This window comes from Leucobacter sp. UCD-THU, assembly GCF_000349545.1.
In the GTDB taxonomy this organism is placed as follows: domain Bacteria; phylum Actinomycetota; class Actinomycetes; order Actinomycetales; family Microbacteriaceae; genus Leucobacter; species Leucobacter muris.
In genome coordinates, this window is sequence record NZ_KB714601.1 from 1 (window position 1) to 56736 (window position 56736).

General features: G+C 68.0%; 60 protein-coding genes (1 of these 60 only partly in view). 36 read left to right on the forward strand and 24 right to left on the reverse strand.

The features are described 5' to 3' along the window. From H490_RS21055 to H490_RS21085, 8 genes are all read left to right on the forward strand, one after another. Nucleotides 1–1245, forward strand: a 1245-nt coding sequence (locus H490_RS21055) for an MFS transporter (protein WP_017883412.1), incomplete at its 5' end; no start/stop codon positions are given. A 38-nt stretch (nucleotides 1246–1283) separates the two neighbouring features. After that, nucleotides 1284–1406, forward strand: a complete 123-nt coding sequence (locus H490_RS32820) for a hypothetical protein (protein WP_017883413.1) — start codon at nucleotides 1284–1286, stop codon at nucleotides 1404–1406. Between the two features lie 60 nt (nucleotides 1407–1466). Next, complete coding sequence (locus H490_RS21060) at nucleotides 1467–1682, forward strand: heavy-metal-associated domain-containing protein (RefSeq protein ID WP_031289808.1); 216 nt, start codon at nucleotides 1467–1469, stop codon at nucleotides 1680–1682. Between the two features lies 1 nt (nucleotide 1683). Beyond that, complete coding sequence (locus tag H490_RS21065; protein WP_017883415.1) at nucleotides 1684–2670, forward strand: hypothetical protein; 987 nt, start codon at nucleotides 1684–1686, stop codon at nucleotides 2668–2670. Beyond that, nucleotides 2660–5131 (forward strand): heavy metal translocating P-type ATPase, encoded by a 2472-nt coding sequence (locus H490_RS21070; protein ID WP_017883416.1) that lies wholly within the window; start codon nucleotides 2660–2662, stop codon nucleotides 5129–5131. Before H490_RS21065 ends, H490_RS21070 begins: the two co-directional genes overlap by 11 nt. Then, nucleotides 5025–5294, forward strand: coding sequence for a YHS domain-containing protein (locus tag H490_RS21075; protein WP_031289811.1), 270 nt, complete (start codon nucleotides 5025–5027; stop codon nucleotides 5292–5294). Before H490_RS21070 ends, H490_RS21075 begins: the two co-directional genes overlap by 107 nt. A 105-nt stretch (nucleotides 5295–5399) precedes the next feature. Further along, entirely contained in the window at nucleotides 5400–7598 is a 2199-nt protein-coding gene (locus tag H490_RS21080; RefSeq protein ID WP_017883418.1) for a heavy metal translocating P-type ATPase, read from the forward strand. 41 nt (nucleotides 7599–7639) lie between these two features. Then, nucleotides 7640–7954 (forward strand): metal-sensitive transcriptional regulator, encoded by a 315-nt coding sequence (locus tag H490_RS21085; RefSeq protein WP_017883419.1) that lies wholly within the window; start codon nucleotides 7640–7642, stop codon nucleotides 7952–7954. Here the strand turns inward: H490_RS21085 and H490_RS21090 are convergent. Continuing rightward, complete coding sequence (locus H490_RS21090) at nucleotides 7949–8149, reverse strand: hypothetical protein (RefSeq protein WP_017883420.1); 201 nt, start codon at nucleotides 8147–8149, stop codon at nucleotides 7949–7951. The two genes, H490_RS21085 and H490_RS21090, sit on opposite strands and share 6 nt — an antisense overlap. On the opposite strand from H490_RS21090, the gene H490_RS21095 reads away from it, so the two are divergent. From H490_RS21095 to H490_RS21145, 11 genes are all read left to right on the forward strand, one after another. Next, nucleotides 8148–9044 (forward strand): helix-turn-helix transcriptional regulator, encoded by an 897-nt coding sequence (locus H490_RS21095; protein ID WP_017883421.1) that lies wholly within the window; start codon nucleotides 8148–8150, stop codon nucleotides 9042–9044. The genes H490_RS21090 and H490_RS21095 overlap by 2 nt on opposite strands. Before the next feature lie 232 nt (nucleotides 9045–9276). Beyond that, the gene (locus H490_RS21100; protein WP_017883422.1) at nucleotides 9277–10248 is read left to right on the forward strand and encodes a bifunctional DNA primase/polymerase; all 972 of its coding nucleotides are present in this window, start codon (nucleotides 9277–9279) and stop codon (nucleotides 10246–10248) included. Between the two features lie 35 nt (nucleotides 10249–10283). Next, complete coding sequence (locus H490_RS21105; RefSeq protein ID WP_017883423.1) at nucleotides 10284–10937, forward strand: DUF2637 domain-containing protein; 654 nt, start codon at nucleotides 10284–10286, stop codon at nucleotides 10935–10937. Next, nucleotides 10934–11395, forward strand: coding sequence for a hypothetical protein (locus H490_RS21110; RefSeq protein WP_017883424.1), 462 nt, complete (start codon nucleotides 10934–10936; stop codon nucleotides 11393–11395). Before H490_RS21105 ends, H490_RS21110 begins: the two co-directional genes overlap by 4 nt. Nucleotides 11396–11487: 92 nt before the next feature. Continuing rightward, a complete protein-coding gene (locus H490_RS21115; RefSeq protein WP_017883425.1) occupies nucleotides 11488–12333 on the forward strand; it encodes a hypothetical protein in 846 nt (281 codons plus the stop codon). Then, complete coding sequence (locus H490_RS21120) at nucleotides 12333–13313, forward strand: ParB N-terminal domain-containing protein (RefSeq protein ID WP_017883426.1); 981 nt, start codon at nucleotides 12333–12335, stop codon at nucleotides 13311–13313. The genes H490_RS21115 and H490_RS21120 overlap by 1 nt, the downstream gene beginning before the upstream one ends. 36 nt (nucleotides 13314–13349) lie before the next feature. Next, complete coding sequence (locus tag H490_RS21125) at nucleotides 13350–14075, forward strand: hypothetical protein (RefSeq protein ID WP_031289816.1); 726 nt, start codon at nucleotides 13350–13352, stop codon at nucleotides 14073–14075. Between the two features lie 10 nt (nucleotides 14076–14085). Beyond that, nucleotides 14086–15729 (forward strand): M23 family metallopeptidase, encoded by a 1644-nt coding sequence (locus H490_RS21130; protein WP_017883428.1) that lies wholly within the window; start codon nucleotides 14086–14088, stop codon nucleotides 15727–15729. Between the two features lie 178 nt (nucleotides 15730–15907). Further along, the gene (locus tag H490_RS21135) at nucleotides 15908–17029 is read left to right on the forward strand and encodes a tyrosine-type recombinase/integrase (RefSeq protein ID WP_017883429.1); all 1122 of its coding nucleotides are present in this window, start codon (nucleotides 15908–15910) and stop codon (nucleotides 17027–17029) included. A gap of 5 nt (nucleotides 17030–17034) precedes the next feature. Beyond that, nucleotides 17035–17376, forward strand: coding sequence for a helix-turn-helix domain-containing protein (locus H490_RS21140; protein WP_017883430.1), 342 nt, complete (start codon nucleotides 17035–17037; stop codon nucleotides 17374–17376). Nucleotides 17377–17384: 8 nt separating this feature from the next. Beyond that, the gene (locus H490_RS21145; RefSeq protein WP_031289818.1) at nucleotides 17385–19052 is read left to right on the forward strand and encodes a hypothetical protein; all 1668 of its coding nucleotides are present in this window, start codon (nucleotides 17385–17387) and stop codon (nucleotides 19050–19052) included. Between the two features lie 62 nt (nucleotides 19053–19114). Here the strand turns inward: H490_RS21145 and H490_RS21150 are convergent, their stop codons facing one another. Next, complete coding sequence (locus tag H490_RS21150) at nucleotides 19115–19609, reverse strand: hypothetical protein (RefSeq protein WP_041205245.1); 495 nt, start codon at nucleotides 19607–19609, stop codon at nucleotides 19115–19117. Nucleotides 19610–19747: 138 nt separating this feature from the next. Here H490_RS21150 and H490_RS21155 point away from each other — a divergent pair, with 138 nt between their 5' ends. The 13 genes from H490_RS21155 to H490_RS21210 all read left to right on the forward strand — a co-directional run bounded on the left by H490_RS21155 (nucleotide 19748) and on the right by H490_RS21210 (nucleotide 35174). Beyond that, on the forward strand, nucleotides 19748–20014 hold the full coding sequence (locus tag H490_RS21155) for a DUF6112 family protein (RefSeq protein WP_017883433.1): 267 nt from the start codon (nucleotides 19748–19750) through the stop codon (nucleotides 20012–20014). Nucleotides 20015–20132: 118 nt separating this feature from the next. After that, nucleotides 20133–20402: a DUF6112 family protein gene (locus H490_RS21160; RefSeq protein WP_017883434.1), complete on the forward strand. Its 270-nt coding sequence runs from the start codon at nucleotides 20133–20135 to the stop codon at nucleotides 20400–20402. 40 nt (nucleotides 20403–20442) lie between these two features. Further along, nucleotides 20443–21798 (forward strand): hypothetical protein, encoded by a 1356-nt coding sequence (locus tag H490_RS21165; protein ID WP_017883435.1) that lies wholly within the window; start codon nucleotides 20443–20445, stop codon nucleotides 21796–21798. Nucleotides 21799–21804: 6 nt separating this feature from the next. After that, nucleotides 21805–23274, forward strand: a complete 1470-nt coding sequence (locus tag H490_RS21170) for an SCO6880 family protein (protein WP_017883436.1) — start codon at nucleotides 21805–21807, stop codon at nucleotides 23272–23274. 52 nt (nucleotides 23275–23326) lie between these two features. Continuing rightward, on the forward strand, nucleotides 23327–24127 hold the full coding sequence (locus H490_RS21175; protein WP_017883437.1) for a hypothetical protein: 801 nt from the start codon (nucleotides 23327–23329) through the stop codon (nucleotides 24125–24127). After that, complete coding sequence (locus H490_RS21180; protein ID WP_017883438.1) at nucleotides 24124–25626, forward strand: ATP-binding protein; 1503 nt, start codon at nucleotides 24124–24126, stop codon at nucleotides 25624–25626. The genes H490_RS21175 and H490_RS21180 overlap by 4 nt, the downstream gene beginning before the upstream one ends. 33 nt (nucleotides 25627–25659) lie before the next feature. Further along, nucleotides 25660–25899 (forward strand): hypothetical protein, encoded by a 240-nt coding sequence (locus H490_RS32000; RefSeq protein ID WP_152424206.1) that lies wholly within the window; start codon nucleotides 25660–25662, stop codon nucleotides 25897–25899. A gap of 128 nt (nucleotides 25900–26027) precedes the next feature. Further along, nucleotides 26028–26456, forward strand: a complete 429-nt coding sequence (locus tag H490_RS21185; RefSeq protein ID WP_238560312.1) for a hypothetical protein — start codon at nucleotides 26028–26030, stop codon at nucleotides 26454–26456. Beyond that, nucleotides 26453–28258 carry a TraM recognition domain-containing protein gene (locus tag H490_RS21190; protein WP_017883440.1) on the forward strand — a complete coding sequence of 602 codons (1806 nt, stop codon included), beginning with the start codon at nucleotides 26453–26455 and terminating at the stop codon, nucleotides 28256–28258. Before H490_RS21185 ends, H490_RS21190 begins: the two co-directional genes overlap by 4 nt. Before the next feature lie 164 nt (nucleotides 28259–28422). Next, nucleotides 28423–28971 (forward strand): hypothetical protein, encoded by a 549-nt coding sequence (locus H490_RS21195; RefSeq protein ID WP_017883441.1) that lies wholly within the window; start codon nucleotides 28423–28425, stop codon nucleotides 28969–28971. 41 nt (nucleotides 28972–29012) lie between these two features. Then, nucleotides 29013–34040, forward strand: a complete 5028-nt coding sequence (locus H490_RS21200; protein ID WP_017883442.1) for a hypothetical protein — start codon at nucleotides 29013–29015, stop codon at nucleotides 34038–34040. A 63-nt stretch (nucleotides 34041–34103) separates the two neighbouring features. Continuing rightward, nucleotides 34104–34562, forward strand: a complete 459-nt coding sequence (locus H490_RS21205; protein WP_017883443.1) for a single-stranded DNA-binding protein — start codon at nucleotides 34104–34106, stop codon at nucleotides 34560–34562. Nucleotides 34563–34574: 12 nt separating this feature from the next. Beyond that, nucleotides 34575–35174, forward strand: coding sequence for a hypothetical protein (locus H490_RS21210; RefSeq protein WP_017883444.1), 600 nt, complete (start codon nucleotides 34575–34577; stop codon nucleotides 35172–35174). Between the two features lie 64 nt (nucleotides 35175–35238). Here H490_RS21210 and H490_RS21215 read toward each other — a convergent pair whose 3' ends face one another. Continuing rightward, nucleotides 35239–35961, reverse strand: a complete 723-nt coding sequence (locus H490_RS21215; RefSeq protein ID WP_017883445.1) for a DUF6349 family protein — start codon at nucleotides 35959–35961, stop codon at nucleotides 35239–35241. 205 nt (nucleotides 35962–36166) lie between these two features. Here H490_RS21215 and H490_RS21220 point away from each other — a divergent pair, with 205 nt between their 5' ends. The 4 genes from H490_RS21220 to H490_RS21235 all read left to right on the forward strand — a co-directional run bounded on the left by H490_RS21220 (nucleotide 36167) and on the right by H490_RS21235 (nucleotide 40380). Continuing rightward, nucleotides 36167–36574: a hypothetical protein gene (locus tag H490_RS21220; RefSeq protein ID WP_031289822.1), complete on the forward strand. Its 408-nt coding sequence runs from the start codon at nucleotides 36167–36169 to the stop codon at nucleotides 36572–36574. A 149-nt stretch (nucleotides 36575–36723) separates the two neighbouring features. Further along, nucleotides 36724–39108, forward strand: a complete 2385-nt coding sequence (locus H490_RS0115705) for a recombinase family protein (RefSeq protein WP_081611610.1) — start codon at nucleotides 36724–36726, stop codon at nucleotides 39106–39108. A gap of 354 nt (nucleotides 39109–39462) precedes the next feature. Then, a complete protein-coding gene (locus H490_RS21230; protein WP_017883450.1) occupies nucleotides 39463–39669 on the forward strand; it encodes a hypothetical protein in 207 nt (68 codons plus the stop codon). A 60-nt stretch (nucleotides 39670–39729) separates the two neighbouring features. Beyond that, the gene (locus tag H490_RS21235) at nucleotides 39730–40380 is read left to right on the forward strand and encodes an SOS response-associated peptidase family protein (protein WP_017883451.1); all 651 of its coding nucleotides are present in this window, start codon (nucleotides 39730–39732) and stop codon (nucleotides 40378–40380) included. Nucleotides 40381–40427: 47 nt separating this feature from the next. On the opposite strand, the gene H490_RS32005 is transcribed toward H490_RS21235, so the two are convergent. From H490_RS32005 to H490_RS21325, 21 genes are all read right to left on the reverse strand, one after another. Beyond that, nucleotides 40428–41156 (reverse strand): hypothetical protein, encoded by a 729-nt coding sequence (locus tag H490_RS32005; protein WP_128386629.1) that lies wholly within the window; start codon nucleotides 41154–41156, stop codon nucleotides 40428–40430. Nucleotides 41157–41289: 133 nt separating this feature from the next. Next, on the reverse strand, nucleotides 41290–41670 hold the full coding sequence (locus H490_RS21245; protein WP_017883453.1) for a hypothetical protein: 381 nt from the start codon (nucleotides 41668–41670) through the stop codon (nucleotides 41290–41292). Between the two features lie 41 nt (nucleotides 41671–41711). Beyond that, on the reverse strand, nucleotides 41712–42113 hold the full coding sequence (locus H490_RS32010) for a hypothetical protein (protein WP_152424207.1): 402 nt from the start codon (nucleotides 42111–42113) through the stop codon (nucleotides 41712–41714). Between the two features lie 653 nt (nucleotides 42114–42766). Further along, nucleotides 42767–43090, reverse strand: a complete 324-nt coding sequence (locus H490_RS21250) for a hypothetical protein (protein WP_017883454.1) — start codon at nucleotides 43088–43090, stop codon at nucleotides 42767–42769. A 4-nt stretch (nucleotides 43091–43094) separates the two neighbouring features. Next, nucleotides 43095–43343, reverse strand: coding sequence for a hypothetical protein (locus H490_RS21255; protein WP_017883455.1), 249 nt, complete (start codon nucleotides 43341–43343; stop codon nucleotides 43095–43097). A gap of 3 nt (nucleotides 43344–43346) precedes the next feature. After that, the gene (locus H490_RS21260; protein ID WP_017883456.1) at nucleotides 43347–43877 is read right to left on the reverse strand and encodes a hypothetical protein; all 531 of its coding nucleotides are present in this window, start codon (nucleotides 43875–43877) and stop codon (nucleotides 43347–43349) included. After that, entirely contained in the window at nucleotides 43874–44662 is a 789-nt protein-coding gene (locus H490_RS31050) for a hypothetical protein (RefSeq protein ID WP_017883457.1), read from the reverse strand. The genes H490_RS21260 and H490_RS31050 overlap by 4 nt, the downstream gene beginning before the upstream one ends. 33 nt (nucleotides 44663–44695) lie before the next feature. Beyond that, nucleotides 44696–44983: a hypothetical protein gene (locus H490_RS21265; protein ID WP_017883458.1), complete on the reverse strand. Its 288-nt coding sequence runs from the start codon at nucleotides 44981–44983 to the stop codon at nucleotides 44696–44698. A 12-nt stretch (nucleotides 44984–44995) separates the two neighbouring features. Further along, a complete protein-coding gene (locus H490_RS21270; protein ID WP_238560324.1) occupies nucleotides 44996–45526 on the reverse strand; it encodes a hypothetical protein in 531 nt (176 codons plus the stop codon). Between the two features lie 5 nt (nucleotides 45527–45531). Further along, a complete protein-coding gene (locus H490_RS21275; RefSeq protein ID WP_238560313.1) occupies nucleotides 45532–46464 on the reverse strand; it encodes a hypothetical protein in 933 nt (310 codons plus the stop codon). A 113-nt stretch (nucleotides 46465–46577) separates the two neighbouring features. Further along, entirely contained in the window at nucleotides 46578–48779 is a 2202-nt protein-coding gene (locus tag H490_RS21280; protein ID WP_017883461.1) for a fibronectin type III domain-containing protein, read from the reverse strand. Nucleotides 48780–48837: 58 nt separating this feature from the next. Next, entirely contained in the window at nucleotides 48838–52449 is a 3612-nt protein-coding gene (locus H490_RS31055; RefSeq protein ID WP_017883462.1) for a peptidoglycan DD-metalloendopeptidase family protein, read from the reverse strand. 35 nt (nucleotides 52450–52484) lie between these two features. After that, on the reverse strand, nucleotides 52485–52748 hold the full coding sequence (locus tag H490_RS21285; RefSeq protein WP_152424209.1) for a hypothetical protein: 264 nt from the start codon (nucleotides 52746–52748) through the stop codon (nucleotides 52485–52487). A gap of 125 nt (nucleotides 52749–52873) precedes the next feature. Then, complete coding sequence (locus H490_RS21290) at nucleotides 52874–53170, reverse strand: hypothetical protein (protein WP_017883464.1); 297 nt, start codon at nucleotides 53168–53170, stop codon at nucleotides 52874–52876. Between the two features lie 90 nt (nucleotides 53171–53260). Then, nucleotides 53261–53833: a hypothetical protein gene (locus tag H490_RS21295; RefSeq protein WP_017883465.1), complete on the reverse strand. Its 573-nt coding sequence runs from the start codon at nucleotides 53831–53833 to the stop codon at nucleotides 53261–53263. Then, nucleotides 53826–54098, reverse strand: a complete 273-nt coding sequence (locus tag H490_RS21300) for a hypothetical protein (protein WP_017883466.1) — start codon at nucleotides 54096–54098, stop codon at nucleotides 53826–53828. The genes H490_RS21295 and H490_RS21300 overlap by 8 nt, the downstream gene beginning before the upstream one ends. A gap of 32 nt (nucleotides 54099–54130) precedes the next feature. Continuing rightward, entirely contained in the window at nucleotides 54131–54520 is a 390-nt protein-coding gene (locus H490_RS21305) for a hypothetical protein (RefSeq protein WP_017883467.1), read from the reverse strand. Further along, the gene (locus H490_RS21310) at nucleotides 54513–54761 is read right to left on the reverse strand and encodes a hypothetical protein (RefSeq protein ID WP_017883468.1); all 249 of its coding nucleotides are present in this window, start codon (nucleotides 54759–54761) and stop codon (nucleotides 54513–54515) included. The genes H490_RS21305 and H490_RS21310 overlap by 8 nt, the downstream gene beginning before the upstream one ends. Continuing rightward, on the reverse strand, nucleotides 54761–55099 hold the full coding sequence (locus H490_RS21315) for a hypothetical protein (protein ID WP_017883469.1): 339 nt from the start codon (nucleotides 55097–55099) through the stop codon (nucleotides 54761–54763). Before H490_RS21315 ends, H490_RS21310 begins: the two co-directional genes overlap by 1 nt. Beyond that, nucleotides 55096–55671 carry a hypothetical protein gene (locus tag H490_RS21320; RefSeq protein WP_017883470.1) on the reverse strand — a complete coding sequence of 192 codons (576 nt, stop codon included), beginning with the start codon at nucleotides 55669–55671 and terminating at the stop codon, nucleotides 55096–55098. The genes H490_RS21315 and H490_RS21320 overlap by 4 nt, the downstream gene beginning before the upstream one ends. A 63-nt stretch (nucleotides 55672–55734) precedes the next feature. Continuing rightward, a protein-coding gene (locus tag H490_RS21325) for a phage major capsid protein (RefSeq protein ID WP_017883471.1) crosses the window boundary here: on the reverse strand, nucleotides 55735–56736 show its 3' portion. Its footprint extends 228 nt past the window's final position; 1002 of the gene's 1230 nt are visible here — the last part of the coding sequence; its start codon lies beyond the right edge, outside the window — the gene reads right to left on this strand; it ends in the stop codon at nucleotides 55735–55737.

Sequence of the window (56736 nt, forward strand, 5' to 3'; positions counted from 1 at the left end):
ACGATCCCCGAGCTGATGATCGTCTGGCGCGCCGTCCTCGGACTGGCCGCAGCGATGATGGTGCCCGCAACGATCGGACTGATCTTCGTGATCTTCGCCGACGCGAAACAGCGCGGCGTCGCCATCGGGGTCTGGGCGGGCGGTATCTCCGCCGGCGTCGCCCTCGGCCCACTCCTGTCCGGCCTGCTGCTGGAAGGGTTTGGCTGGCAGGCGACGTTCCTCGTCGCGGTGCCAATCATGGCGCTCGTCGCCATCGGCGCCCCAATCCTCGTGCCCGAGCACCGCGATCCGTCGGCGAAGATCGACCTGTTCAGCGCCCTGCTGCTGGTCGGCGGGCTGCTCGCGATCATCTACAGCATCAAGCGCTTCGCCGCCCAAGAGCCCGTCGGGCCCACACTCGGGCTGCTCGCCGCAGGCGTGCTGATCGGGCTGTGGTTCACGCTCCGGCAGCTGCGCGCCAAGCAGCCCCTGCTGGACGTGCGGCTGTTCGCCAATCGCACCGTCTCCGGTGCGCTGGCGGTGTTCCTGCTCTCGGCGGCGGCACTGGGTGGGGTGTACTCGCTGTTCACCCAGTACCTCCAGACGGTGCAAGGCCTCTCGCCCTTGCAGGCGGGCCTGGCGATCCTGCCTGCGGCGGCGGTGCTGATCGTCGTCTCGACCCTCTCGCCGGTCTTCGCACGGAAGTTCCGGCCCGGGAACGTGATCGGGATCGGCCTGCTCACCCAGGTCGTCGGCTACATCCTGTTCACCCAGCTCGACGCCGGCACAGGCCTGGCGCTGGTGATCGCGAGCTTCGTGATCACCTACCCCGGCGTCGCCCCCTCGATGGCACTGACCACCGAGCTCGTGGTGGGCTCGGTGCCCCCGGAGAAGACCGGCGGCGCCTCGGGGCTGGCGACCACGGCGAACGACCTGGGCATCTCGCTCGGTGTCGCCGTCATCGGCAGCGTCGGCCTCGCCGCCTACCGCAACCGGATCGACGGCACCCTGCCCGACGGGCTCTCCCCGGAGGCCGCGGCCGCCGCGTCGGACAGCATCGACGGCGCCCTCGCCGCCGCTGCGGAACTGCCCGGCGCGCTGGGCGAACAGCTGATCGCCGCCGCACAGGCGGCCTTCTCCGGCGGCCTGAACATGGCGGCGATCGTCTCCGCGGTCATCGCCGCGGTGGCCGCGATCATCGCCGCNGCATCGACGGCGCCCTCGCCGCCGCTGCGGAACTGCCCGGCGCGCTGGGCGAACAGCTGATCGCCGCCGCACAGGCGGCCTTCTCCGGCGGCCTGAACATGGCGGCGATCGTCTCCGCGGTCATCGCCGCGGTGGCCGCGATCATCGCCGCCACCCGCCTGCGCCACATCCGCCCCACCGGGCAAGCGCAGCAGAAAACCGAAGAAGCACCTACCAACTAGGGAATACCCCCCTGGGGTATATGGTTACAGAAGTCAGACACGAGTGAAGGAGATTTGATCATGAGCACGACCACCACTGAGTTCCAGGTGACCGGGATGAGCTGCGGGCACTGCGAGACCGCGATCCGCAGCGAGGTCTCCGAGATCCCCGGCGTCACCGGGATCGAGGTCAGCGCTCAGACCGGGCGCCTGGCCGTGACCGCCGAGCAGCCGATCGAGGACGCCACGGTGATCGCGGCGGTCGATGAGGCCGGCTACACCGCCGTCAGGAGCTGAGATGAAAGCCCCTGCACGGCTGGGCCTGTACGGGCTGGTTCTCGTGGCCGTGTTCGCCGTGGCCGCTTTCACGGCGAACGCGATCGTCCCCGACTCCACTGTGCAGGCCTGGGCAGAAGAGACCACCGACAACAACCACACGGAAGGACACGACATGACCGGCGACGACCCCCACGCAGGCCACACTTCCGGCGCCGATGCGGCGTCGCTGGGCCTGGGGCTGGCGCAGGACGGCTACCAGCTCACCGGCGTCACCGCCCCGACCGCGACCGGCGAGGACGGTGAGCTGTCGCTGACGGTCACCGGGCCCGACGGGCACCCGGTCACCGACTTCGAGCTGGAGCATGAGAAGGAGCTGCACCTGATCGTGGTGCGCTCCGACGGGCAGCACTTCCGCCACGTCCACCCCGAACGCGACAACCAGGGTGCCTGGTCGATCCCGTGGGAGTGGGAGGCCGCCGGCTCCTACCGGGTGTTCGCCGACTTCGTGCCTACCGAGACCGGCTCGGGCATGACGCTGTCGACCTCGGTGCAGGTCGCCGGGGACTACGCGCCCGCTCCCGCCGACGGACCGGTGACCGAGACCACGGTCGACGGATACACCGTCGCCGTGTCCGGCGATCTGGTCGCCGGTTCCGGGTCGGAGTTGACGATGACGATCACTCAGGACGGTGAGCCGGTCACCGCGCTCGAGCCCTATCTGGGAGCGTTCGGGCACCTCGTCGCGCTGCGCGACGGGGACCTGGCCTATCTGCACGTCCACCCGCACGGCGACGCCCCCGAAGCGGGTGAGACCTCCGGGCCGGAGATCGTGTTCGAGGCCACCGCGCCCACGCCGGGCCGGTACCTGCTGTTCCTCGACTTCCAGATCGACGGGCAGGTGCATACCGCCCCGCTCGTGGTGGACACCACCGGCGAGGCATCGCCGGACGGCGGCAGCCACGAGGGCGCCGGCGGGCATGAGGAAGGAGGAGACCATGAGCACTGACAGCGCCACCGCGGCCGGTGCCCGCGCTGCCGGGATCGAGCTGCAGATCGGTGGCATGACGTGCGCGTCGTGCGCGAACCGGATCGAGAAGAAGCTCAACAAGCTCGACGGAGTGACCGCGAGCGTGAACTACGCGACTGAGAAGGCCAGCGTCACCGCACCCGAGGGCTACGATCCGCAGCTGCTCGTCGCCGAGGTGGAGAAGACCGGCTACACCGCCGAGCTCCCCACCCCCAAGGGCGAAACACCCAAGGATGGTGAGGGAGGCGAGTCCCGTGAGGACGCCGAGCTACGGTCGCTGCGGCAGCGGCTCATCGGCTCCGCGGTGCTGGCGGTGCCGGTCATCGCGATGGCGATGATCCCCGCGCTGCAGTTCGACTACTGGGGCTTCGCTTCTCTGGCACTCGCCGCCCCGGTCGTGGTGTGGGCGGGCTGGCCGTTCCACAAGGCCGCCTGGATGAACCTCAGGCACGGCGCCGCGACGATGGACACCCTCATCTCCGTGGGCACGACCGCGGCGATGATCTGGTCGCTGGTCGCCCTGTTCTTCGGCACCGCCGGGGACCGGGGCGTGGTGCACCCCTTCGAGTTCACCATCTCCCGTTCCGACGGGCTCGGGCACATCTATCTCGAAGTCGCCGCCGGGGTGATCACCTTCATCCTGCTCGGTCGCTACTTCGAGAAGCGCTCCAAGCGACGCGCCGGCGCCGCCCTGCGCGCCCTGCTCGAACTCGGCGCGAAAGAAGTCTCGGTTCTCCGCAATGGTCAGGAGCAGCGGGTCTCCATCGATGAGCTGACCGTGGGTGATGAGTTCGTGGTGAGGCCCGGCGAGAAGATCGCCACCGACGGGGTCATCACCTCGGGCAACTCCGCGATCGACGCCTCGATGCTCACCGGCGAATCCGTGCCCGTCGAGGTCAGCGAAGGCGACGCCGTGACCGGCGCGACGGTGAATGCCGGCGGTCGGCTCGTCGTCCAGGCCACCCGCGTCGGCTCGGATACGCAGCTGGCGCAGATGGCGAAGCTCGTCGAGGATGCCCAGTCGGGCAAGGCCGAGATTCAACGCCTGGCCGACAAGGTCTCCGGAGTGTTCGTGCCCATCGCCATCGCCGTGGCGGTCGGCGCCCTGGGCGCATGGATCGGGGCCGGGTTCCCGCTCAGCGCGGGCTTCACCGCCGCCGTCGCCGTGCTCATCATCGCCTGCCCCTGCGCCCTCGGTCTCGCGACCCCGACGGCGCTGCTGGTCGGCACCGGACGGGGCGCGCAGATGGGTGTCCTCATCAAGGGGCCTGAGGTACTGGAGTCCACCAAGAAGGTCGACACGATCGTCCTCGACAAGACCGGCACCGTCACCACCGGCAAGATGACCCTCACCGACGTCATCACCGCCGACGGCGTGGACCGGGCCGAGCTGCTGCGCATCGCTGGCGGCCTGGAGGACTACTCCGAGCACCCCATCGCCCAGGCCATCGCCACCGGAGCGACCAGCGAGGTGGGCGAGCTGCCCGCCCCGGAATCCTTCGAGAACATCGAAGGCAAGGGCGTCCAGGGCGTCGTCGCCGGTCATGCCGTCGTCGCCGGCCGTGAGTCCCTGCTGGCGGACTGGTCGATCCACCTCGATAGAGACCTCCGTGCCGCGAAGCAGGCCGCGGAAGCCGAGGGCAAGACCGCGATCGCGATCGGCTGGGACGGTGCCGCCCGTGGCGTGCTAGTGGTCTCCGACCAGATCAAGCCCACCAGCAAGCAGGCCATCGCCCAGTTCACCGAACTCGGTCTGACCCCGGTGCTGCTCACCGGCGACAACCAGGCCGTGGCCGAGCAGGTCGCCGCCGAGGTCGGCATCGAGCAGGTGATCGCCGAGGTGCTACCCAAGGACAAGGTCGATGTCGTCGCCCGGCTGCAAGCAGAAGGCAAGGTCGTCGCGATGGTCGGCGATGGCGTCAACGACGCCCCTGCGCTCGCCCAAGCCGACCTGGGCCTGGCGATGGGCACCGGCACCGATGTCGCGATCGAGGCCGCCGACATCACCCTGGTGCGCGGCGACCTGCGGGCCGCCGCCGACGCGATCCGGCTCGCCCGGCACACACTGCGAACGATCAAGACGAACCTATTCTGGGCCTTCGCCTACAACACCGCCGCGATCCCGCTCGCCGCCTTCGGGCTGCTCAACCCCATGCTCGCCGGCGCGGCCATGGCCCTGTCGTCCGTGTTCGTCGTGTCCAACAGCCTGCGGCTGCGGACCTTCAAGGCCCGCGCGGACGACACCAGCGCTCCGGCACCCGCCGGTTTTCGAATAGCTTTTACAGAAGACTNCGGCGACGTCGAAAAACTCGGCCGAAAAGAAAGGAAGCACGATGACTGCACACGAGAACCTGAACCTGACCGACACGTCCTCAAGCGGTGGGAGCTGCTGCGGACACACACCCAGTGCGGAGGCCATCGCTCAGACTCCGGCCGATGAGATGACCGAATGCAAGGTGATGGCCGGCACCCCCGTCGTCAAGGCGCAGGCGGAGGAAGCCGGTCTCTACCGCGACTACCAGGGCCAGCGGTACTGGTTCTGCTGCGCCGCCTGCGGACCCCTGTTCGACGCTGATCCCGACCGCTACGCGAACGCCGCCTGACGGCATCTGGTTCCGCGCTCCCGACGACCGGACCTGCACGGGAGCGCGGAACCTTCGCCCCGGTCTCGCCTCTGGGCTGGGGTAACGAACAAAGGAGACGAGACCATGAGCAACGATCCCTCGACACGATCGCACGCCCACCCTGAGCACGTGGACGTTCAGCACGCGCACCACGACGAGCCGAACACCCACGCCGGTCACCACTCGCACGACCATCACCAGGGTCACGGCGAGGCTTCCGGCCGCCACCACGACGGCCATGACGCTCACGCCCACCACGAGGGTCACGGCGGACATGGTCACGGGCATGCCGGACACGGAGATCACGTCGGACAGTTCCGGCGCCTGTTCTGGATCATGCTCGTTCTCGCCGTCCCGGTTGTGGGCTTCAACGACATGTTCGCCCACCTCATCGGTTATCACCTGCCCGAAGCTGCATGGGTGTCTTGGGTGTCGCCTGTGCTGGGCACGGTCGTCTACTTCTGGGGCGGCTGGCCCTTCCTGACGGGCGGGCTGAGCGAGATCCGCTCCCGCAAACCGGGGATGATGCTGCTCATCGCGTTGGCGATCACTGTCGCGTTCCTCGCGTCCTGGGGTGCGAGCCTCGGCATCCTGCACCACGAACTGAACTTCTGGTGGGAGCTGGCGCTGCTGGTGGTGATCATGTTGCTCGGCCACTGGATCGAGATGCGATCGCTCGCCCAAACCACCTCCGCGCTGGACTCCCTCGCCGCGCTGCTGCCCGACGAAGCCGAGAGAATCGACGGCGACGATATCGTGAAGGTCGCTCCTGCTGATCTGGCTGTCGGCGACGTGGTGATAGTCCGTCCGGGATCCTCGGTGCCCGCCGATGGAAAGATCGTCGACGGGTCGGCCTCGATGGACGAGTCGATGGTCACCGGCGAGTCCAAGACGGTGCGCCGGGAGACCGGGGATCAGGTGGTCGCCGGCACCGTGGCCACCGACTCCGGACTGCGGGTCGAGGTCACCGCGACCGGCGACGACACCGCGCTCGCCGGTATCCAGAAGCTCGTCTCCGACGCACAGGCGTCTTCCTCCCGCGCGCAGCGGATCGCCGACACCGCGGCCGCGTGGCTGTTCTGGTTCGCCCTGGGCGCGGCGGCAATCACCGCCGTCATCTGGTCGCTCGTCGGCCTGCCCGACGCCGCCGTGGTCCGCACGATCACCGTGCTGGTGATCGCCTGCCCGCACGCGCTCGGCCTGGCGATCCCGCTGGTGGTTTCCATCGCGACCGAACGCGCCGCCCGCGGCGGAGTGCTCATCAAAGACCGTCTCGCGCTGGAGTCCATGCGCACCGTGGACGCGGTGCTGTTCGACAAGACCGGCACCCTCACTAAGGGCGAGCCGACGGTGACCGCCATCGATCCCTCCGGCACCGGAACCGAGGACGAAGTGTTGGCGCTGGCCGCCGCCGCGGAGGCCGACAGCGAGCACCCGCTCGCCCGGGCCATCGTCGGCGCGGCCCGCACCCGGAAACTCGACGTGCCCGCGGCCACGGACTTCTCGTCCTCCCCGGCAGTCGGTGTCAAGGCCACCGTCGATGAAAGCGTCATCGAGGTCGGCGGACCGTACCTGCTCGACCAGCACGAGGCGGACGAGCTCCCCGTCGCCGACACCTGGCGCGAGGAAGGTGCGATTATCCTGCATGTGCTCGCCGATGGCGAGGTCATCGGCGCCCTGCGGCTGGCCGACGAGATCCGGCCCGAGTCCCGCGAAGCCGTCGACGCGCTCCATGCAGCCGGGGTGCAGGTCGTGATGATTACCGGCGACGCCCAGGCCGTCGCCGACACCGTCGCGAAGGATCTCGGCATCGACCGGGTCTTCGCGGGCGTGCGACCGGAGGACAAGGCCGCCAAGGTCGCCGAACTCCAGGACGAGGGCCGCAAGGTCGCCATGGTCGGCGACGGCGTGAACGACGCCCCGGCGCTGGCCCAGGCCGACGTCGGCATCGCGATCGGAGCGGGCACGGACGTGGCGATCGGATCGGCGGGCGTCATTCTCGCCTCCTCCGATCCGCGATCGGTGCTCTCGGTAATCGAGCTCTCACGGGCGACGTTCCGGAAGATGAAGCAGAACCTGTGGTGGGCGGCCGGCTACAACCTCGTCTCCGTCCCGCTGGCCGCGGGCGTCCTCGCACCCATCGGGTTCGTGCTGCCGATGAGCATCGGCGCGATCCTCATGTCCGTCTCCACCGTGGTCGTCGCCCTCAACGCCCAGTTGCTGCGCAGGCTCGACCTCACCCCGCAAGCCAGCACTGCCAGAATCCTCGACCGTGCCGCATGACCATGCGTCGGCCGAACCGCGCCCGTTAGGAGGCCATCGATATGGACACCCCGAGCATCGCCACCGCACCGGTGACTCACGGCTACATCACGGAGAAGGAACGCTATCTCGCACGGCTCAGACGCATCGAGGGTCAGGCCCGTGGCATCCACCGGATGATCGAGGAGGACACCTACTGCATCGACATCCTCACCCAGATCAGTGCGATCACTTCCGCGCTGGAGAACGTCGCTCTCGGACTGCTCGATGACCACCTCAGACACTGCGTCGCCGGAGCTATCCAGCACGACGGCACTGAGGCCGAAGTAAAGCTCAAGGAAGCGTCCGACGCCATAGCCAGACTCGTGAAGTCATGAGAGGAACGTCATGAGCATGATTGGACGCGCGATGCGATCCACACTCGACACCAGCGAGATCAGCGTGTCCGTGAGTCGCTGCTGCAACGCCGTGAGATGGGTCATCATCGCGACCACGCGGAAAAGCAAGAGCCACCGATAGCGGTCGGCCTGGTCTTCCGTTGCCGGCATCACGAGAGCGCTGTGGGCCGACATGACATGTTACGACGCCTTGATTGCTCGGACGCGCACCATCCGTCGTCCGATTGGTCCAGTCGCCTACGACTGCGTGAGGGTTATCGTCGTCCGCGACGGTTCTGCCTTCTTGTTCAGTGAGTTCGGACAGCAACCGATCAAGTCCGGTGATGTGGTGCTGCTCGGAGCGAACGTCCTGTGCGGAAGCGAGCCGGAGGGCCACATCACCGTGACCACGGTCTATCTCGATACCGACTATGTGCTTGACCAGGTGCGGTGGCAGTACGCCGGGTTCGTCTGCGATCGGCTCGACGCGCAGGGTTTCGCGGACGCCATCTATTCCGAGCCCGCGCAGATTCTCCGGCTGGGCGAGGATCGCGCCGGGATGCTCATGCCTTGGCTGGACGAGTTGGTCGCGTTAAGTGTAGACGGCGACTTCGTGCGGCACTACCTGCGGATACAGGCGCTGTGGTTCCAGGTTGCCTACGTCATCGCCCCACACATCACCGTTTCCCCGGTGCGGATCTCGCCGTCGCAGCGTGCGCATATCCGGCCCACGCTCCCGCGTGATCGCCGGTTCGCGCCGCTGCGGGTCGAGGCACGCCGGGCCGCTGCCCTGCTGCGCGAGAACCCCGCACGCCGGTGGACGCTGGACGATCTCGCCGCCGAGGTGCATCTGTCGCCGTCACGGTTGTCCAGCGTATTCGTCGAGGCCTACGGCAAGACCCCGCTGGCGTATCTGACGATGCTCCGCGCCGAGCACCTGGCAAAATATCTACGCGAGACCGATCTAACGGTCGCGGCTGCGATGCTGCGAGTCGGCTGGCACTCCCGTTCCCATGCCACCCGATTGTTCCGCCAGTACGTCGGCGTCACCCCCGGCCACTACCGCCAGATGCGCGCACAGACCGTCTGAGCGATGTGCCCGTTCTGGTTACTCTGTGCCGCTTCTTCGAGACCGTCGACCTCCCGTCGTTTCTGGCGCGGATTGACTGGTAGTCCGGTAGAGACTCGTCGGGTTCTTCACGAAGCCTGACGGTCAGAGTCTCGTTTCCTTGTCCGTCTCGTCTGCGTGATCCTCCCGACGTACCTCACGGTCGTACGGTCGCCCCGCTACGGGGTGGCCTCCGGCGGAAGGAGGTCTGGCGATGGCTGAGGTACGCGACGCTCGCACGGCGCAGGACGTGATCGCGCGCCGGGCTTCGTCGGTCGCTGCGGTGTTCTCCCGGCTCGGCGAGGGCGTACCGCTGCCTCTCGTTGCGCGCGAGCTGGCCCGGCTCGATGTGCCGGTCTTCCCGTGCGCGCCAGACGGGAAACGCCCGATTCCTGAGCGTGGTTTCCACGAGGCAACCACTGATGCCGGGCAGGTGGAGGCGTGGTGGCGACGGCAGCCAGGCGCGAACCTTGCCGTTCCGACCGGCGCGGCCTCGGGGGTGGTCGTTGTCGACGTCGACGTGCACAAGGTCGATGGATATGCCGCGTTCGGACGTGCGGCCCGTTCGGGGCTGCTGTCCGAGCCGTTGGCAGTGGTGACGACGCCGACCGGCGGCAGGCACCTGTACTTTCCCGCTGACCCGGAGCATGAGCAGCGGTCGTGGCAGGTAGGCCGGGCGGGTGTCGACTTTCGGGGCGACGGCGGCTACATCATCGTGCCTCCCTCGCTGCGCATGATCGATGGTCGCCGGATGCCGTATCGGGTCGAGAGCGTGGCCGCTGGCCCGGTCTCGCTCCTGGATGCGCAGCGACTGCGCGATTTCCTCGACCCACGCCCGAAGTACACCCCCGCGCCCGCGCCGCCGGGTGGCTGGCCGCTGGATGTTGCCCGGCTTGCCTCGCAGGTCGCGAGCAGGCCCGAGGGCGAACGCAACCTTGGGCTGTTCAAGGCCGCGTGCCGCATGGCTGAGCACGGTCACTCGCCCCGCGAAGCACTCGATGCGCTCGGCCTGGCCGCGATCCAGTCTGGGCTGGGCGAGCGCGAGATCACCCGGACGGTCGGTTCGGCGTATCGCCACGTCAGCACCTACGGGCCGCGTCGTCGCGCGCCGGTGCGCCAGACGGCTTCGGGTTTCGCTCGTGACGAGTCGCTGGTTGTTGCCTCGGCGAGTGGTCGGGGGCTGTGATGAGCGCGCGACGACCTGGATGGGGTTGGGCGGTGATGACTGCTGCTACCGGCACGGTCTTGATCGGCATCGGGGCGTTCTGGCTCTCGTTCATGGCACTGGCCGATCTCGCGGCCCGGTCGGGTATCGCTTCGGGGCAGGCGTGGATCTGGCCGCTGCTGGTCGACGGGCTGATCGTGGTCTCGACAATCGCGGTCGTCGCGCTCGATGGTCGCCCCGGTGCCTGGTATCCGTGGGCGCTGCTGATCTGTGGGGCGCTCGTGTCGGTGGCCGCGAACGCGCTGCACGCGATCGTGGCTGCCGATGCCAGCGTGCCCGCCATGCTCGCCGCGACGGTCGCAGCGGTGCCGCCGCTGGTGCTGCTTGCCAGCACGCACCTCACCGTCGTCCTCACGCGCTCGGCCACCGTGCCGCCGAGCAGCACGGCTCAGGCACCGCGCGAGCTACCAGCCGTAGCCGAAGCAGACCCAGCACCAGCAGCACCCGAGTCCGAAGCCGAACCAGACGCCGAGCCGGAGGCCGAGCTGGTGCTTGGTCGGCGTGAGCGCGCCGCGCGGCTTCGGGAGGCCGGCTGGTCGAACAAGGCGATCGCCGACGAGCTGCAAGTGCATCCCTCGACGGTGGGCCGTTGGTTTACCCCGCCGGTCGAGGAACCGGAAACCACAACAGGAATGGAGACAACATCATGACTATCGACCCGCGAGAACAGGTACGAGCGTACGAGGACGCGCGCGTCGAGGATGCGCCCGAACCGGACGTGCCGGAAGACCGCAGTGAAGTGCGGCAGGTGCCCGAGGCGGTAGCCGCTGCCGACGTCACTAAGCGCAAGGACGCCACGGTCGAGACCGCCCCGACTGACGAGATCACCGATGCAGCTGCGGCGGCGGAGGTTGAGCAGAAGCTCGAGGAACACCGGGCGCGCGGTATCGAGTGGGTGCGGCCCACCGATCTGATCGCCCGCAACACTGCGTCATTGGCCGGGCGAGGCATCGACATGGAGGTCGAGATGTCACGCAAGGCCCGCGAACCGTTGGTGGACGGGCTGAGGAATCTCGGCGACCGGGCCAAGCGGCTGCCGCCGCTGTCGGCGTTCGGGCATGGTGCCCGCCACCACGCACCGACGAGGGCTGCGGTCGGGAAGTCGTGAAGCGGTGAGTAGCGATGACACCCCCACGAGCCCCCGACCGCCGCCGACACGGTGGGCGCTGGCGTGCACCTGGTCGCCAGGAGGTACTCACCATGACGACCCGCACACCCGAACAAGCGCCGGAAGACTTCACCCGCAGTGAGGGCCTGCGAGCCCTGCTGAACCGACTGCACGAGGGCGGCCCCGGCGCGTGGCAGTCCGATCCGGTCGCCGCTGAGCTGATGGCCTATGCCGCCGACAAGTACGGGGCGCTGGCCCGCAAGCACGGCCTCGACCCCTGGGAGGCGGCATCAGCCGCGTTCGATGTGATGCGCACCAAGGCCGCCCGTACCGCGAACGACCCGTGGGGCGTGGTGACCCATGCGGTGCGCATCACCTGCATCGCCGAGGAACGCGGACAGGGCCTGCTGTGTTCGGTGCATCAAGCCCGACGCCCGCACATCTCCGCGTTTCACGACGCGGAAAGGCTGTCAGATCGGGAGAACCCGCTGACCGACTACCACTCGGCATTCCACGTCACCGACCCCGACCCGACCGGTGCCGACGAACCCGCGAGTACGACGGCGTGCTGCTCGGCAGGCTCGGCTGTGGAGGATGCCATCGCGCTGTTCACGCTGCTGGGCTGGCCTCCGCACATCGCCCGCGCCGGAGTCGAGCACATCTGCCAGGCGCTCGCCCGCGCGGGCAGCCGCCAGAGCGCCTATGAAGCGCTGCGCCGCGACAAGCACGCCCGCGCCCTACTGGACGTGAACAGCACCGCCTGGACAACACTGCTGAAAGCGCTGCTCGGCCACCCCAACCCAGCCTATGCCGCGACCGCTGCCGGACGTGGCATCCTGCTCCGGTTGCTTATCGGCGAGAGCCTGCGCGCGCTGCTGCGCGACGACGATCTCGTGCTGATGATCTCGCTCGCAGCACCGAAGCACGGGAGGCGGTGATGGGCGCGCAGACCGGGCACATCGAACTCGACCGCACCGTCGACTCGATCATCGTCGGCAACCGCCACCGCACCGACCTGGGCGATCTGACCGCGCTGGCCGAGTCCATCGCCCGCGACGGACTCCTGCAACCGTTGACGGTCACCATCGACGGGGTGCTGGTGTGCGGTGCTCGGCGGCTGGCCGCGATCAAGCTGCTCGGCTGGCGCACGGTGAGCGTGTGGGTGCGCTCGGGCGTCTCGGGCAGGCTCGGGCACCTGCTGGCTGAGCAAGACGACAACATGCTCCACAAAGACCTCACCCCGGTCGAGGCTGCTGCGCTCTACCGCGAGCTGAAGACCCTCATGGCCGAGGACGCTTCACGCAGGCAGGCAGCAACACGGTTCAGCGCGGACAATCAGCCCGGAAAGGACGGTGCCGCAAATTTTGCGGCACCGTCAGCATCACGCGGTGACACCCGAGAACAGGCTGCTGCGATGATCCCCGGTGGCGCTTCTCACACCACGCTGGAGAAGATCAACTACCTGCGGCAGATCGCCGACGACCCCGACCTGCCCGCCACAGTGCGCGGCGACGCCGCTGCTGAACTCGAACGCATCGACGCCGGTGCGCCGGTGCATCCCGGTTTCGAGCGCGTCCGCGTCGCTGTCGCCGAAGCCACAAGCGAGGACGCCGATCTGGAGGCACTCGCACGAGAGGCCGTCGCTCGCGTTCAGTCGTCGCAGAAGAAGCCCGCCCCAGCCACTTCCACGGGTGAGACCGAGCCCGCGCAGTGGCCGGTGCGCGCGTTCGTCACCACCTGGACGGAGCTTGCCGACTGGTGGACGCATTACGACACCGCAGTGCTGGCAAGCGATCTCACCGACGAGCAGATCACCTCGTTCTTGGTGACCGCTGACGGCACCAGCACGTTCGCCGACGAGCTGCGTGCCGCCCGGCAGTCGCTGAGCAACCCGCGCAGGCATCTCCGGGCGCTCTAGCCCGCTCCCGGTGCGCGGGCGGCGCACCTGGGGGTCATGAAGACGACTCCCGATGACCCCGCCCGCACCCGCCGCCGATTGATCTCCCTCGTCTGCGCCGGGGTCGCGTTCCTCGTCCTGGCTGCGATCGGCGTCTACGGGCTGGTGACCGGCCCGAACGACGCCGACCCGAGACCCGACGGGCCACCGACCCCGATCCGCATCGACCCCGATCAGCCGACTCCGCGCCTGCCCTACATCGCCCCGTCGACCGACCCCGAAGAGTTCGCACGCCAGGCCGCGCACGCGCTGTTCACCTGGGATACCACCAGCGGGTTCCTGCCGCTGGACTACACCGCCGTGCTGCTGGACGTGGGTGACCCGACCGGGAACGAGCAGGCAGGGCTGGCCTCCGACGTCGCCTCCTACCTGCCCGGCCGTGACGCCTGGGTCGAGCTGGGGCAGTACGGCACGAGCCAGCACCTGACGATCACCGATGCGTATGTGCCCGAGCAGTGGGCTCAAGCGGTCGAGCAGGCCCGGCCCGGCCAACTCCCGGTCGGGGCGACCGCTATCACGATCGAGGGCACCCGGCACCGCGCGGGCATCTGGAACGACAAACCCGTGACTTCTGAGCACCCGGTGGCGTTCACGATCTTCCTCGCCTGCCCGCCTGACGACCCACCGACCGGCAGCCAGAGCGAGACCAGCGCACCGGATACCGGTGCGGTGCCGTCGTGCTACCTGCTGCGCCTGTCGATGCTCGACCAGCCGCTGCGCTGACACGGAGGCCATGACGATGAAGAAGGCAGTCATCGCCCTCGCCCTGCTGCTCCTGCTCGGCCCGTTCGTCGGTCTGCTGGCGATCGGCGTGCTGATGAACCCCGCCGCGAACGCCGAATGCACCATCGACGGCACCGGCATCACTGTGGGGAACATTCCCGACTCGCTCACCGCGACCACCGCGAACGGCGAGACCATCACGCTCAACCGGCAGCAACTCACGCACGCGGCCACCATCATCGAGATCGGTTCCGGCATCGACGGGGTGGGGCGCGACGGCATCCAGATCGCGCTCATGGCAGCCCTGACCGAATCCAGCCTGCGGATGCTGTCGAACACCTCGGCGTACCCCGAGAGCGCCGACTATCCTAACGACGGCGACGGCTCAGACCACGACTCGCTCGGGTTGTTCCAGATGCGCCCGCAGTCCGGGTGGGGCAGCGTCGCCGAACTCATGAGCTCCGACTATCAGGCGAGAGCGTTCTACGGCGGGCCGGACGGCCCCAACTACCCGAGTCCGCGTGGCCTGCTCGACATTCCCGGCTGGCAGCAGATGGGCAAGGGCGAGGCGGCTCAGGCCGTCGAAGTCTCGGCCTACCCCGATAGGTACAACAACTACGAGCCGGTCGCCCTCACCATCCTGGGCACGCTCACCGGAGCGGGTGGGCCGGTCACCCCGGCACCGGCGGCCCTGCCTGTTGTTGTGCTCGCTGAGGTCGCGGAGTCATCGCTCGTGGTGTTCCCGCTCCCGGAGGGCACCTGGATCGCCACTGACCCGTTCGGGCCGCGCATCCACCCGATCACCGGGGAGCAGAGCTTCCACACGGGTGCGGACTTCGCCGCCCCGGACGGCACCCCGATCCTCGCCGCCGCCTCCGGCACAGTCACCGTTGCCGAGTTCTCCGGCGGGTACGGCGGCCTGGTCGTGATCGAGCACCGCATCGACGGGCGCACCGTGGCGACCGCGTACGCGCACAGTTGGCAGCACGGCATTCACGTCTCGGTGGGCGATCAAGTGCGTGCCGGGCAGCACATCGCCGACGTCGGTTCCTCGGGCATGAGCACGGGGCCGCATCTGCATTTCGAGGTTCGCGACGGCGGCACCAACGGGGAGTACATCGACCCTGCCGCATGGCTGAACCAGCACAACGCCGCCGACCTGCCCGAAGCCTCAGTCGGGCCTCCGAACGGCTGCGGTAACAGCACCGGCACCACCGGTGACCCGGCACCGTTCGACGGCGACGACCCGAACCGGCTGGTCGACGACCCGACTTCGACCGGGCAGATCACCGCACGGATGCTGCACCTGTACGAGCAGACCAAAGCGGCGTTCCCCGACACCGGCTGGGGCTGCTACTCACCCCGGCCCGGCACCCAATCGGAGCATCCCCTGGGGCGTGCGTGCGATCTGACGTTCGGCAACGCGATCGGCCAGTACCCGACGCCTGCGCAACTCGACTACGGCTGGCAAGTCACCGAGTGGATGCAGACCCACGCCGAAACCCTCGGCGTCGAGTACCTGATCTGGCAAGGCAAAATCTGGTCGCTCTCGCGCGACGCCGAGGGCTGGCGTCCATACAACGGCGGCGGGATGCACGACCCCGACAACGTGACGGGTGGCCACTACGACCACCTCCACGTCACGGTGAAGTAGAACTAGCAATTATTACATTAGATGTAATCGGCCAGGGCCGGGATCGTGCGGATTCCCTGGTCAGGCAAGGGTATCAGTGGGCGACAGTTGGGCGCTGCGAAGCGGCTCGTGACCAGGGGAAACGCGCCACTGCTTACATTAGATGTACTTTTCTTACATTAGATGTAAGACTATCGGGGTGGACTTCGAGGACGGGAACCGGCCTGGATCGGTGACGGCGCTGCGGCCGGGCAACGTGTCGTTGCTGCGCCCGGTGGAGCAGGTCTTCGATGACATGCTGGCCGGCTGGTCGGCGCAGCAGTCCTCGCGGATGCTGAATGCGAAGACGATCGGGGCGCGACTGGCGCAGGTGCGCCGGTTCGCCGGGTTCTGCGGGAGCCTGCCGTGGGAGTGGACTCCTGCCGACATCGAGGAGTGGACGACCGAGTTGGTCTCCGGCGACAAGCCCTGCTCGCACGGCACGATCCGCTCTTACCAGAACGCGGTCGCGTTGTTCTGCGACTTCCTCACCGACCGTCGTTACGGGTGGGTGGAGCGGTGCGAGGAGCTGTTCGGCACCCACCCGGTGCAGGTCTGCCACGAGTGGAACACCGCGATCCACACGGGCGATCACGAGGCACGCCCGACGGTGCGACCTCTGTCGCGGATCGAGGTGCAAACCTTCTTCGACTACGCCGACGATCGCGTCGACCAGGCCCGCACACGCGGGAAGAAGGGCTGGAAGTCGGTATTCCGCGACGCGACGCTGTTCAAGATGATCTACGCCTTCGGGCTGCGTCGTCGTGAGGTCGGGATGCTGGACCTTCATGACTTCACCCGCAACCCGACCGCGACCGAGTTCGGCCGGTTCGGGGTCTGCAACGTCCGGTGGGGCAAAGCCAGCCGTGGCTCTCAACCCCGGCGTCGCGCGGTGCTGGCGGTGTTCGACTGGACCCGCCCGGTGATTGAGGAATACGTCACCGAGGTGCTGCCCCTGTTCGACACGGCCGGCAGCGGGATGCTCTGGCCGACCGAGCGACAATCCAGGGTCAGCGGGAGCTACATCGGGCTACGGTTCGCCGAGTACCGCGACGAGCTCGGCTTCGACCCCGCCCTGCACCCGCACTGCCTGCGGCACTCCTATGTGACGCATCTGATCGAGGACGGCTTCGACCCGCTGTTCGTGCAGCAGCAGGTCGGGCACCGCTGGGGATCGACCACCGCCCTCTACACCGGCGTCTCCGGCGACTACCGGAACCGCACCCTGCGCCGCGCTCTGGACGCGGCGTTCACTCCACCATCGGCGATCGAGGAAGGCTGACCATCATGACGAAGACCGTGGCCTATCGCTGGCACGTCCGCAAGGTGATGAACGAGCACGGCATGCAGTCCACCACCGACCTGGTGCCGCTGCTGGCCGAACGAGGCGTGGTGATGACCTCCACGCAGGTCTACCGGATCGTGACCGGGCAGCCCGAGCGGTTGAACATGCGGTTCCTGGCCGCGCTCTGCGACATCTTCGATGTCACACCGAACGACCTGATCGAGCCCTACGTCGCGACCAAATCCCGGCGCGGCCGCAAGACCGGCACCACCGGGGCGGCCACGCCGTCGAAGCCGAGCAAGAACCGTCCGACTCGCGCGGTCATCAGACCGGCCGGGGACTGATCGACTGAATGGCGAGCACGATCGTCCGCGGTACCTGTTTCCGCTGCGGACGGGACAAGAACCTGCGCTGGAACCACATCCTGGATCGGGGCGAATGCCGAGCCTGCCGCGCGCAGCGCTCACCCGAGGAGGTCTGCACGGGCTGCGGCAGGACGCGACGGGTCAACGCCCGCACCGACGATGGCGGCGCGATCTGCGTGACCTGCTACGCCCGCACCCGCACCGCCGAGGACGCCTGCGACGAATGCGGCACTCTCGGCCCACTGGCTACTCGGGCCGGCGGGAAGCGCGCGGGATCGCGGAACCTCTGCCCGCGTTGCTACCGCAACCCGAAGCGGGTCTGCGGCGTCTGCGGCCGGCTCAAACGGATCGCGTTGAAAGCCACCGCGACGACGCCGGATATCTGCCCGACCTGCTACCAGGCGCCGGTGATCGACTGCTCGATCTGCGGGCGGCAGGCCCTCGGCCGCCGCACCACCAATCATGGCCGTCCCCGCTGCTTCGCCTGCCAAGCCGCCCAGCAGATCGACGCCGCACTCACCGGCCCAGGCGGGACGATCCGCCCCGAGCTCAAAGGCGTCCGCGACGCGCTGACCGAGCTTCGCCAACCCCGGTCGCTGCTGAGCAACTGGCGGGGTCTTGCAAGCCTGCGCCTGCTCACCGACATCGCCGCCGGCCGGCTCGACCTGTCCCACGATGCTCTCGATGCCCAGCCGCAGGTCTTCTCGGTCAACTACCTGCGCGCCATGCTCGTCGCCGCCGAGGCGCTCCCGCCACGCGATGAGAACGCCACCAGGCTGCACCGCTACGTCACCGAAACCGTCGCCGGCATCACCGATCCCGAGCTGCGCGGAGTGCTGACACGCTACGCCCGCTGGCACGTCGCCGGCCGCGCCAAGACCAACCGCCACGGTCGCATCAGCGCGCACGTCGCGGCCCGCTGCCGGGGCGACATTCAGACCGCCAAGAGCTTCCTCGACCACCTCACCGCCTACGGCCATGACCTCGACGATTGCCCGCAAGCCTGCATCGATGCCTGGCTCGGCGGCCCCAGTCGGAGCGCCCGTCTGAGCTTCATCCGCTGGCTCAAACGAGGCGGCTACCTACCCCGAGTACGACTGCCCGAGCCCATCGCGCCGAAGGACCCAGGCCACGACGCTGATCCCGACGAACAACTCGCCCTGGCCCGACGGCTCCTGCACGACCCCGACTCCGCCAGCATCGAGGACCGCGCCGCAGCCTGCCTGATCCTGCTCTACGCCCAACCCGCCGCGAAGATCGCCGCCCTAACCACCAGCGACATCAAGGTCAGCGACGGCGACACCTACCTCGCCCTCGGCCCCGAGCCACTGCTGCTCATCCCGCCGCTCGACGCCCTGGTCACCGCGCTGCCGGTCGCCAAGCCCTTCGGCACGGCAAGCACCCTCGCCGATCCCCGCTGGCTGTTCACCGGGAAGAACGCCGGCACCCACCTGCACCCCACGTCGCTCATGGCGCGCATGAACCGGCTCGGGATCATCACCCGCGCCAGCCGCAACACCGCCCTGCTGCACCTGGCATCCACGACCCCGCCCGCCGTGTTCGCCTCCCTCACCGGCACCAGCATCGGCACCGCCACCCGCTGGGCCGAACTCACCGGCTCCGCCTGGAACAACTACGCCGGCGCGCGCCGCTGACGCTGAGCAGCCTGGCGCGCTCGGGGAGGGCCACCAGCCCGAACCATCAAGAGGGCGGAGGGTTACAGGTCTCGAATGTCCTCGACACCCTGATCGCTAATCTTGAAGATCGCCACCTCGGGGTTCGTGTCAACGAGGTACCTGTTCAGCAGGTCGCTGACTCGATCGATGGTCTGCGTTGCGTCGTCGATGGAGTCGTAGAGCTTCCGATACAGCTCGGGGCTGTCCCAGCCGGGGATGCCCTTCCATCCGCCGTGGTCGAACAGCAACCGGTGGACCAGATAGTTCCGCGCCTCGACAAGGGTGCGGTACTCGGCTTGGAGATGGTCTGGAAGCTGAGGCTCCACGGCCTTTGCTTTCGCCCCCAGCGTGCTCCGCTCGCGAGGGGGCTTGCCCAGCAGCACCTGGTGGATCGTCTCTGCGGCGGCTTCGGCGACCTGGCAACGGGCGATCGCTCTGCCGAGCAGCAGGTACAGCAACTGCTGAGCGTCCTCCGGGTTACCGGGAACGGGGACCTCCTGCGCCAACAGACCACCTCTCAGATCAGCGTCGCGCATGGCACCAAATGCTTGCGATCCCTCCTCGCCCGACGACCTCAGCCTACCGTCGCCGACCCCCATGGGTTCTGCCGCGCACCTCGTGGCATGGACATTTCAACCGCTTCGAATAATTGCTAGCGCCGGTTCGGGTGCGTCATGAACGTGCTTCCCGACTTCGACGGACTGGCCGGCATCGGCGATCTACGAGAGATCGTCGGGGCGCTGCTGATGTTCGCCCTCGTGATCGCGGTGCTGATGCTGATCGTCTCGGCGATCATCTGGGCAGTCTCATCGAGCACCGGCAACTATGCCGCCGCTTCCAAGGGCCGCGTCGGGGTGCTGGTCTCCCTCGGCGGCGCAGTCCTCGCCGGGGCCGGTGTCGCGTGGATGAACTGGCTGATCGGCATCGGCCAGCAGCTCTGACCCCTCCGGCTTCTTCTGAGCGCCCGCCCCTCCGAGGGCGGGCGCTCTTTTTCGTGTGGGTGGCAGCGGAGAGCACCTGACGGCAGAACCACCCAACGCTTCGTGAAGGAGAACTGCCGTGATCGACATCGACCCCAACTCCAGCGGCTTGCCGGGAATCGAGCAGCTGCGCATCATCGTCGGCGCCGTCATGACCGTGGGCCTGATCCTCAGCGTTCTGGCGCTGATCGTCAGCGCGATCATCTGGGCCTACGGCTCTAACTCGTCCAACCCGCATCTGGCAGGCAGGGGCAAGATCGGCGTCTTGATCTCGTGCGGTGCCGCCGTCGTCTGTGGCGCGTCCGTGACGCTCATCAACTTCTTCTGGGGCGTCGGCCAAGCCGTGTGAACCCACCCATCAACAACTCCGATCCACTAGGAGGCTCGTGATGGGCGTGTGCGATATTCCCGTCATCTCCAGCGTCTGCGACGTGGCCGGCGAAGCCGCCGCGACACTGATCTCGGCCCCGTTCGACTGGCTCGCCAGCGCGATGGGCGAAGCCGCCGGTTGGCTGTTCGAGGCCGTCTGGACGGTCTTCGACAGCACGACGATGGTCGACGTCACCGGCGGCGAGTACGTGGGCGTCTACAACCTGATCTTCGGGATCGCCGTGTTCGTCATGCTGCTGTTCTTCTGCCTGCAACTGATCACCGGCATGATCCGGCGAGAACCCGCCGCACTCTCGCGCGCCGCCCTCGGGCTGGCCAAGAGCGTGCTCGGGTCGTTTGTCGTCATCACCCTGGTGGCGCTGCTGCTGGAGATCACCGACCAACTCGCGGTCGGGATCATCCAAGCTGCCGGGGAAACCACGGCCACGATGGGCGACAAGATCGCCATTCTCGTGGCCGGGCTGACCGCGCTGAACGTCGGCGCGCCCGGTGTCGGGGCGATCCTGACCATCTTCCTTGCGGCCTTGGCCATTGCCGCCGCCGCGATCGTGTGGCTGTCACTGCTCATCCGCAAGGCGCTGCTGCTGGTAGCCGTGGTGTTGGCCCCGTTCGCGTTCTCCGGGGCGTCATGGGATGCCACGCGCGGCTGGATCTCCAAATGGGCGATGTTCGTCGTCGCGCTCATCCTCTCCAAGCTCGTGCTTGTCGTGATTCTGCTGGTCGCGGTGACTCAGGTGTCGGCCCCGATCGACGCCGACCTGTCGAACATCGCCGACCCGCTCGCCGGGATCGTGCTGATGGCGCTGGCCGGGTTCGCGCCGTACATGACCTACCGGTTCCTGTCGTTCATCGGTTTCGACCTCTACAACTCGATGGGCACTGAGCAGGAGGCCAAGAACGCACTCAACCGGCCCGTGCCGACGCCGGGCAAGCCGCAGGGCGGCGAGCCGAAGAAGGTGCTCGACGAGGGTGGCAAGAACGGCGACAAGAAGGCCAGCAGCGGAAGCGGCGGTGCCGGTGGTGGCCCCAAGGCGAAGCCCACGCCTCCGCCGTCCTCAGCGGGCGGTGCGGGCGCGGGCGCGGGTGGTTCGGCTGGAGCCGCAGGTGCCGGGGGTGGCGCAGCGGCGGCAGGGCCGGTCGCCGCCGGAGTCGTGGCGGGTGCCGCCGTGGTCAAAGCGGCCGCGACCGCCGGGCCGAAAGCGGGCGAGGCGCTCGCCGGTCAAGCCGATCAAGCGGCGAGCGGTGCCGAGCAGCCGGGGTCGGCCCCGGTCGCTCCGAACGCGCCGCCGCCCTCGCAACCGCTGCCGAAGACCCCGAACAGTTCCCCGCCACCGCCGAAGCCGACCAAGGAGTGACCTGCGATGCCCAGCACTGAAACGGCCCACGAGCGCGGCGGCGAGCTGGTGCCTGTGAAGTTCTCCCGCCTCACGAGGCGCGGCATCCTGCTCGGCCTGTCACTAGCTCAGCTGATCATCCTCGGTGTCGGCGGGGCGAGCCTCGTGGCCGCGTTCTATGGCGGCGGGGGTGCCCTGTTCGTCATCACCGCGCCGATCTGGGTGCTCGCTGCTGCGGTCACCTGGATTCCGGTCGCGGGCCGCCCGCTGGTCGAGTGGCTGCCGGTTGCCTGTTGGTGGCTGTGGCGCAAGACCGGCGGGCAGCTGGCGTACCGGCGCAGGATCGTGACACCACGCCCGGCAGGAACACTCGCGCTGCCCGGCGACATGGCTCGGCTGCGCGAGTACGTCGACCCGGAGACCGGGGCCGGGATGGTGCACGACCCGACCGCCGGAACCCTCACCGTCGTCACCGAGATCACCCATCCCGCGTTCGTCTTGCTCGACCCCGGCGAGCAGGAACGGCGTGTGACCGCGTGGGGCCGGGTGCTGGCGACCGTGTGCCGTTCTGGGCGCATCGCCACCCTGCAAGTGCTGGAACGGACGCTGCCGGACTCGGGGCAGGGGTTGGCCGAGTGGTGGGCCGCGCACGGCACCGCTGACGGCTCGTGGGCGGCGACGACCTATCAGGAGCTGATCGAACGGGCCGGGCCTGCCGGGGAACGTCACGCGACCACGCTCAGCCTGTCGCTGGACATGCGGGCCGCCGCCCGCCAGATTCGCACCGCGGGCGGGGGCATCAAGGGCGCGGCGAACGTGCTCCGGCAGGAGATGGGTACCCTGTCGGCGGCGTTGCGCTCAGCAGACCTGACGAGCAAGGGCTGGCTCGGCACTGGACAGATCGCGGTCATCCTGCGCTCGGCGTATGACCCGGCTATTGCTGCGACGCTGGAACGTCACGGCGACCTCGGGCACGACCTGGCGACCGCCGGGCCGGTCGCGGTCACCGAGTCGTGGGGGCATCTGCGCAGCGACTCGGCCTATCACGCCGTCGTCTGGATTTCGGAGTGGCCGCGCTCGATGGTGCATCCGGGGTTCCTCTCTCCCGTGCTGCTCAGTAGCGGCATCCACCGGGCGTTCTCGCTCATCTGCACCCCGCTGCGCACCGATCAGGCCGCCCGCGACATTCGCCGCAAGAAGACTGAGTACATCAGCGACGCGGCACAGCGCGCCCGCATCGGCCAGATCGAAGACGCTTCGCAGACCGCCGAGTACCACGACGTGCTCCAGCAGGAGGCGGACTTGACCGCCGGGCATGGGGTGCTCCGTTACACCGGGCTGATCTCGGTGTCTGCCGACTCGCGCGAGGAACTGGAAGCGGCAGTCGCCGCGATCGAGCAGGCCGCGATCCAAGCCTCGTGTGAGACGCGCGTGCTGGTCGGCCAGCAGGCGCAGGCGTTCACGGCCGCTGCGCTGCCGTTGTGCCGCAAGGTCTGAGCCGCCGGGCGCACCTTGAAGCCATCCCCACCGATTCATCTGGAGGCCCGACATGCCCACGTTCAACGACCCGACCGCCGATGCGGAGGAAGCACGCCAAGCGTTGCGCGGTCTCGCGCACGCCACGATCCGCATCGACGATCCCGACAAGCTCTACGGCATCGTCGGGGAACTGCTCGGTGCGGCGCGCTCGCTCGAACAGTCGCTCATCCAACTCGGCGGGGCCAGCCTCACCTATCAAGGCCGTGCCGCCCACGACGACGGCGACCGCAACCTCGGTGCTGCTGACGCCTGGGCCGCTGCCGACGCACTCCGGCAGGCCGCTGGTCACGTTAGCGCCGCCGAGAGCGCGCTCGATCAGGCATCCGGGCATCTGGGTCGCATCGCCTGGCGTCCCCCGCACCGGCAATGGGTGACGGTGGTGTTCTTGCAGGGCGACGAGGCCGGGCAGGTGCTCGACCTCATCGACCGCGACGGCACCGACGCCGCAATCGAGCATCTGCGCGGCTTCGACTACGGCGACGAGACCACGGGCGCGGCGCTGGCGAACGAGCATGTCTACGACGTGCCCCCTACGAGCGCGAACGACCGAATGGTGACCGAGGGCGAGTATGCGCTGACCTACAGCCCGGCGTTCGGGTACGTCGCGCTGTACCGCGCCTACACTCCACCCGCCGACAGCACGCCGGAGGGTGACGGCCCGCAGAACGTCGGGCCTGCGCAAGACGCGGCGAACGCCGAGGCAGCACGGCGCGCGCTCGATGAGCGCCGGAACCGGGTGCGCGGCGACGGGTCATGGTTCACCCCCGACCGCATCACGGACATCAAGCGCAACCGGGGGCTGGAGCGATGAGCCCCCGTGAGGATGAGAAGCTGCACGCCTCGGTGCTGGTCGCCCCGGCGAAAGAGCGGCGACGCTACCGCAAGCAGCGCCGACAGGCCGCGAACCAGCTGCACCGCGAGCAGCGACAGCAGCGGATGGACGAGGCAAAGGCCCGCGCCGAAGCGGAGAAAACCGAGCGCGCCGCACGCCAGTATCTGCCCGCCGCAGGCGAACCCGGCCCATCGATGCTACGCACACCGGGCCGCTTCCACCTGCCCCGGCATCAAGACACCTCCGCCACTCTGTCGGGCGCATACCCGTTCGTCGCCGAGGGCGGCCTCGGCAGCAGCGGAGTGTTCGTCGGCCAAGACCTCTACAGCGGAGGCTCGTTCGTTTACGACCCGTGGGTGCTCTACGCCAACGGAGTCATCACCGCACCGAACGTCGTCCTGGCCGGAATCGTCGGCTCGGGCAAGTCCTCGCTCGCCAAGTCCTTGTACACCCGAAGCCTGCCGTTCGGGAGGCGCGTATATGTGCCGGGCGACCCGAAAGGAGAACACACCGCCGTCGCGGAAGCGGTCGGCGGGCGTGCTATCGCGCTCGGGCACGGCATGGCCAACAGACTCAACCCCTTGGATGAGGGCTATCGGCCCTCGAACTTCACCGACGCCGAGTGGGAGAGCACCGTGGCTGCGCGCCGCCGCGACCTCATCGGCGCGCTGGCCGAGGTAGTCCTCAATCGTGCTCTCACCCCGCTGGAGCACACCGCGATCGACACCGCCCTGACCGCGACCGTACGGGAAAACGCCGTGCCGATCCTCCCGATGGTGGTGGAACGCATCCTCGCCCCGTCCGACGACAGCGACGGGCGACTGATCGAGGATGGCAGGATCGTCGGCCATGCTTTGCGGCGTCTGGTCGCCGGTGACCTCGCGGGGTTGTTCGACGGCCCTTCGACCGTCAGGTTCGACCCGACGCTGCCGATGATCAGCCTCGACCTATCGCGGGTGACGGAGAACAGCACGCTCATCAGCGCGCTCATGACCTGCTGCTCGGCCTGGATGGAATCTGCGCTGCTCGACCCGGCAGGCGGGCAACGATGGGTGATCTACGACGAGGCGTGGCGTCTCATGTCTCACCCGTCCTTGCTGAAGAGGATGGACGCGCACTGGCGGCTCGCCCGTCACTACGGCATCGCCAATGCCTTGATCTTCCACAAGCTCACCGATCTGGAGAACGTCGGCGACTCCGGCAGTGCGATGCGCTCGCTCGCCAACAGCCTCCTGGCGAACGCAGAGACCCGCATCATCTACCGTCAGGAGTCCGACCAGCTGGGCGTCACCGCCAAGGCGCTCGGTCTGACGGCCACCGAGCGCAAGCTGTTGCCCTCGCTCGGCGTCGGGCAGGGGCTGTGGCGCATCAAAGAGCGAAGTTTCGTCGTGCAGCAGCAGTTGCACCCTGCTGAGTTGGCGCTCTTCGAAACTGGGTTCCGGGCCAGGGGCCTGGCTCCGGGCAGCAACGTCTCGTGAGCCACGGCGCGCCCGACGGTGCACCTGGCTGTCATGGAACAACACTCAGCATCTGCTTTCACTCGCACCCCCGCACCGCCCTACGAGATCGAGGGGCGTCTGTTCGAACCTGGTGAGACCGTCGGTGTCGCCGTTCTGCTTCGTAGCGCCGAAGCCGACCGGCATGGCGAGGTTCAGGCAGTCATTACTGCCACTGATCTGCCGCCTCGCTGGGAAGCTCTGGTGCTCGTCGGATACGACACCGGAACGTTCAACTACATCGACCCGCGCTGAGGTTCCGATGCCTGACCGGGTGACAGTTGGCGCACCTGGCTGGCATGAAGAAGCCTCCCGCCCATGCCCCTGCGCCTGCTCCGGTGTCGATGCCGGTGATCCGTCTCGATGTGCACGACGACGGCACGATGAGCGCCACCGTCGATGGTGAACCGCTTGCCCCGCCGGTCGCGCAGGGCACCTGGCGGCGCGGCTCGTTCGCGCGGATCGTCGATCAGGTCACGGCAGAGCGCTCCATCCCGGCGCGGGTCGAGGTGACCGAGGCCGATGGTTCGGTGTTCACCGACATCATCAGCGCCGTTCGCAGGAACACTCCCGCCCCCACGCCACCGGAACCTGAGCGACCCGAAGCGCCCCGGCTGGTGGAGGTGACCGGGCCGGGGTTCGTGCCGGGTGAGGACGTCGCGGTGTGCCGCATCATCCGGCACACCGACGCCGCCTCGACCGGCACCGCTCGCGCACTGATCGACCTGACCCACGATCACCTCGACCCTGCCGACGAGATCGTGCTCGTCGGCCGGGTCTCGGGCACGTTCGTGGTGCGGAGCCTGTCATGAGCGCCCCTGCGCCAGGCAGGCAGACCGGCTCGTTCGGAGATGAGCTGACCAACGCCGCCATGATCGGCCTGATCGGGGTATTCGCGCTCGCGCTCCTACTGCGCGGCGCAGGCTCGGTCGCGGCGTTCCTCACCGGCACCGCCCAGCCGCAGGCCGGCCCCGCCGCCGGGGTCGGTGTCCTGTTCAACCCCGGCGACCCGGCGACCGTGCTGGAGGCCGAGGGTCTGAACGTCGTGGCGTACTGGATTGTCGCGGTCGTTCTGCTCGCGCTGCTGGCGGCGGCGATCACCTGGGTCTGGGCGCTGCTGCGCCGCCAGTCGCGCAAGACCGCGACCGACCCGCACCGGCTCGCCGGAATCGCCACGAGACACGATGTCGCCGGGGCCGCGTCGACCAAGGCGCTGCTGGGTCGGGCTGCGAACCTGCGCCCCTCGTTGGCACGCCCGGCACCTGCCGATGTGGGCTACCGGCTCGGCGCATCCCACGGGCGTGACGTGTGGGCCAGCGTCGAGGACTCGATTCTGCTGATTGGCCCACCGCGCTCAGGCAAGGGCCTGCACATCGTGATCCCGGCGATTCTGGATGCGCCCGGCGCGGTCGTGGTGACGTCGACTCGTCCGGACAACCTCACCGCGACCCTGCGCGCGAGGCAGCGCATCGGCCCGACCGCTGTGTTCGACCCGCAGCATTTGGCCGAGGGCATCCCCGCCGGGTTGCGCTGGTCACCCATCCGAGGCTGCGAAGACCCGCTGACGGCGATGATCCGCGCCACCGGCCTCGCCTCCGCGACCGGCCTGAGCTCCGGCGGCGTCGAGGGCGGCGGGTTCTGGGAAGGGAAGACGCGTTCTGCGCTGCAAGCGCTCCTGCACGCGGCGGCAATCGACCACCGTCCACCTGCCGAGTTGTTCAGGTGGACGCTCGACCCGACCGCCGCCGCCGATGCGGTGGCGATCCTCACCAACAGCCCACTGGCGGCGGGCGGGTGGGCCGAATCGCTGGAGGCGATGATCGACGCCGACCCGCGTACCCGCGATTCGATCTGGCAGGGTGTCTCGCTGTCGCTCAGTGCTTTGGCCGATCCGCGTGTGCTCGATGCGGTCTCGCCGGGCGAGGGCGAGGACTTCGACCCCGAGAAGTTCATCCAGTCGCGCGGCACGCTCTACCTGCTCGCGACCGGCGCCGGGGCCGGGGCTTCCGCCTCATTGGTGGCAGCGTTCGTGGAAGACCTCGTGGAAGCCGCCCGTAGGGTTGCGGCGCGCTCGCCGGGTGCGCGACTCGATCCGCCGCTGCTGCTCGCGCTGGACGAGATCGCCAACCTCAGCCCGCTCCCGAGTCTGCCGACGCTCATGGCTGAGGGCGGCGGCACCGGGATCACCACGATGCCCGTTCTCCAGTCGCTCGCGCAGGCGCGTGACCGTTGGAGCGAGAATCAGGCGAATGCGATCTGGGATGCGGCGATCACCAAGATCGTCCTCGGCGGCGCGTCCAACAGCCGCGACCTGCAAGACCTCTCGGCGTTGATCGGGGAACGCGACGAGTTCACCGACAGCGTGACTCTGGGCGACCACGGCACGCGCTCGAACCAGCGCTCGATCCGGCGTGTGCCGATCATGCCGCCCGACCGCATCCGCACCCTGCCGTTCGGCATAGCCGTCACGCTGTTGCGCTCAGCGGCACCGATCATCACCGACCTGCGGGCCTGGCCCAAGCGAGACGACGGGGAACGGCTGAAAGCGGATCGTGCCGAGATCGAGGCGCTGCTGGAACGAGGCACGGATGGCACCGGGGCCGCACCTATCTGACCGGCAGTACGAGGCAGGGAGGTGAGCACTGATGGCCAGACGCAGGAGCCGGAAAGCGCCGCCCGGTCAGCTGGAGTTCGACCTCTGGGGGCTGGCCGAGCAGACCGCTGACGAGCAGATCAGCGAAGCCGTCGAGAACACGCCCGGCGTGGAGGGAGCAGAACGTGAACAAGTACGGGGCGCAGGCGATGCGCCACTGGCAGACCCACGCGCCGGAGCGGTACGCGAGGATCGAGAACCCGACCCGGTTCTTCACCGAGCTGGGCCTGGAGGCGCAGGGCCAGATCACCGACCTGGCACGGCGGATCGAGACGAACCGCCCGTTGTTGCTGGCCAAGACGCGCTCTTCGAGGGAGACTTATCTCAAGGACGTGGCGCACCGGATGACGGCGCTACGGATCGCGGAGGAGGTCGTGATGCAGCAACTCGCCTGGGTCACCGACCCGAGTCTGCCGCTGGACGAGGCCCGTCAGGAGTGGAACGAGACTTCCCCGAACGACGAGAACCTGATCATGTGGGCCGAGCGGATGCAGGACGCCCCCGATCTGATGCCCGCGACGGTCGACCTGGAGCAGAAGGCCAAGGACTGGGCCGTACCGGTCTGGTTCTTGGAGGGCCTGGTCGAAGCGGAGATCCCGAGGCGGTATCTGGACGAGCACCAGAGCTTGCTGGCGGAGGCAGCGACGCTCCGCTTCCTGCGCGAAGTCCGCTAACTTCCTCCGCTGACGACACCGGCCCGGAGCCTGCCGCGCCGGTGCTGCGGTTCGTGACGGACACGCACGACGACCTGGCCCCCTCGGGCGCGAAGGCCCGCTTCCACGCGAACGTCGCCGCCATCGAAACCGCACGGCTACTTGCCGAGCAGGAACGCCCGGCGACGCCCGATGAGCAGCAGACGCTTGCGCGCTGGTCGAGCTGGGGCGCGGTGCCCGATGTCTTCGACGAGTCCAAGCAGGACTGGAGCACGGAGCGCGAGCAGCTGCGGAGCCTGCTCACCCCGGACGAGTGGGATGCCGCTGCGCGCACGACGATCAACGCGCACTACACCGACCCGTTGATCGTGCGGCAGATGTGGCGGGCCATGACCGCGCTCGGCTTCGACGGCGGGCACGTCCTCGAACCGGGCTCCGGGCTGGGCACGTTCCTCGGCATGGCCCCCGAGCACGCCCGCATGACCGGGGTGGAGCTCGACCCGGTGACCGCGGCGATCAGCCGCGCCCTGTACCCGCACGCCGAGGTGCGGGGCGAGTCGTTTGCCGACACCCGACTGCCCGAGGGGTCGTTCGATGCAGCGATCGGGAACGTGCCGTTCTCGGACGTGACCTTGCACGACCCGGTGCACAATCCGACCCGGCAGTCGATGCACAACCACTTCATCCTCAAGGGCTTGCGACTCACCCGGCCCGGCGGGATGGTCGCCGTCCTGACGTCGCAGTACACGATGGATGCGCAGAACCCCGGCGCGCGCCGAGAGATGGCGCTGCTCGCCGATCTCGTGGGCGCGGTCAGGCTCCCCGCCGGGGCGCATCGGCGCACGGCGGGCACCGACGTGGTGACCGATCTGCTCATCCTGCGCCGCCGCGAGGACGGGCAGCCGACCGCCGATGACGGCTTGTGGGAGACGGTCACTCCGATCAGCCTGGACGGGCAGCGGGCGAAGATCAACGCCTACTTCGACCATCGCCCCGAGCATGTGCTCGGTGAGATGCGTATCCGTCAGGGGATGTACGGCAGGCCAGCGGTCGCGGTCGACGGCGACCCCGGGCGGCTGGAAGCTGACTTGGCTGACGTGCTCGATCAGATCACGTTCAGCGCTCGTCGCACCGGGCTGACGTTCACCGCGCCCACGGCGGAGCATCGGGCGCGGCAGGCCGCACGCGTGCCGTCGCCGCCGCAGTTGTGGGATGGCAGCATCGTCGCCACCGACACCGGGTTCGGCACCGTCGCCGCTGGTTCCGTCGAACCGCTGGAGGTGCCTAAGAGCGCCGGGCCTGAGCTGCGCGCCCTGCTGGGGTTGCGCGATGCGGCGCACCGGCTGCTCGAACTGGAGGCCGCGACCGTCGATGACACCGACGAGATCAACGTGGCACGTGAGAGCCTGCACCGCGACTACCGCAAGTACGCCGGCAGGTACGGGCCGCTGAACCGCTACACGCTGCGCCGCACCGGACGCACCAACGATGCCGGGGAAGACACCTACGCCCGCACGGTGCCGACCCCGATCCGGGTGCTGCGCTCTGACCCGTTCGGGGCGCTCGTGCTCGCCTTGGAGCAGTTCGACGACACCGACCAGACCGCGACCCCGGCGGCGATCATGACCCGCCGGGTCGTCTCCCCGCGAACCGAACCACAAGGCGTGGACACCCCGGCCGATGCGATCGCGGTCAGCCTCGACCGCAGCGGGGGCATCGACTTGCCGCTGATCGCCGACATGCTCGGCATGGGCGAGGCTGAGGCCCGTGCCTCGCTGACCGGGCTGGTGTTCACCGATCCGGTCACCGACGAACTCATCCACGCCCCCGCGTACCTCTCCGGCGATGTGCGCGTGAAACTGGAGCAGGCCACGGCGCGCGCTGCCGACGAACCTGAGTTTCAGGCGAACGTGGACGCGCTGACCGAGGTCGTGCCCGAATCGCTCGGTGTGCAGGAGATCAGCGCCCGGATGGGTGCGGTGTGGATCAGCGCCGAGGTGCACGCGCAGTTCCTGAACGAGCTGCTGCGCACCCGCGAAGTGAACGTGGAGAACCCGCTGCCGGGCATGTGGGAAGTGCGCGGAGGCCGTCAAGGGCTGCTGGCCACCAGCGAGTGGGGCACCGAACGCCGCCCCGCCCCGGACATCGCCCAGGCGATCATGGAACAGCGCACCCTGCTCGTCTACGACGAGATCGAGGACGTCGACGGCAAGAAGCGTCGCGTGCTCAACCCGCTGGAGACCACCGCCGCGCAGGAGAAAGCCGATGCCCTGCAAGAGCGGTTCTCCGAGTGGGTGTTCGAAGACCCCGAACGCGCCCACACGCTCGTGACTGAGTACAACCGGCGCTTCAACTCCATCGTGCTCAGGGATTACACCGACGCGGGCGAGTACCTGAGCCTGCCGGGTCTGGCGGAGAACTTCACCCCGCGCCCGCACCAGCGCTCCGCCGTCGCGCGCATGATCGCCGAACCCTCCGCCGGGCTGTTCCACGAGGTCGGAGCGGGCAAGACGGCGGAAATGATCATGGGCGTCATGGAGATGCGCCGCATGGGGCTCATCGACAAGCCCGTGCTCGTGATTCCGAACCACATGCTCGAACAGTTCTCCCGCGAGTGGCTGCAAATCTATCCGCAGGCCCGGATTCTCGCCGCGTCCAGCAAAGACCTCACCGCCGACAAGCGCCGCCTGTTCGTCGCGCGGGCGTCGGCGAACGAGTGGGATGGCGTCCTGGTGACGCAGGGCGCGTTCGAGAAGATTCCGCTGCGCGCCGAGACTCAGCAGGCGTACATCCAAGCCCAGGTGGACGAGATGCGGGAGGTGCTCGCCACCGCGACGGGTGAGAACGCGATGAGCGTCAAGCGCATCCAGCGCAAGCTGCTGCAACTGGAGAACAAGGTCAAGGCCCGCATCGACACAGATCGGGATGCCGGGGTGTGTTTTGAGGACACCGGCATCGACTACGTGGTCGTGGACGAGATGCACATGTACAAGAACCTCGCCACCGATTCCAACATCTCCGACGCCGCGATCGAGGGTTCCAACCGCGCCAGCGACCTGCACATGAAGCTCGAGTACCTGCGCTCCCAGGGCCGTGAGCGGGTCGTCACCGGCGCGACGGCGACGCCGATTTCGAACTCGGTGACCGAGGCGTTCGTGATGCAGAAGTACCTGCGCCCTGACTTGCTGGAGGCTGCCGGGATCGGGGCGTTCGATGCGTGGGCGGCGACGTTCGGGCAGACCGTCACGCAGATGGAGATGGCCCCCACCGGCAACAACACGTTCCGTATGAAGACGAGGTTCGCGAAGTTCCAGAACGTGCCGGAGATGCTGAAGCTCTGGTCGATCTTCGCGGATGTGAAGACCGCCGAGGATCTGCAACTGCCGATTCCCGACCTCGCTGAACGCGACGACGGCAGGCGCGCCCCGGCAACGGTGGCGATCCAGCCCACGGTCGAGCTGGAACAGTTTATCGAGACCCTCGGCACCCGCGCCGAGAAGGTCGCGGCCCGGTCGGTATCGCCGAGCGAAGACAACATGCTCACCATCTCGACCGATGGACGCAAGGCCGCGCTCGACATCCGCATGATCGTGCCGCGTGACCCCTCCGGGCCGTCCAAGGTCGATCTGGCCGCCGACAGCATCCACCGGGTCTGGGAACAGACGAAAGACAACACCTACCTCGACCCGATCACCGGGCAGGAGTCGCCCGTGCGCGGCGCGTTGCAGTTGGTGTTCTCCGACATCGGCACCCCGAACCCGACCCGGTGGAACGCCTACGACGAACTCCGGGCGCAACTCATTGCACGCGGGATGCCCGCCGAGTCGATCCGATACATGCACGAAGCCAAGACCGACGTGGACAAGGCCAGGTTGTTCGCCGCCGCCCGCGCCGGGCACATCGCGGTGCTGATGGGATCGACCGAGAAGATGGGCGTCGGCACCAACGTCCAAGCCAGAGCCGTCGCCCTCTACCACCTGGACTGCCCGTGGCGACCGAGCGACATCGCCCAGCGCGAGGGCCGCATCCTGCGCCAAGGCAACCAGAATCCCGAAGTCGGCATCGTCCGGTTCGTCACCGAGCGATCGTTCGACTCCTACATGTGGCAAGGCGTCGAACGCAAAGCCACGTTCATCGCGCAACTCATGCGCGGCAGCCTCGACTCCCGCGAGATCGAAGAAATCGACTCATCCGCACTCTCTGCCGCAGAAGCCAAAGCGATCAGTTCAGGCAACCCTCTGCTGCTGGAGCACTCCACCGTGCACACCGAAGTGCAACGGCTGCGTCGCCTGGAGCGTGCCTACCACCGCAACGAGTCGATGCTCGCCCATGCCCGCGACCGCGCCAGCGATCACGCACGTCGCGCTGCCTCCGACATTGAAGCCCTCGAATCGGTGCTGCCGCGCGTGACCGATACCTCCGGCGAGAAGTTCCGCATCGAGCTACGTGGCCGCACCTACACCTCACGTGCCGATGCCGCGCACGCGCTCGCGGCCTGGGCGCATGACTCCGATCTGAAATGGGCACCCCGCTACGCCTCCCGCGACTACGGTGCCATCGGCAAGATCAGCGGCTTCGACGTCACGGTCTCAACCAGTCCGGCGCTCGGGGCCGAACCTATGGTGACCGTCAGACTCGACGGAGTGCCGCGCAGCGGGTTCGTCATGACCCGGCAGGCTTTCCTCGACGGGGGCGTCGGACTCATCCAGCGCATCGAGAACCGCGCCTCCGGCATCCCCTCGCTACTCGACCAAGCCCGCGACGACCTCACCAGCGCCGAGCAAGAACGCGACGACGCCGAGCAACGCATCGGCCAACCCTTCCGCCACGCAGAGGCCCTCGCAGACGCCGAGAAAGACCTCGCCCGAATCGAGACCCAACTGGCCGCGATGCAAGACGACATCGACCACGACTCCCGACCCGAATCGGAACCCGAGCCTGGGCGTGAACCGGCGCTCACCGTCGAGGCGGTACGGGCGCATCGGCCCGCGCTCGGCGTGCGTCCCGACCCGCAACGGAGCCCGGCAATGACGGCGGCTGTCGTACCCACCGACAGCACGGCACACGACCTGAGCCCACGGAGGCTGTGACCGAGCACCTAGCTGCCAGAACGACCGCACGAACGCGGGCGTGAACAGGCAGGAGGAAATGCGATGGGCATCAAGAGCGGCGTCATCATGGTCGGCCACATCGCCGGCGACCCGAGACTGACTACCAGCGAGGAAACCGGCACGCCAAGGTTCTACGCGCGTGTCGGCGTCGACCACTGGCGACGTGAGGACGACGGCAGGTTCACCAACACGGGCCGGACTTACCACGACCTCGCGATTCGCTACAAGGCCGCCGAAGCAGCGATGGAGATGTTCAAGAAGGGGGACGACTTCATCGCCACCGGACAGTTCAAGAAGTTCACCGATCGCGTCACCGGCGAGGAACGAGAGGAGTTCCGGGCCGACACGCTCACTCCGAACCCGGTGACCACCCGGTTGGCCATCAACCGTGAGCCGCGCGGTGGTGCCGCCCGCGAAGCGATGGGCACCGAGCGCAGCCAGGCGTTCGAGCGTCCTGAGCAGTCCGCTCAGGTACGCGAGCCTGCGACGCTGGGCCACTGAACGGAGCCAGCCATGAGCGACGATCACACTCCCGTGGCGGACGAGGAGCCCGAGGACAGGCCCGATCCCGACCTCGACCCGGCATCGATGCCCCCACGCGGCGATCTCGGGCCGATGCTGGATGAGCCGCCCGGCCCGATCAACTGGAACCTGCTGACCGCCGATGACGCGGAGGCGGCGTGGCTGGAGCTGAACCAGTGGGTCAACTGGCTTCGCGCCACCTATGGCCTGCCCGCATCGGTGATCCCTCCGATGTGGCACCGGCATCCGGAACTGCACTGGGAACTGAGCGCGTTGCACACGCACTGGCTGTGCGCGTATGACCCGCAGCAGAACGGGTCGGCACCGATCGGCTGGCATCGGGACTTCGCCGACGCCCGGCAGCGGCTGCGCGATTGGGTCGCCGCGTGCGGCACCCGCCTCGACCGCGACCGGCCCACCCGCCAGACCGTCTGGCCCGGCGAGGACGACGCCGAACCGATCGAGGACACCCCGATCACCGACCGCGACGAAGACTTCGTGGCCTTCGTCATCGCCGACGTCGAACGTCGCCGCCAGACCGAGGAGGACTTCTACGCCAGCCTCGACCCCGACACCGGCGAGATCACCTGAACGTCTACGCGCACATCGGTGGGGCCGAACCAGCACGGTTCGGCCCCACGCTCCTGTGTGGGGGTCAGTCCCCGAGCACCCGCCCGCGCCGCGCCGCGGATGCCGCAGGCTGCGCCGACTCGAACCAGGCCGCTTCCCGCCGGATGGAGCGGCCCGGCTGCGTGCGGGCCGGGCGCTCCAGGGCGGTAGCCGACAGGTCGTAGCCGCCCCACGGCGAATACCCGGCCACATGCCGGGTGCCGTACTGTGCGCGTTCGGTGATGATCGGCGCGCCGGGCACCTGCATGTGCGCCGGGTATCGCTGTTCGATCCACCGCAGCGCGACCTTCGTCAGTCCCGTTTCCGAGCGCACCCGCACCTGACGCGGAACCACCGGCAGCTCGCGCCACCCCGGTACGGCGTGGTCGTGCCACGCCTCGACCGCCTCGTTCTCGCTGCCGGCGGGCGAGTGCCACTCACACGGCTCGCACACCACCATCGTCAGCAGATCGCCCGGCCCCTCCGCGCCCGGCTCGGGACGCAGATCGGCGGTGAACGACTCGGCGCGGTGCTCCCCGAACTCCACCGTGCCGCCGCTGATGCTGCGATGCCACATGTGGCTGCGGCCGAACGAACCGAAGTCACCGTTGAGGAACCGCCAGTGCGCGAACGCCTCATCCAGCATCGCGGGTGGGTAGTAGTCCGTGGTGAAGTGCAACGGCGCGCCCGCCCACTCGTGCAGCCGGGCACGGGCCTCCTCACGCTCGAACTCCTCGAAGTCGAACGCCAACTGCCCCTCGTGCTCCATGCCGCACCTCCCACGCGGCAGGTGCACACCGCCCAACGGCCCGCCCCGGCTGCTCTTCCCGAGTCCGACCGAAGCGGGTAGGATCAAGGCGCAGGCGATTTATTACCAACTAGGCCGTCACCCCTGTGGAGGCGGCATGACGAGCCAGGGAACCGCCCAGGCAAGTCCATCCCATCAAGGCGTCGCCGCTTGGGAGGACTTGATCATGCTTCGACTGATCTGGAACACCAGCATCCGTATCCGCATGTTCCTGCGTACCTGGATGCCTACCAACATCCTGCTCGACGCGCTGCGCACCCGGCGAGGTCTCAAGTGGGGCGCACCAGCGATGCTGCTGTCAGTCGTCTACTTCGCCATCGCCTACTGGTGCACCACCCTCATCGACAATGGCGCTCCCGGCTGGCTGCACCTGATCGTGCTGCTGTGCATCTACAACACCTTCAAGTTCCTCATCTACGGCCCCATCAGCCTCGCCCGCCTCATCGCCGCCCGTCGACACGAACGCATCCAGCGGCGGCGGAACGAGCGTGCACCTGGAGTACATGAAGCACTACCGGGTGACGAGCACGGGTCGGCGTATCTCAGCCGAACCTCGGCTGCGCCCGAAGCCTGACAACAAGCGACTGATCGCGCTGGTTCTGTACATCGCGGATGAACTCCACGCTCACGAGCTTGATGAGCAGCAGCGTCGCATCGGTGACCAGCACACCAGTGAGAACTCGACGCCCGCCTGCACATCGGCGGACGAGCAAGGAGACGACCATGACTCTGACGATGCCTATGACGGAGACCGGCACCGCGCCGCTGTTGACGGCGGTGACCTATCAGCGGGTCTCGACCAAGGAGCAGGCGTCCAAGGGCGGGCGTGACGAGGGATTCTCGATCCCCGCCCAACGTCAGGCGAACGCTCGCAAGGCAGAAGACCTCGGCGCCCGGATCGTGGCCGAGTTCGTGGACGCCGGGGAGTCCGCACGCTCCGCCGACCGGCCCGACCTGCAACGGATGCTGGAGTACATCGCCACCCATCAGGTGACCTACTGCATCGTGCACAAGGTCGACCGCCTCGCCCGGAACCGGCTCGATGATGTGGAGATTCATCGTCGTCTGGTCGAGGCGGGCGTGACGTTGGTATCGGCGACGGAGAACATCGACGAGACGCCCTCGGGGATGCTGCTGCACGGCATCATGTCGTCCATCGCGGAGTTCTACTCCAAGAATCTCGCCACTGAGGTCACCAAGGGGTTGACGCAGAAGTTCGAGACCGGCGGCACCCCGATGCGCGCCCCGATCGGCTACCTCAACGTCCGCAAGCGTGATGAGCAGGGCCGCGAGTACCGCACCGTCGAGATCGACGCCGAACGCGCACCGCTGGTGCGGTGGGTGTTCGAGCAGTACGCCGCCGGGGAACGCACCGTCGTTGATCTGCTCGCGGACGTGACCGCGCGCGGGCTGACCAGCGTGCCGACCCCGAAGCGACCCTCGGGCCCGGTTGGGCGCTCGACGTTCTTCGATCTGCTGCGCAACCCGTACTACATCGGGATCGTCCGCTACAAAGGCGCGGAACAGACCGGCACGCACGAGCCGTTGGTCGATGTCGAGACCTGGCAACAGGTGCAACGGTTGCTCGACTCGCGCAAGAAAGCCTCCGAACGGCGACGCACCCACGACCACTACCTGAAAGGCTCGCTGTTCTGCGGGTCGTGCGGGTCGCGGATGCAGCTGGACTTCCCGGCCAACCGTCAGGGCGTCCGCTACGCCTACTACGTCTGCTCCGGGCGAGCCTCGAAGCGGAAGAGCTGCACCCGCCGCGCGGTGCCGGTTGGGATCGCCGAGCAACTCGTTGCTGACTGCTACCGCGAGATCGCGATCACCGAAGAGGATTACGCCGCGCTCGCGGCACAGGTCGAGGCCGCGTTCGATGAACGCCTCGCCTCCCGCTCTGACGAACTGGCCGAACTGACCGCGAACCGTCAGCGCCTCCAGAACGAGAGCGACAAGCTGCTCGCCGCGCACTTCGCCGACGCGATCGACTTGGAGACCCTCAAGCGTCACCAAGACCGCATCCGCACCGGCCTTGCGGACATCGACCGCAGGCTCGCGACCGAGCACGACCAGCACGAGGGATCACGCAAGCAACTGAGCACCGCGCTCAGCCTGCTGGTCGACTGCGCCACCCTCTACGCCCGCACCGACGACCAAGGCAAGCGCCTGGCCAACCAAGCACTGACCAACGGCATCGAGATCAGCGAAGACGAAAGGGCGACGATCCGGCTCGCTGAGCCGTTCGCCGCCCTCGTACCCGAACCAACATCTACCGAAGTCAGCGGTTCTAGTACGTCCGATTGGGTGGATCTGAGGGGAATCGAACCCCTGACCTTCTCATTGCGAACGCTATCAGGCCCATCACCGTCGATTACAGTGCAGTGCGGTGCACCACCGCGCACCGCCTGGACCCGCATCAACACGCCAATCTCGGGGGTCCAGGGTCACCGCGTGGGGCAGCGCACTACCGCCTATTACAGTCCCCCTCTGCCCCACGTTTGCCCCACGCGCGCGGTAGTCTCGGATCATGTTGCTCGCCACAATCCGCCAGGTCGAATCGGTCGCCATCGAGGTGAAGGGAGAAGGGCTCCCCGAGGTGCAGGAGCAGCTCGAGAAGAACCGCCCAGAAGGGTTCGTGCTCGTGCAGGCCCCGGTCACCATGAAGAAGGGCGAGACCGCCATCACCGCGCTCGGCACCTACGCGCGGCGCGACGCAACGCGAGAGGTCGAGGGATCGAGCTACGCCGAGCTGCGGGCCGCGGTGCCCGCTGGGTGGCAGATGCTCAGCGTGCGTCGGGTCTGATGTCGGGGGTCGCGGCTACTCTCGCCCGCATGGGAGGAATGCCGTGGAGCCCGATGATGACGCTGACGCGCATCAACGATGAAGAGGCGTGGATGTACGACGGCTCGATCCGGGTCGCGATCATCCGTCGCGTGAGGATCGGGCGACCGTCCGCGCTGCTGTGGCGATCCGTGACCGGCGATGAGAACCCTGACGATCGCGCGCTCGTCGGATACTTCCCGAGCGTGCAGATGGCGGCCGCGGTGACTTGGCGATCCTGGGATCAGCGACACAAACCCGTCGAGAAGCGCAGCCTGTCGTGATCGGATCGACCCCCACTGCGTAACATCATGTTGCACTCTAGTGCCACATGATGTTACACTAGAGACGTTGGGGAGATACCCCGACAGAGAGGGAGGGAAACATGGAGATCATCGGGTTCTTCACCGCACTGGTCAACCTCATCACCGCCCTCATCCTCTGGCAGACCGCGAAGCGCAACCGGCGCAACCGCGACTGACAGAGAAGGGCCCCGAGTAGCCGTTAGATACTCGGGGCCCTACCCCTCCATCCTACGTCCACCAGGAGCCCCTCATGCAGACCCTCACCCTCATCATCTCCATCGCCGCCGCGGTGATTGCTGTGGCCGCGCTCATCTACGCGATCCGAGGCCGACGATGACCAACCACGCCCGCGCCCTCACAGCCGCCGCCGACCGCCTCGAGCAGGCCCACGCCGCCCGCGACGCCGCGATCCTCGACGCCCACGCCGCCAAGATGCCCCAGACCGCGATCGCCGCCGCCGTGCGCCTCTCCCGCATGCAGGTAAGCCGCATCATCGCGGCGGCGAGCGCTGCCGTCGATCAGGAGTCGCGCTCGGAGTAGCCCCTCGCCCTCGTAGGGCAGGGGGTATCTTCGGCCGGCGCGGCGGCGTAGCCTGAGCGCATGTGCAACTCGTACGGGCTCGGCGGCTACCTCCACCCTGGCGAAGAGCCGCGTGACCCCCTCCGCCCGCTCGACCAGCGCGAGTCCGAGCGTGCGATCGCGGAGTGGGCACAGGGCCGCGACGGCAGGGCCGCGATCACGGGATCGAAGGCCCGCAACCTGAACCCCATCATCAGAGCCGGAGGTGGTGATCGTGAGCTCGTGTTCGCGTGGTGGTGGCTCTGGCTCGACGGCAGCGGGCCGGTGAAGTTCTCCGCGTTCAACTCTCGCGACGACCGGCTGTTGCGCTCGTGGAAGCGTCCGTTCCAGCGCCGCGCGCTGCTGCCGGCGACGTGGTACGTCGAGAAGAAGGGCCGCTTCCAGCTTCCCGATGGTGAGCAGTTCGGGATCGCCGCGGTCACCTCCACCGTCACCACCGACGACGGTGAACTCACAACGTACTCGATGGTCACCCGCGACGCCCCCGCTGGCAGCGAGGCGGCCGAGTACTGGCCGCGGATGCCGCTCGTTCTCCCACGCGACGAGCACGACGACTGGCTTGATCCCGAGCAGCCCGGCGACGCCGAACTCGTCGAGCGCGTTCAGCTCGAGAGCGAGGAGATCTCACACGCGCTCACTGCCAGTGCTACTGAGGCGCCAGTACTCCACTGAAGAGAGACGGAATGAGCAACACTGGCTCCAAGAACCCCAACCGTGACCTATGCTTCGGATGGTCGTTCGATAAGCAGGAACTGCTCGCGATACGCCGAGTCAGGGAAATGCGGTTGATCCCGCTCTCCCCAGGAAAGCTTCGCCATCTGCCCCAATCGGCCGTCGTCCCATGACGGCACAAGCACCTCCACGCTTTCTCCGGCAGCCAGGCCAGTCACGTGAGCATCGGGGTAAAAACGCCACTCTCCCTCACACCCCTGTGAAGCGTCACTCAGCCCCAGATTTGCGGCGTCACGGTCACCAGTGTTTCTAAGCGAGAATCTCGTGCCGCTTGAGTCAAGAGCTTCCATCACGAACCACGCATGCGGCCCGGCAATGGAGTCACCCTCGAGTTCGCTTTCTTGGCGCCTTGCTTCCATGGCGCGCATCCCGTTCTCGCGCCGTTCTTGCACCCTCTGCTCTTGTTCAAGTCGAAGATTCTCAGCTTGAACTTCTCTCTCCCGTCGTTGCTCCTGGACTTCCCGCTGCAGTTCGTGGGTCTGCTTACTTAGTTTGAACCCCAACCACGCCACTGCAGCAGCTACCGCAGAGGCGACGACGGTCGCGAAGGCTGATAATAATGCCGCTATTGCGGTAAACCACGCCAGAAAATCTTGGAAGAATGTGGCGACAATTGCCGCATCCGCGACACTGGCTATCGAGCCCTGAGGGAACATGAGGAAACCATATCGACCTTTCGCGCGCAGGTAACTCCCGCGCTCGAACCAAGCAAACACCCCACTAGAACATAAGAGCAGCGGGGCGCAGAGCGTTAGACCAGATGCCATGAGAGATCAACGCCACATAGCCCTCGGAAGGTACGGGTTGGCGTTAATCACACAGGGTGTCCTGGCGAGTGGATTGCAGCTACTACTCCGATGAATCCTGACTCTCGAAGCGCACCTCGTGCACTTCAACGTCATCCGGCGATGACAATTCTAGATTGAACTGAAAGTCCATCTGAGCTGCCTGACTTTGGATCGCACGTCGCGAAAGGTCGTACAGATCCTCCGCAACATGAACTCTCACCCAATCCCGGAATCTTTCCTCAGGCCAGTCGTCTAGGTCCCACCCCATCTTTTCGGACAGAAGGACAGCCTGGCTAAGCGTCTGGGCGAACCCTTCCTTCTCCACTACCCGCAGATAAGAACTGACGATGATGTTTCCCGAATCGGTGTAAGCAATCACGTCGAGATGCCATTCAAGACCGAACCGAACTTCTTCTGACTCCTCCACGTCCGAATGGAACACTTCGATCCTCCGGAGTTCGACGTGACGTCCGGAAGTGTCACTCACCCCAGACCACCGATCATCTCAGCCGGCCTATGATCGGGGCCCGGCTCCCATTCCACCCAATTATTCGAGGCATGCGAGGAAGTCATGGTCTTGAATTTCCGGTCCGCGGATTCCGAAAGCGAAGTCACCCTGTAATCCACGAAGGCATCAATGGAGTTGGCAAACTTGCGTAACTGCGAGAGAGTCAGGTCTCGATCTCCATCCAGCCATTGGCAGACCAGGTGTTCCGACTCACCCATCTTCTCTGCAACAGAAGAAATCGAGACTCCAGCAACCTTAAGAGCGTTCGCAAGCCCTTCGATCAGGTGACGCTGGGAACGGTGGTTTTTGGCGGCGAGTTCGATGGAAGAGCGGTCAACCGACGACTCCCCCAGCAGATCGAGAATTAAGTTGTCCATCTAGGGCCTCCTCTTCTCCAACGTGAACTGAACTGACCATGCGTTGGCGCGTTGGGTAGCGCGCTCAATCTGAATCTGCTGCTCGGCAACACCACTCTCCCCATTTGCTTTTGTTGCCAGATGAAGAGCTAACAGACAATCTTCGTCGTCTGTTGGCTCAGCATAGTACATGCGTACCAGACGACTACTCTTAGAGGGAGGGTCGAACAAGGGCCTCATCTCGAGGATGTCACTGCCAACAACTCGCACCGGAAATCGGGGGGTATCTCCTACTCGGAGACGCCCAGCTTTGGCAGCCTGGCAGAAGTCACTGATCGCGCCGATCGCGTCCACGTAGTCGGCCTCCGGAAGGTCTGTGTCCAAGTCACGCCGGATCAGAGCTCGCAACTCATCATGATACTCAGGAATCGCCGGATCATGCCAATGGTTCGAAGCACGAAGGCCCGTGGATATCTCTCTCATGGAGCGGATTCCGACTGGCCTGACGGAAACAAATGCCACCCTGACCCACCTGACCCGCTCGAAACAGTACACCTATTAACTACCACAAGCTGCTTCCATACCAAAACGAACAGCGCATCTAATCGCTACTCAAACAGATAGGCGCCCCCGCTGCTCCGTGAGGAGCAGCGGGGGCGCAGTTCGTTGATGGGTCAGTCGGCGGCGTAGCGGGGCACGTAGTGCGGGCGGGCGTCGGATCCGAGCATGATGCGCTCGACGGCCGGCCAGCGATCGCCGAGCCACTGCGCGAGCCGCTGGTAGGCGAGGATCACGAGGGCGATCACGATCGCCTGCAGCAGCGCGAGCGCCGGCACCGACACGATGCCGGCCTCCGCGATCACGCCGTCGACCCACGCAAGCGCGGCGGCCAGCGCCGGGATCTGTGCGACGAGGCGGGCGACGAGCACAGCGATCAGGGCGGCCATGATCGTGCGCCGGTCCTGGTTCTTGCGATCGGTCTTGGTCTGGGTGGTCATGGGGTTACTCCTTCATGAAGGGGGGCAGGGTGTCTTGGGTCCAGGTGCCGGTCTTGAGCATCTCGACGCGGTGCGCGTGCAGGCTCTCCTTGAGCTTGCGGTTCTCAGTGAGCGCCGCGGCGTGCGCGTCGACTTGCTGGCGGCGCTGCTCGGTGGACTGTTGGATGCGGTTGGCGAGGATGCGGCCGAGCCACACGAGGAGGGCGCCCGCGAGGGTGTACCAGAGCTTGTCGGGGCTGTCGATGATTCCCACCGGCTACCCCCTCGGCTTGAACGGGTACCGCCAGATCATCCCGAGGCGGAGCGCGAGCACGCAGGAGGCGATGAGGATTACGCCGGCCTGGGTGAGTCGCGACCCGGTGGACTGGAAGTGGAGCACGATCACGATGTACGCGTACGCGGCGAGACCGGCGACCATCGCGACGATCGCCCACCGTTCGAGCTCCCACCATTCCCGCCAGCCCGCGAGCATGCCGAGCGCGCCGCCGACGAGGAACATCAGGCCGACGACGGTCATGCCGCCGGCACCGAACACGCCTTCGAGCGATTGCGGCGGCCAAGCGAGCGTCACCACCCCCGTCGCGACGAACAGGGCGTAGGCGCAGGCGTACACCGTGGACGCGTAGCGGGGTTCGGGGACGAGGCGCAGCCAGCGTGCCCGCACCCACCCCGCCACGACGCGGGCAGGCTGTGCGCCGTGCTCGCGCGCCCACACGGTCGCGGTGATCGCCGCGAGCACGAGCAGCGCGAACCCAGCTGCGGCGAGCGCGGTCGCGATCGTGTTCACCAGCCGGCCTTCTTGAGCGCTGCGCGCTCGTCGGGGGTGCAGTGCTTCAGCTTCATGCGCTTCCAGAACGGCAGGGTGCACGACATCGGCTGTCCGTACTGGGTGGCGAGCGCGTTGGCGGCCATGCCCTGCATGTCGCTGGTATCCATCTCGGTCCACGAGCCCTCGACGCCTTCGGTGAAGGTGGCGTAGGCAGGCGACCCGTCCTGGCGGGCGTTCTTCTCGAGCACGATGAACATGGTGTTGCGTCCTTTCCGGAGGCGGCGAGCGCGGTGGAACGCCGCGAGTTTCTGCGACGCGGCGAGCGCCGGCGTCTTGGAGGTGTGGAAGGCGCCCACGGTGAGCGCCTTCGGGCGGAGCGCGCCGAGCACACCCCGCGGGATGAGATCCGCGATCTGCACCGCGCCCGGGTTCTGGGTGAGGCAGCGCAGCATCCCGTTCGCGAGCACCTCGAGCAGGGTCGCGATGTGCGAGAGCGGGTACCAGGCCGACCCGAGCTCCCAGATCACGACGTCGCCCGGGCGGAGCGCTTGGCCGGCGGGGATCTTCTCGAACCACTGCCCGAGGCCGGATCGCTCGAAGTGGTGCCAGACGTTGCAGGCCCAGCCCGCGTGCGGGCCGGTGCCGCCGGCGTTCGTGTACGTCGGCCACGACGGCACGCCGAGGAAGTTCGTCGCGTAGTGCGACCACTGGTCCCAGCACTGCGCACCGAACACCTTGTCGACGTCGATCCACTGGTAGCGGACGCGCTGCACGTAGGCGGCGAGATCTGCTTCGGTGAGCACGATGATGCTCCTTCCTGAACGAGGTGAGCCCCGCTACTGGGCGGGGCTCTCCTCGGGGTCTTCGCTGGGCGGGTCGGGCGGGGTCTCGGCGGCGATGAGGTCATCGACGGCGGTGGCGATCATCGCGTCGGTGATCGCCGAGCTCCGCCCGTCAGCGTCGCTGGCGGCGCAGCACCATCCGGGGGTCGTGGCGAGCTGCCACATGTGCTGCTGCGTCCACTCGGCCGGCGCGGGTACGCCTCGGCCCGCCGCGCAGGCGGTCGCGCGCGAGCGCAGTTCGACGTCCTCTGCGAGTCGGGCCTGTTGCAGGAAGTTCGTCATTGGGACTCCGTTCTAGGTGGTGGGCACGATCTCCCACAGCAGCAGGAGGTTCTGCTGAGTGGATGACGCGACCTGGGTGAATCGGACCCGCACGTTGGTGGTGCTCAGACCGGGCGTTTGGTTGACCTGCGAGAAGTGACCGTAACCAGTGCCGATCGCGAGCGCCGTCATGCGGATCATCGTGCCGGGAGGAGCAACCGCGGGCACCGCCACATCGAGCGTTGTGGCCCAGATCTGCGATGTTCCGGCCTGAGTGAGCGCGCCGGTGGGGACAACGATCGTGCCGGAACGGCGGGGGCCGGAGCCGCGGCCGACGATGGTGACGCGGCGGGATTGGATCAGGCAGAGCACGCGGTCGCCGACCGCGTGCTCGCGGAGCACCGACGCCGGCGTGCCGGCGAGCGGGTCGAGGTCGCCGTCGAGGCGGACACGGAGCGGGTCGACCTCGGCGACGACGCCCCACTCGGTGCGTGGGGTCGCGCGCAGCTGCGCGGCGAGGTCGACGATGCGATCGACGAGGGGCTGCAGCAGGCGGTCGGTCATCGCGTTCACAGCTCTCTCCATTCCGCACGGCACTGCGCGTCATAGCGGAGATCGAATCTCATCTTCTGGATGGTCGCGCGGGCGGTATGCCCGCGGCCGCGGAACTCGATGAGGTCGTTCGGGTTGAGCGGTACGATCGCGTGCGTCACGGCGAGCTTCGCGACCGGTGACATCGCATCGATGAGGCGGCGCTGCGCGAGCGCATTGAGCACGTCCTGCGTGCCCTCAACGCCGGTCTCGGTGCGGGTGATCCACCGGCCCCGCGCCTGGAATGAGAATCGCGACTCGGGATCCTCGTTCGTCGCGACCGCCGCAAGTGCCGGCTCTTCGTCGTCGCCCTGCCCGACCACCACGAACCGGTTCGGGACCGATGCGAGATCCTGCTCGCGCTCCCAGCCCGGCTGATGGATCGCGAACTCGCCCGCGGCGAACTCGCCCGCGAGCGGCCGCTCGGCAGGCAGCACGTATGGCTCGACGCGGTACTGGCCGCCGCCGTCACACCACAGCGACCAGTAGCCGGCCGCGCCCAGCAGGTCGTTGATGATCGTGAGCTTCGACGTGCCCGCATCCCACACCATCGCGGCGGCGAGCGCGGTGTCGGAGTCGGTGGTGGCGATGCGGGTCTCGCCAGTGGACTCAATGAGGGCGACGACGGTGGGGATGATCGGGGTACCGGCGGGGAGGCTGTAGCGGGTTTCGACGGTGTCCTCGTCGACGACGGCCATCTTGGAGAGCAGGTCGACGGTGTGGGTTGTCCGGTCGTCTCGGGTGACGGTGCGTGGGGAGGTGAACAGCATCGTGGCGATTGGCCAGGGGTCGGCGCCGGAGATGCCGGGGTCGTAGGTGATCTGGACGCGGTGCCGCATCCAGTCGATGCTCTGCCCGCGCTCATCGATCGTGAGTGACGCGGAGCCGCCGAGACGGGTCGTGGCTGCCACCTCGCAGGAGCCACCGTCCACGCCATCGACGGCGCGCAGGGGTTGGTCGGTCTCGTCGAGGAGAAGGTACCGCCAGCGGGGGCGGCGAGGCCCGGCCCAGATCGGGTCCATGCTCACCACCCCCGGTCGGTCTCCTCGAGTTGGAAGCTCCACCGCCACACGGCACCATCTGAGGCGCCGGTCTCACGCGGGAGAGATATCGAGCCGATCACGCCGTAGATGCGGCGCCCGTCCGGGTCGCGGTAGAGGTGAACCGGCTCGATCGTTTGCGCGAGCTCGATCATGCGGTCAATCGAGGGGTTGTCCGGGTCGTCCTCGAGCAGCGCTCCTGATGCGTCGACGGTGCGGGTGAGCTGCTCGCCGGCGTACGGCACTCCGAGGGCCCGCCCCTCGTACCGCTGCACCGAGCGGGCACGGGAAGCATCCACCTTGATCGCGGGGTTGTAGGGCAGTCGGGCGGCGGTGGCGAAGCCGATGCCGCCCGAGAGCCACAGCGCAGGCGAGTCCGCCCGGGCTACGTAGTCGGTCGTCGCCGAGGCGCCCGTCTCCGCATAGGCAATCGCCCGGTAGGTCGTCAGCCCCGCGGTGAGAGACTCCCAGTCGTCGAAGAGGAGGTTCGGGTCGGCCTGCTCGAGGATCGCCTCCCAGGTCACGCCGCCGTCGATCGAGCGCAGAACGTCGACCGCGATCGTCTCCCGCAGCTCCTCCCCCGGGTCGCCCTCACCGACGACCAGCTGCACGCAGCCGAGCTCCTCCCGCCATTCGGCGAGCACGCGCGGCGGTGCCGGCGGCACGAACTCGGCGGCGAAGTCGGTCGACACCGGGGCGGACCAGATCGGGCCGACTGCGGTGCGCACGGTCACCCGGTAGGTGTGCTGGTCCTCGAGGCGGTACCGCATCGTCACAGACGAGGTCGCCCCGTCACCGGAGCGGCGCTCGAGTTCCGCGCCCTCCTCATCGAGCAGGATCGCTTCCCACGCCGACTGGGGGCGGCCCTCGGACTGGAAGTGCAGCCAGGAGACCACGCAGTAGGCGGAGTCGAGGGGATCCTCGGGTGAGGTGATCGTGACGACCGGCGGTGCGGCGACGTCGGCGGTCGCGACCGCAGACCACGCACCCCAGTCGGGGTGGGCGCCCTTGGTGCGCACCTGCCACTCGATGAGGCCGAGGCCGTCGCCGCCCATCCCGAACTCGTCGAGCATCTCGGCCGCGGTCGGCCACGTCTTCGACTGCGCCGAGCTCGCGAACTCGGCCGAGCTCCATGCGCCGCCGGGGCGGCGCATCTGGACCTGGGCGCGGGTCTGCTCGGACGCGTCGGCCGGATTGTGCCGCCACCCGAGCACGCCCTGCGCCTCCGAAGAGACGAGCGCACCATTCGGGGTGAGGTTGCCGGGAGCGTTCGGGGGTGCGGTGAGCTGCACCGTGGGAGATGCCGCCGACCATGTCGAGACGAGAGCGCCGCGCTTCGCGCGCACCTTGTAGGTGTGCGGCAGGGCAGCGTTCGGGTTCTCGTGCACCCACGGCAGCGCGACGCCCGACGCCACGACGGTGTCGCCGTCCGCGACATCGTAGGAGGCCGCGTAGGGCGGCTTCGACGTCGCGTCGACGCGGATGCCGCCCGTGGTGCGCGTCGCCGAGATCCCAGTCGGAACCGCCGGCGTCGTGTACACGGTGACCGTGCCCGACCAGGCCGAGGAGCCGCCCGTGTTCGAGCGGATCACGCGGTAGTCGTAGCGGCGGTTCGCCTTCGTCGCCCGGTCCACGTAGGATGCGGGATCGCCCGATAGGGAGGCGATCTGGGTCCACGCGCCCGAGTTCTCGCGGCGCTGCACGATCGCTCGCGTCGCCGCCGTTCCCGGCCGCGACCAGGAGAGCGTGTGCTGGGTGTCGCTGTTGCGCGCCACCGACAGCACCGGGGCCCCGGGCGGGGCCGGTGGCACCACCGGGGGCGGGATCCGCGGCAGGGTGAGGTTCGTGACCGTGACCGGCACGTTGATGTACGCGTTGATCGCGTCGTAGACGTAGCCGGTGACCGTCACCGACGCGTCGCCATTCGCGTTGTGCACGATGGTGCGCGAGTAGTCCATGACGACGTGCGTGCCCGCCGCGTACTGGGCGTACCCGTTGAACACCGTCGCACCGCCGCCGGCGATCGTGTAGCCCAGCTGCATCGCCGACGACGCCACCCACTGCGACACCACGAGGTAGTAGACGCAGCGCACCGTGGTCGTGTTCGCGGCCGCGTTCTGCGACCACGTGATCGACACCATCAGCTGGTTGTTGCGGGCGTCCGCCGGCCCCCAGTAGTCCACCATCACGGTCTCCTCTCGATTGCCGAGCGGGCGCCGATGCTGATGCATCGACGCCCGCTCACTAGACGCCCACGCCGAGGCGGTCGTTCAGGCTGCGCGGTGACGCCGCAGAGGCGGCTCCTTCTATCCGCTCGTCGGCGAGATCCTCGATGTAGGCCTCGAACTCGCGATCGCGAACCTTCAGCACCACCTCGCGGGGGAACCGTTCGTGCGGCTCCGCGGCGCGGCGCATCACGTCCCACTGCGACCCGGTGAGGATCGGCTCGGGGCGGCCGGTTCGGTTCTCGACGAGCGAGATGCCCGGGGGCAGGAACCCACCGGTGTCGTAGAGCGTTGTCCCGATGTCGTCGAGACCGATCTTCGACTTCGCCCAGGCGATCGCCTGTTCGACGCCCTGCCGCATCATGCCGCCGGCAGCCTGCACCCACATGTCGGCGCCGGGGAACGCCGAGGTGAACTTCTCGGTGGCCCACTTCGCGATCCCCTCGACGAGGTCGACGAGCGGGTTGAACCCGTTCGAGAACACGCCGAGGTAGGGGGCGGGGTTCACGTGGTTGCCGTAGTTCCCACCCCCGCCGCCGGGGCTGTGCACCATGTAGTGCAGGTGGGGACCGGTCGACATGCCGGTGGATCCGACGTAGCCGATGGTCTGCCCCTGGCGCACGGTCTGGCCCGCGGTGGCTGCGAACCTCGAGAGGTGCGAGTACCGCGTCCCCAAGCCGCTCGCGTGCTGAACGTAGACCTCGTTCCCGCCCATCGGGACGGAGCTCGCGAGTCCCACGGTGCCGGTGGCGGCCGCCATGATCTTCGTCCCCGAGGGGGCTGCAAGATCGATGCCGTTGTGCCCGCCGTGGTATGGCTGCGACACAGAGTAGGAGCCCTTCGGAAGCGGGTTCACGAGGCCGCCCCGAGCGAGGCCCTGGAGCATCGAAGCGAACCCGACGCCGCGCCGGCCGGCGTCATTCGCCGCCAGGAAGGCGGCCCGATCCGCAGAGGTGCGCAGCGCCTCCGACACCATCATGCCCTCGCCACGGCGGGCCATGATGAGCTGATCATCCCCGTCCGACATGCGAGACGTGCCGGGGAGGATGCCGCCTCGAGCGAAGCCCGGAGGCAGCGGCACCTTCGGGATGTTGACGCCGGGGATCTTGTTGATCGTGCCGATGAGCCCGTTGATGACCGTCTCGATCACGAACCGTACCGGCTTCTTGGCGAGATCCTGGATCCCGGCCCACGCTGTGCCGACCGCGTCGCGGGCCGCCTCGAACGCCTTCTTGGGGTCGGTGCGCACGATGCGAGACATCGTGTCGATGACGCCCTTGACGACGTTCCAGCCGGCCTGGATCTTGCCGGTGACGTTGTCCCAGACCTGGCGGACGACGCCCCACATGATCTCGAACCCGAGGCCGAGCAGACGGAGCTTGTCCTGGATCCACGTGATCACCGGCGAGATGACGTTCGTCCAGATCCAGTTGAAGATCTGGGCGATCGCGTCGAGGGCGGGCTTCACGTAGTTGGTCCACATCAGCTGGAACCCGAGGCCGAGCAGGCCGAGCTTGTCCTGGATCCACGTGATCACCGGCGAGATGACGTTCGTCCAGATCCAGTTGAAGATCTTCGCGATGGCGTCGAAAACCGGCTTCAGGATCGTGGTCCACAGCCAGCTGAAGATCGCACCCCACAGGCGCACATAGGCTTGGATCCCGGCGATCACCGGGACCACGATGTTGTTGTAGAGCCACTGGAACACGGCGCCGATCGCGTCGAACACCGGCTTGAGGATCGCCTCCCAGATGCCCTGGAAGATGCCCCCGAGCACGGCGAACGCGAACTGCGCGACCTCGAACGCAGGCACCAGGATGTTCTGAAACACCCATGTCGCAGCGGCCGCGATTCCGTCGAACACGGGCTTGAGGATCGAGTTCCACACGAACCCGAGCACTTGCCCGATGCCCTCGAACACGGGCTTGAGCACGTTCTCCCAGACGGCCTGGAAGAAGCTCGAGATGTTCGCCCACGCCTCTCGGAGGAAGCGGGTGAACTCCGCCCAGATCGCCTTGCCGGTGTCGGTCTGCGTGAAGAACCACGTCAGCGCGCCCACGACGGCCGTGATGGCCGTGAGGATCAGTCCGAGGGGGTTCGCTCGCATGACGAGGTTGAGCGCCTTCTGCGCGCCGGCGGCGACGTTCGTCGCGATCGCCTGGCCCTTCGTGGCGGCCGTCGCAGCGTAGGATGCGCCGGCGGCCCCGTAGGAGGCTGCGGTCCACCCGAGCTGCGCGGCCTTCCAGATCGCCATCGCGGCTTTCAGCGTGTTGCCCGCGAGCGTCCACGCCTTGAACGCGAGCACCACGGCGCCCACGCCGATCCCGACCGAGATCAGCAAGTCGCTGTAGGGGGCGATCGCCGTGAGGAACGAGCTCAGCCACCCGACCGCGACGGTCAGCCCGTCTGCGAGCCACCCGAGCCCCACGGTGAGGGCTCCGGTGAGGATGGTCGCGATCTGCGAGAGCGCCGGGGCGAGTGACTGGGCGAGCCCACCGACCGCGCCCAGGAGCCCGCCCAGGGCGGCCTGCAGTTCGGGCGAGGTGGCGACCATGCCGAGGAACGCGCCCGCGACGAGGCCGAGCGGCCCGCCGAGGGTAGTCAGCATGCCCGCGAGGCCCCCGAGCCCGGGGATCACCCGCAGCAGCGGAGCGAGGCCGGAGGCGCCCAGCGCGACGAACGCGCCGATGACGGGGCCCAGCACGTTCGTCATCGACGACAGCTGCCCGGTGCCGCCTTCGAGGAGGCCCATCGCCTGCTCGAGGACGGGAGTGACGCGCTCTCCGATTACGGTGCCGAGCGCGGCCGCTCGCTCTTCGAGCGGGGCGAGTGCTTCTTGGATGCGCTGGAACAGGGGCGCGATCTGGGGGAAGACGCCGCCCATGATGCCGGCGCCGATGCGGCCGAGCGCGGCGAAGACGTTCGCCAGGGCGCCGGTGAAGGTTTCGCCAGAGGAGAGTGCGGCGCCGCCGAGTCCTTCCTCCATCGCGCGCTGGAAGGTCGCGAAGTCGATCTGCCCCTTCGAGGCGAGCTTCGAGGCTTCCTCGGCGGTGACGCCCATCGTCTTCGCCAGGAATGAGAGCGCGGGTACGCCGGCGTCGTGCAGCTGGTTGATGACGTCCATCTGCACCTTGTTGGACGCCGCGACCTTGTTGAAGATCGCACCCATCGACCCCATGTCGGTGCCCGCGATCGTCGCCGCATCGGCGACGAGCTTCAGGTTCCGCTCAAGCTCGCGGCCAGGCTTGATGCCGGCAGCCATCGCGCCGGCGGCCGCGGTCGCCGCGGCGTCGAGCCCGTACGCGGTGCCCTTCACCGAGGCGCCGGCGTTCTTCATGACGAGCTCGATGGTCTTCGCGTCGTTGCCGAGACCCCTCAGCTTCGCCTTGGCGTCGTCGATCGCGCGGAGGCGGCCGAACCCCTTCACGAACGCGGCCCCGGCGGCGACCCCTACGCCGGCCATCGCGGCGGTGGCGACAGTCTTCATGCCACCGGTGAGCTGACGGCCGAGCTTCCCTCCGATGGCGGTGGTCGAGACGCCGCCGAGCTCCTTCTCGATGATCGCGGCCGAGCCCTTCATCGAGGGCATGATGGTCAGATAGGCGACGCCGAGACTGGGACCGGAAGACATGGGCGCCCCTCCCTCCTAGAGTTCGGGGCACCCCGTCAGCCGTCCGCAGATGCCGCGTCGAGACGTGCCTGCTGCTTCCTGCGCCAGGCGTCGGCCTGGGAGGTGGTGTACTGCTGCTGTCGCTCCTGCTCGCGCACGCCGAGCGGGTACGGTCTGGGCTTCACCCGGTCGGGCTTCGCCGAGGCGACGGCGATCGTGGCGTGCTCGACGAGCCACAGCGACTCCGTCTCCGCCGTGATCGCGCGTTGGCCGCCGTAGTATTCCCAGACCGCGCTGCCACGCGGGAGGTGCGCGGTCATGTTCGCGATCGCCCGCGGGCGCTCGGCGCCGGTCCATAGATCGTCGAGGCGGACCCCCGGGTACACGCGCCGCAGGTCCGCCTCGAGTCGGTCCGGGCAGTCCCGGAGCACGCGCAGGAGCAGGATCAGTTTCCCGCGGAGAGGTGCTCGAGCAGGCCCTTGATGAACTCGCCGAACACCTTGCCGCTCGCGCGGCCCGTCTCCTCGACGATGTGCTCACGGAGCGTCTGGTACTGGTCGACGCCGAGCAGCTGGCGCGCGACGAACGTCATCTGCTGGTTGTCGAGCGCCTCGATCACGTCGAGGTCGTCGAGGCCGTTCTCGTCGATGTCGTAGACGCGGCCGCGCCACTCGTACTGGTTCTTCTTCAGCTTCTTCTTGCGGTCCTGCGGCTGCTTCGCGCCGGCGGGGATCTCGGGCATGATGGGTTCTCCTTGTTGGTGTCGTGCTGGTGGGTTCCGGGTCGTGGGGTGGCGCGGCGGGAACCCACCAAGCACCGCGCCACCCGGTCGTTACGGCGTCTCGTCGCCCGCTTCGAGGTAGGCGGGCGAGTTCGTGAGGATGTAGCAGTCGCCGATGATCTCGAAGGTGATCTCGTACACCGTCATGTCGGTGTTCTTGTGCGGCACCGTGCCGCGCTCGGTGGCCTGCACCAGATCGCAGCAGAGGAACTTCTCGATGCCGTTGTCGACGAATCGGATCACCGCGCTGCGTTCCACCATCGGGATCGCCTCGGGCAGGTCGATTCGGGCGACGGCGCTCGCCCCGGTACCGGTGACGGTCGGGGCGCCGTGGCCGTAGAACATTGCGGTGACGAGCGGGCTCTCCTCGAGGCACTGCACCTTGAAGCTCTTCTCGGAGCTGACGACCTTCGTGCGGATCGTGGTGCCGCCCTGCATGCCCTTGAACTTCGTGACCTCGGCCGTCAGGTCGAGATCGATGCCGTCCTCCGACAGCCACCCGACCGAATTGAACGGTGCTTCGGGCTCCGTGAGGGTCACGGGCAGTGTCGACCCCTTCGGAGCGAAGTAGGCCTCGGTGTCGAGATCGCCGTAGACGCGGACGTTTGAGAGATTCTTACCCATCTGCGGGTACCTCCTTGGTCTTGCCCCGGCTCTTCACCTGGGCGCTCTGGACGGGGCCGGTCGGCTCCGCTTCGGTGGTGGGCTCAGGCGTCGACGCGGCGTGTTCGGCTGCGGGCGCGGGGGGTTCGGCGGCGAGCGCGGCGCGGGCCTTGCCGCGGGCGATGAGGTCGCGGGCGGTGGGTGGGTCGATGTTGGCGGTGTCGCCACCGGCGTACTTGGTGCCGGCACGGTCCTCCCAGTTGGATGCGAAGGTGATGCGGGTCATGCGGTTCTCCTTGAAATGCGAAAGGCCCCGGTCTACGGGGCCTTGGTGGTGAGTCTCAGGTGTGGTCGGACCGTGAACTCGTAGCGGGGTTTCTCGGTGTCGGGGTCCGGGGACCATGCCGGGCCGCCGAGTTCTTCGACGTGGTAGACGTGGTGCCCGTCGAGGGTGCGGAGCCGGGTCATGGCGCTGCGGGCTTCGTTGGCGAGCCGGTAGGCGGCGTCCTTCGTGGGGGCGTCGCAGGTGATGGTGAGCATCACGGCTTCGGTGACGAGGTTCGGTCGGCTGCCGCCGGTGACGAGCACCTCGATGAACTCGGGAGGGCGCGGGTTGGGGGCGGTGTCTCCGGCGGGGCGGCCGGTCTCCGTGTGCAGGTGCGCGGCGGCGCCGTCCTGCGCGTTCGCGAAGTCGATGTGCTCAGCCAAGGCGCTTCCCCAGGGCGCGCATGATGAGCTTGTCGCGGGCGTTCGCGCGGTGCGCGGCGGGGGTGGCCGGCTGCACGAACTCGCGGGCGACCCACGGGTGGCGGTTGTCGGAGACGGACTCGAAGCCGTCGCCGACCTCGGCGGCGAACTGGTTGCCGAGGCGGGAGAGCTCGGCGCGGGTCGCGTCCGACTTCATGACTTGGTTGAAGCCGCGCACGTCGGGTCTGAACTTCTTGGGCATTATCCCTCCCATCGGTGGACGGTGATCTGCGCGTGCGCGAGGGCGCCGGTCGGGGATCCGACCTGGATGCCGTCTCCTTCGCACTCGTGCTCGGTGCCGCGCACGCGGAGATGGTCGGTGGCGGCGATGATCTCGGTGCCTGCGGGCATCGAGATGCGGTAGCCGGTCCGTGTGGCGCGGCGTGCGGCGCCGGCCGCCTCAGAGTCGGTGGGTTCGACCCAGCATCCGTCGATGCTGTGCTCGTCGGGGTCGGCGGTGAAGTCGGTGATGCTGGACCCATGCCTGCTAGTGGCGGGGTAGCGCAGGCGCACGATCGTCTCTTGCGCGAAGCTGCTCATCGGCTGCTCGCGATCCGGTGCGCGTCGAGGCGGGCGAGTTCGTGCGGGAGGAACATGATCCCGGCGGCGGTGCCGCCGGGGCCGCGCCCGAACGAGAGGCTCGCGCCGAGCGTTGTCTCGGAGACGACGTTGCCGACGGGGGTGAGAGTGCCGCGGGCCACGGCCGTCGCGATCGACTGGCCGATGCCCTCGGGGCACTGCTCGTAGCCGTGGCGCACGTGCACGGTGATGCCGCGTCGTTTGCTGCTCCATGTGCCGCGGATGCGTTCGAGGATCCCGTTCTCGTCCCAGTCGAAGTCGATGCCCGCGATGAGCGGGCGCCCACGCTCGGTGAGCGTGATGACCTCCACCAGGTGCAGGCTCGGCACGGCGAGCAGCGTGCGCGAGCGGGCGGTGAGCGTGAACGTCTCCTCGGCGGTTTTGGCGACGCGCCACCCGCAGTGGTCCCGGACGGCGCCGGTCGCGGAGCGGGCGAGGGCGGTGGCGAGCGCCGCGGTGAGGGGCCGGTTCGAGAGCGATTGGATCTCGGCGGGGGTGAGCAGGAGGTCTTCGGGCTCGGCCTGTTCGGGCATGGCGGCTCCCTTCGTGCGGGTGTGGTGGGCGCGCTGGGTGCGCGCCCACCACAGCGGGGCGGGTCAGGCCGTCTTCGTCTTCAGCAGACGCATGGCCTGGGGGCGGACGACGTCGCCGCCGACGCGCTTGCGGAACCGGAAGCCGACCATGCCCTCTTCGGAGTAGAGCTCCTCGAGGCGCTTCACGGTCATGCCGAGTCGATCGTAGACGCGGTATCCGGCGTTGAAGTCGCCGAACGCGGCGATCGCGCTGTCGGCGGCGATGCCCGCGATGTCCTCCTGGTTCGCGATCGCGAACCCGTTGAACGTGGCGGGGCGGCCGGCCTGCAGGGACGGCTGCCAGAGGTACTGGCCGTTGCCGTCCTTCAGGGTCGAGATGAACAGCTCGGTGAGGGAGTTCATCAGGAACCCGCCGTTGCGGCGGTACTGCGCCGGCACCGCGTAGATCAGGCCCTTCAGATCGTCGAGGATCTGGTTCTTGCCGTTGGCGCCGGTGGTGCCCGAGTAGTCGGTCGCACCGGATACCAGCGAGGCGACGCCGCCGGCGGCGCTGAACAGGCCCACCGGGCGGTGCTGGGCGTGACCGGCGCCGACCGTGAACGCGGTGTCCTCGGCGTCGGCCGCGGCACGCGCGAACGAGTCGCGCACGAACGCCTCGAGGTTCACGTCGGAGTCGTCGAGCTCGTCCTCACCGATCTTCGCGAGACCGTAGAGATCCTCGATGTAGGTCCACTCCTCCTCGGGGGTGTCCGGCATCGAGTCGGTGAGGGTCTGCTCGCCGAGCTCGAGCTTGCCCCACCCGACCGACACCTCGTCGAGCGAGCGGCGGCGCACTCGGTTGCTCGACGTGTTGCGCTGCCCGGCGAGCGGGCGGATCGCGCTGATGCGGGGCACCTCGCGGTTGATCTCGGTCTCGAGATCCTCGGGCACGAGGATCTCGCCGGCGGCGTTCTCCACGAGCGCGCGCTGCTCGGGCGCGAGCGTGGCGCCGCGCACGAACCGCAGGAAGGCGGAGCGCCGCGCCTGGGCGCGCTGCTCGGCCTCCCCTTCGCCCCCGTCGCCGCC

Excerpts from the sequence above, each read along its gene's own strand:
- H490_RS32820 (WP_017883413.1), top strand. The coding sequence starts at position 1,284 with ATGGCGGCGATCGTCTCCGCGGTCATCGCCGCGGTGGCCGCGATCATC.
- H490_RS21060 (WP_031289808.1), top strand. The coding sequence starts at position 1,467 with ATGAGCACGACCACCACTGAGTTCCAGGTGACCGGGATGAGCTGCGGG.
- H490_RS21065 (WP_017883415.1), top strand. The coding sequence starts at position 1,684 with ATGAAAGCCCCTGCACGGCTGGGCCTGTACGGGCTGGTTCTCGTGGCC.
- H490_RS21075 (WP_031289811.1), top strand. The coding sequence starts at position 5,025 with ATGACTGCACACGAGAACCTGAACCTGACCGACACGTCCTCAAGCGGT.
- H490_RS21080 (WP_017883418.1), top strand. The coding sequence starts at position 5,400 with ATGAGCAACGATCCCTCGACACGATCGCACGCCCACCCTGAGCACGTG.
- H490_RS21085 (WP_017883419.1), top strand. The coding sequence starts at position 7,640 with ATGGACACCCCGAGCATCGCCACCGCACCGGTGACTCACGGCTACATC.
- H490_RS21095 (WP_017883421.1), top strand. The coding sequence starts at position 8,148 with ATGACATGTTACGACGCCTTGATTGCTCGGACGCGCACCATCCGTCGT.
- H490_RS21090 (WP_017883420.1), bottom strand. The coding sequence starts at position 8,149 with ATGTCGGCCCACAGCGCTCTCGTGATGCCGGCAACGGAAGACCAGGCC.
- H490_RS21100 (WP_017883422.1), top strand. The coding sequence starts at position 9,277 with ATGGCTGAGGTACGCGACGCTCGCACGGCGCAGGACGTGATCGCGCGC.
- H490_RS21105 (WP_017883423.1), top strand. The coding sequence starts at position 10,284 with ATGACTGCTGCTACCGGCACGGTCTTGATCGGCATCGGGGCGTTCTGG.
- H490_RS21110 (WP_017883424.1), top strand. The coding sequence starts at position 10,934 with ATGACTATCGACCCGCGAGAACAGGTACGAGCGTACGAGGACGCGCGC.
- H490_RS21115 (WP_017883425.1), top strand. The coding sequence starts at position 11,488 with ATGACGACCCGCACACCCGAACAAGCGCCGGAAGACTTCACCCGCAGT.
- H490_RS21120 (WP_017883426.1), top strand. The coding sequence starts at position 12,333 with ATGGGCGCGCAGACCGGGCACATCGAACTCGACCGCACCGTCGACTCG.
- H490_RS21125 (WP_031289816.1), top strand. The coding sequence starts at position 13,350 with ATGAAGACGACTCCCGATGACCCCGCCCGCACCCGCCGCCGATTGATC.
- H490_RS21130 (WP_017883428.1), top strand. The coding sequence starts at position 14,086 with ATGACGATGAAGAAGGCAGTCATCGCCCTCGCCCTGCTGCTCCTGCTC.
- H490_RS21140 (WP_017883430.1), top strand. The coding sequence starts at position 17,035 with ATGACGAAGACCGTGGCCTATCGCTGGCACGTCCGCAAGGTGATGAAC.
- H490_RS21145 (WP_031289818.1), top strand. The coding sequence starts at position 17,385 with ATGGCGAGCACGATCGTCCGCGGTACCTGTTTCCGCTGCGGACGGGAC.
- H490_RS21150 (WP_041205245.1), bottom strand. The coding sequence starts at position 19,609 with ATGCGCGACGCTGATCTGAGAGGTGGTCTGTTGGCGCAGGAGGTCCCC.
- H490_RS21155 (WP_017883433.1), top strand. The coding sequence starts at position 19,748 with ATGAACGTGCTTCCCGACTTCGACGGACTGGCCGGCATCGGCGATCTA.
- H490_RS21165 (WP_017883435.1), top strand. The coding sequence starts at position 20,443 with ATGGGCGTGTGCGATATTCCCGTCATCTCCAGCGTCTGCGACGTGGCC.
- H490_RS21170 (WP_017883436.1), top strand. The coding sequence starts at position 21,805 with ATGCCCAGCACTGAAACGGCCCACGAGCGCGGCGGCGAGCTGGTGCCT.
- H490_RS21175 (WP_017883437.1), top strand. The coding sequence starts at position 23,327 with ATGCCCACGTTCAACGACCCGACCGCCGATGCGGAGGAAGCACGCCAA.
- H490_RS21180 (WP_017883438.1), top strand. The coding sequence starts at position 24,124 with ATGAGCCCCCGTGAGGATGAGAAGCTGCACGCCTCGGTGCTGGTCGCC.
- H490_RS32000 (WP_152424206.1), top strand. The coding sequence starts at position 25,660 with ATGGAACAACACTCAGCATCTGCTTTCACTCGCACCCCCGCACCGCCC.
- H490_RS21185 (WP_238560312.1), top strand. The coding sequence starts at position 26,028 with ATGAGCGCCACCGTCGATGGTGAACCGCTTGCCCCGCCGGTCGCGCAG.
- H490_RS21190 (WP_017883440.1), top strand. The coding sequence starts at position 26,453 with ATGAGCGCCCCTGCGCCAGGCAGGCAGACCGGCTCGTTCGGAGATGAG.
- H490_RS21205 (WP_017883443.1), top strand. The coding sequence starts at position 34,104 with ATGGGCATCAAGAGCGGCGTCATCATGGTCGGCCACATCGCCGGCGAC.
- H490_RS21210 (WP_017883444.1), top strand. The coding sequence starts at position 34,575 with ATGAGCGACGATCACACTCCCGTGGCGGACGAGGAGCCCGAGGACAGG.
- H490_RS21215 (WP_017883445.1), bottom strand. The coding sequence starts at position 35,961 with ATGGAGCACGAGGGGCAGTTGGCGTTCGACTTCGAGGAGTTCGAGCGT.
- H490_RS21220 (WP_031289822.1), top strand. The coding sequence starts at position 36,167 with ATGCTTCGACTGATCTGGAACACCAGCATCCGTATCCGCATGTTCCTG.
- H490_RS0115705 (WP_081611610.1), top strand. The coding sequence starts at position 36,724 with ATGACTCTGACGATGCCTATGACGGAGACCGGCACCGCGCCGCTGTTG.
- H490_RS21230 (WP_017883450.1), top strand. The coding sequence starts at position 39,463 with ATGACCAACCACGCCCGCGCCCTCACAGCCGCCGCCGACCGCCTCGAG.
- H490_RS21235 (WP_017883451.1), top strand. The coding sequence starts at position 39,730 with ATGTGCAACTCGTACGGGCTCGGCGGCTACCTCCACCCTGGCGAAGAG.
- H490_RS32010 (WP_152424207.1), bottom strand. The coding sequence starts at position 42,113 with ATGGACAACTTAATTCTCGATCTGCTGGGGGAGTCGTCGGTTGACCGC.
- H490_RS21250 (WP_017883454.1), bottom strand. The coding sequence starts at position 43,090 with ATGACCACCCAGACCAAGACCGATCGCAAGAACCAGGACCGGCGCACG.
- H490_RS21265 (WP_017883458.1), bottom strand. The coding sequence starts at position 44,983 with ATGACGAACTTCCTGCAACAGGCCCGACTCGCAGAGGACGTCGAACTG.
- H490_RS21270 (WP_238560324.1), bottom strand. The coding sequence starts at position 45,526 with ATGACCGACCGCCTGCTGCAGCCCCTCGTCGATCGCATCGTCGACCTC.
- H490_RS21280 (WP_017883461.1), bottom strand. The coding sequence starts at position 48,779 with ATGGTGGACTACTGGGGGCCGGCGGACGCCCGCAACAACCAGCTGATG.
- H490_RS31055 (WP_017883462.1), bottom strand. The coding sequence starts at position 52,449 with ATGTCTTCCGGTCCCAGTCTCGGCGTCGCCTATCTGACCATCATGCCC.
- H490_RS21285 (WP_152424209.1), bottom strand. The coding sequence starts at position 52,748 with ATGACCGCGCACCTCCCGCGTGGCAGCGCGGTCTGGGAATACTACGGC.
- H490_RS21290 (WP_017883464.1), bottom strand. The coding sequence starts at position 53,170 with ATGCCCGAGATCCCCGCCGGCGCGAAGCAGCCGCAGGACCGCAAGAAG.
- H490_RS21295 (WP_017883465.1), bottom strand. The coding sequence starts at position 53,833 with ATGGGTAAGAATCTCTCAAACGTCCGCGTCTACGGCGATCTCGACACC.
- H490_RS21300 (WP_017883466.1), bottom strand. The coding sequence starts at position 54,098 with ATGACCCGCATCACCTTCGCATCCAACTGGGAGGACCGTGCCGGCACC.
- H490_RS21310 (WP_017883468.1), bottom strand. The coding sequence starts at position 54,761 with ATGCCCAAGAAGTTCAGACCCGACGTGCGCGGCTTCAACCAAGTCATG.
- H490_RS21315 (WP_017883469.1), bottom strand. The coding sequence starts at position 55,099 with ATGAGCAGCTTCGCGCAAGAGACGATCGTGCGCCTGCGCTACCCCGCC.
- H490_RS21320 (WP_017883470.1), bottom strand. The coding sequence starts at position 55,671 with ATGCCCGAACAGGCCGAGCCCGAAGACCTCCTGCTCACCCCCGCCGAG.